At 65.5% G+C, this 56936-nt stretch carries 49 protein-coding genes and 1 riboswitch (1 of these 50 cut by a window edge); of the genes, 22 read left to right on the top strand and 27 right to left on the bottom strand.

The genetic code is table 11. The features are described from left to right. Positions 1-48 precede the first annotated feature (48 nt). On the top strand, positions 49-345 hold the full coding sequence (locus BLV04_RS24795; protein WP_175534480.1) for a hypothetical protein: 297 nt from the start codon (positions 49-51) through the stop codon (positions 343-345). A gap of 70 nt (positions 346-415) precedes the next feature. After that, positions 416-3868, top strand: coding sequence for a mechanosensitive ion channel domain-containing protein (locus BLV04_RS03585; RefSeq protein ID WP_175534479.1), 3453 nt, complete (start codon positions 416-418; stop codon positions 3866-3868). A 60-nt stretch (positions 3869-3928) separates the two neighbouring features. On the opposite strand, the gene BLV04_RS03580 is transcribed toward BLV04_RS03585, so the two are convergent. Beyond that, positions 3929-4480, bottom strand: a complete 552-nt coding sequence (locus BLV04_RS03580) for a hypothetical protein (RefSeq protein ID WP_371828626.1) — start codon at positions 4478-4480, stop codon at positions 3929-3931. A 115-nt stretch (positions 4481-4595) separates the two neighbouring features. On the opposite strand from BLV04_RS03580, the gene BLV04_RS03575 reads away from it, so the two are divergent. Then, complete coding sequence (locus tag BLV04_RS03575; protein WP_093028434.1) at positions 4596-4772, top strand: PLDc N-terminal domain-containing protein; 177 nt, start codon at positions 4596-4598, stop codon at positions 4770-4772. Positions 4773-4964: 192 nt separating this feature from the next. Here the strand turns inward: BLV04_RS03575 and cls are convergent, their stop codons facing one another. From cls to BLV04_RS03560, 3 genes are all read right to left on the bottom strand, one after another. After that, positions 4965-6389, bottom strand: a complete 1425-nt coding sequence (gene cls / locus BLV04_RS03570) for a cardiolipin synthase (protein ID WP_093028221.1) — start codon at positions 6387-6389, stop codon at positions 4965-4967. A gap of 147 nt (positions 6390-6536) precedes the next feature. Next, positions 6537-7793, bottom strand: coding sequence for a YfiM family lipoprotein (locus tag BLV04_RS03565; RefSeq protein WP_093028219.1), 1257 nt, complete (start codon positions 7791-7793; stop codon positions 6537-6539). Continuing rightward, the gene (locus BLV04_RS03560; protein ID WP_093028217.1) at positions 7790-8161 is read right to left on the bottom strand and encodes a hypothetical protein; all 372 of its coding nucleotides are present in this window, start codon (positions 8159-8161) and stop codon (positions 7790-7792) included. The genes BLV04_RS03565 and BLV04_RS03560 overlap by 4 nt, the downstream gene beginning before the upstream one ends. A 240-nt stretch (positions 8162-8401) precedes the next feature. Here BLV04_RS03560 and BLV04_RS03555 point away from each other — a divergent pair, with 240 nt between their 5' ends. Further along, positions 8402-9190, top strand: a complete 789-nt coding sequence (locus BLV04_RS03555) for a GNAT family N-acetyltransferase (protein WP_139191854.1) — start codon at positions 8402-8404, stop codon at positions 9188-9190. Further along, on the top strand, positions 9187-9753 hold the full coding sequence (locus tag BLV04_RS03550; RefSeq protein ID WP_175534478.1) for a gamma carbonic anhydrase family protein: 567 nt from the start codon (positions 9187-9189) through the stop codon (positions 9751-9753). The genes BLV04_RS03555 and BLV04_RS03550 overlap by 4 nt, the downstream gene beginning before the upstream one ends. A gap of 173 nt (positions 9754-9926) precedes the next feature. Here BLV04_RS03550 and BLV04_RS03545 read toward each other — a convergent pair whose 3' ends face one another. The 3 genes from BLV04_RS03545 to BLV04_RS03535 all read right to left on the bottom strand — a co-directional run bounded on the left by BLV04_RS03545 (position 9927) and on the right by BLV04_RS03535 (position 16419). Continuing rightward, positions 9927-10892 (bottom strand): transglutaminase family protein, encoded by a 966-nt coding sequence (locus BLV04_RS03545; RefSeq protein ID WP_245731692.1) that lies wholly within the window; start codon positions 10890-10892, stop codon positions 9927-9929. Further along, a complete protein-coding gene (locus BLV04_RS03540) occupies positions 10889-13477 on the bottom strand; it encodes a circularly permuted type 2 ATP-grasp protein (protein WP_093028213.1) in 2589 nt (862 codons plus the stop codon). Before BLV04_RS03540 ends, BLV04_RS03545 begins: the two co-directional genes overlap by 4 nt. A gap of 77 nt (positions 13478-13554) precedes the next feature. After that, the gene (locus BLV04_RS03535; protein ID WP_093028211.1) at positions 13555-16419 is read right to left on the bottom strand and encodes a sensor domain-containing protein; all 2865 of its coding nucleotides are present in this window, start codon (positions 16417-16419) and stop codon (positions 13555-13557) included. A 169-nt stretch (positions 16420-16588) separates the two neighbouring features. On the opposite strand from BLV04_RS03535, the gene BLV04_RS03530 reads away from it, so the two are divergent. Continuing rightward, complete coding sequence (locus BLV04_RS03530) at positions 16589-19366, top strand: AMP-binding protein (RefSeq protein ID WP_093028209.1); 2778 nt, start codon at positions 16589-16591, stop codon at positions 19364-19366. A gap of 12 nt (positions 19367-19378) precedes the next feature. On the opposite strand, the gene BLV04_RS03525 is transcribed toward BLV04_RS03530, so the two are convergent. Genes BLV04_RS03525 through amrB form a run of 4 tightly spaced genes read right to left on the bottom strand, consistent with a single transcriptional unit; the run spans position 19379 to position 23991 of the window. Next, entirely contained in the window at positions 19379-20185 is an 807-nt protein-coding gene (locus tag BLV04_RS03525) for a putative universal stress family protein (RefSeq protein ID WP_093028207.1), read from the bottom strand. After that, on the bottom strand, positions 20182-22617 hold the full coding sequence (locus BLV04_RS03520) for a Lon protease family protein (protein WP_093028205.1): 2436 nt from the start codon (positions 22615-22617) through the stop codon (positions 20182-20184). Before BLV04_RS03520 ends, BLV04_RS03525 begins: the two co-directional genes overlap by 4 nt. Then, complete coding sequence (amrA, locus tag BLV04_RS03515) at positions 22614-23219, bottom strand: AmmeMemoRadiSam system protein A (RefSeq protein WP_245731691.1); 606 nt, start codon at positions 23217-23219, stop codon at positions 22614-22616. Before amrA ends, BLV04_RS03520 begins: the two co-directional genes overlap by 4 nt. After that, the gene (gene amrB / locus BLV04_RS03510; protein ID WP_093028430.1) at positions 23206-23991 is read right to left on the bottom strand and encodes an AmmeMemoRadiSam system protein B; all 786 of its coding nucleotides are present in this window, start codon (positions 23989-23991) and stop codon (positions 23206-23208) included. The genes amrA and amrB overlap by 14 nt, the downstream gene beginning before the upstream one ends. Before the next feature lie 191 nt (positions 23992-24182). Here amrB and amrS point away from each other — a divergent pair, with 191 nt between their 5' ends. The 3 genes from amrS to BLV04_RS03495 all read left to right on the top strand — a co-directional run bounded on the left by amrS (position 24183) and on the right by BLV04_RS03495 (position 28200). Continuing rightward, complete coding sequence (gene amrS, locus BLV04_RS03505; protein WP_093028201.1) at positions 24183-25280, top strand: AmmeMemoRadiSam system radical SAM enzyme; 1098 nt, start codon at positions 24183-24185, stop codon at positions 25278-25280. 114 nt (positions 25281-25394) lie between these two features. Then, entirely contained in the window at positions 25395-26612 is a 1218-nt protein-coding gene (locus tag BLV04_RS03500; protein WP_093028199.1) for a hypothetical protein, read from the top strand. 226 nt (positions 26613-26838) lie between these two features. Further along, positions 26839-28200 carry an NAD(P)/FAD-dependent oxidoreductase gene (locus tag BLV04_RS03495; RefSeq protein WP_093028198.1) on the top strand — a complete coding sequence of 454 codons (1362 nt, stop codon included), beginning with the start codon at positions 26839-26841 and terminating at the stop codon, positions 28198-28200. Between the two features lie 339 nt (positions 28201-28539). Here the strand turns inward: BLV04_RS03495 and BLV04_RS03485 are convergent, their stop codons facing one another. Both BLV04_RS03485 and BLV04_RS03480 read right to left on the bottom strand, forming a co-directional pair. Then, positions 28540-29142 (bottom strand): MarC family protein, encoded by a 603-nt coding sequence (locus BLV04_RS03485; protein WP_093028194.1) that lies wholly within the window; start codon positions 29140-29142, stop codon positions 28540-28542. Between the two features lie 172 nt (positions 29143-29314). Continuing rightward, the gene (locus tag BLV04_RS03480; protein WP_175534477.1) at positions 29315-29659 is read right to left on the bottom strand and encodes a winged helix-turn-helix transcriptional regulator; all 345 of its coding nucleotides are present in this window, start codon (positions 29657-29659) and stop codon (positions 29315-29317) included. Positions 29660-29799: 140 nt separating this feature from the next. On the opposite strand from BLV04_RS03480, the gene BLV04_RS03475 reads away from it, so the two are divergent. Beyond that, a complete protein-coding gene (locus BLV04_RS03475) occupies positions 29800-30036 on the top strand; it encodes a thioredoxin family protein (RefSeq protein ID WP_093028192.1) in 237 nt (78 codons plus the stop codon). Here BLV04_RS03475 and BLV04_RS03470 read toward each other — a convergent pair. The 6 genes from BLV04_RS03470 to BLV04_RS03445 all read right to left on the bottom strand — a co-directional run bounded on the left by BLV04_RS03470 (position 29997) and on the right by BLV04_RS03445 (position 35743). Beyond that, complete coding sequence (locus BLV04_RS03470; protein WP_093028190.1) at positions 29997-30524, bottom strand: hydrogenase maturation protease; 528 nt, start codon at positions 30522-30524, stop codon at positions 29997-29999. The two genes, BLV04_RS03475 and BLV04_RS03470, sit on opposite strands and share 40 nt — an antisense overlap. 313 nt (positions 30525-30837) lie before the next feature. Then, positions 30838-32124, bottom strand: coding sequence for a Ni/Fe hydrogenase subunit alpha (locus tag BLV04_RS03465; RefSeq protein ID WP_093028188.1), 1287 nt, complete (start codon positions 32122-32124; stop codon positions 30838-30840). Next, a complete protein-coding gene (locus tag BLV04_RS03460; RefSeq protein ID WP_093028186.1) occupies positions 32121-32876 on the bottom strand; it encodes an NADH-quinone oxidoreductase subunit B family protein in 756 nt (251 codons plus the stop codon). The genes BLV04_RS03465 and BLV04_RS03460 overlap by 4 nt, the downstream gene beginning before the upstream one ends. Continuing rightward, positions 32873-33727 (bottom strand): FAD/NAD(P)-binding protein, encoded by an 855-nt coding sequence (locus BLV04_RS03455; protein ID WP_093028184.1) that lies wholly within the window; start codon positions 33725-33727, stop codon positions 32873-32875. Before BLV04_RS03455 ends, BLV04_RS03460 begins: the two co-directional genes overlap by 4 nt. Continuing rightward, positions 33724-34779 (bottom strand): 4Fe-4S dicluster domain-containing protein, encoded by a 1056-nt coding sequence (locus BLV04_RS03450; RefSeq protein ID WP_139191853.1) that lies wholly within the window; start codon positions 34777-34779, stop codon positions 33724-33726. Before BLV04_RS03450 ends, BLV04_RS03455 begins: the two co-directional genes overlap by 4 nt. Positions 34780-35203: 424 nt before the next feature. After that, positions 35204-35743 carry a hypothetical protein gene (locus tag BLV04_RS03445; protein WP_093028180.1) on the bottom strand — a complete coding sequence of 180 codons (540 nt, stop codon included), beginning with the start codon at positions 35741-35743 and terminating at the stop codon, positions 35204-35206. Positions 35744-36104: 361 nt separating this feature from the next. On the opposite strand from BLV04_RS03445, the gene BLV04_RS03440 reads away from it, so the two are divergent. The 8 genes from BLV04_RS03440 (at position 36105) to BLV04_RS03405 (ending at position 43900) form a co-directional block, all read left to right on the top strand. Next, entirely contained in the window at positions 36105-37076 is a 972-nt protein-coding gene (locus BLV04_RS03440; RefSeq protein WP_093028178.1) for a calcium/sodium antiporter, read from the top strand. 190 nt (positions 37077-37266) lie between these two features. Continuing rightward, positions 37267-37489, top strand: a riboswitch (cobalamin riboswitch). Between the two features lie 217 nt (positions 37490-37706). Continuing rightward, positions 37707-39557 (top strand): TonB-dependent vitamin B12 receptor, encoded by a 1851-nt coding sequence (gene btuB, locus BLV04_RS03435; protein WP_093028176.1) that lies wholly within the window; start codon positions 37707-37709, stop codon positions 39555-39557. A 177-nt stretch (positions 39558-39734) separates the two neighbouring features. Continuing rightward, positions 39735-40322 carry a hypothetical protein gene (locus tag BLV04_RS03430; protein ID WP_093028426.1) on the top strand — a complete coding sequence of 196 codons (588 nt, stop codon included), beginning with the start codon at positions 39735-39737 and terminating at the stop codon, positions 40320-40322. Continuing rightward, complete coding sequence (cobO, locus tag BLV04_RS03425; protein ID WP_093028174.1) at positions 40319-40924, top strand: cob(I)yrinic acid a,c-diamide adenosyltransferase; 606 nt, start codon at positions 40319-40321, stop codon at positions 40922-40924. Before BLV04_RS03430 ends, cobO begins: the two co-directional genes overlap by 4 nt. Before the next feature lie 2 nt (positions 40925-40926). Beyond that, positions 40927-41484 carry a bifunctional adenosylcobinamide kinase/adenosylcobinamide-phosphate guanylyltransferase gene (cobU, locus tag BLV04_RS03420; protein ID WP_093028172.1) on the top strand — a complete coding sequence of 186 codons (558 nt, stop codon included), beginning with the start codon at positions 40927-40929 and terminating at the stop codon, positions 41482-41484. After that, a complete protein-coding gene (gene cobT / locus BLV04_RS03415; RefSeq protein ID WP_093028170.1) occupies positions 41481-42536 on the top strand; it encodes a nicotinate-nucleotide--dimethylbenzimidazole phosphoribosyltransferase in 1056 nt (351 codons plus the stop codon). Before cobU ends, cobT begins: the two co-directional genes overlap by 4 nt. Further along, the gene (locus BLV04_RS03410) at positions 42536-43117 is read left to right on the top strand and encodes a histidine phosphatase family protein (protein ID WP_093028168.1); all 582 of its coding nucleotides are present in this window, start codon (positions 42536-42538) and stop codon (positions 43115-43117) included. The genes cobT and BLV04_RS03410 overlap by 1 nt, the downstream gene beginning before the upstream one ends. Then, positions 43118-43900, top strand: coding sequence for an adenosylcobinamide-GDP ribazoletransferase (locus BLV04_RS03405; protein ID WP_093028166.1), 783 nt, complete (start codon positions 43118-43120; stop codon positions 43898-43900). A gap of 101 nt (positions 43901-44001) precedes the next feature. On the opposite strand, the gene BLV04_RS03400 is transcribed toward BLV04_RS03405, so the two are convergent. The 4 genes from BLV04_RS03400 to BLV04_RS03385 are packed head-to-tail and all read right to left on the bottom strand — an operon-like array spanning position 44002 to position 48836. Further along, positions 44002-45474: a DUF294 nucleotidyltransferase-like domain-containing protein gene (locus BLV04_RS03400; RefSeq protein WP_093028164.1), complete on the bottom strand. Its 1473-nt coding sequence runs from the start codon at positions 45472-45474 to the stop codon at positions 44002-44004. A gap of 18 nt (positions 45475-45492) precedes the next feature. Next, positions 45493-45864 carry a response regulator transcription factor gene (locus BLV04_RS03395; protein ID WP_093028162.1) on the bottom strand — a complete coding sequence of 124 codons (372 nt, stop codon included), beginning with the start codon at positions 45862-45864 and terminating at the stop codon, positions 45493-45495. Next, positions 45857-48616, bottom strand: coding sequence for a sensor histidine kinase (locus BLV04_RS03390; RefSeq protein ID WP_093028160.1), 2760 nt, complete (start codon positions 48614-48616; stop codon positions 45857-45859). Before BLV04_RS03390 ends, BLV04_RS03395 begins: the two co-directional genes overlap by 8 nt. A 19-nt stretch (positions 48617-48635) precedes the next feature. Beyond that, positions 48636-48836 (bottom strand): hypothetical protein, encoded by a 201-nt coding sequence (locus BLV04_RS03385; RefSeq protein WP_093028158.1) that lies wholly within the window; start codon positions 48834-48836, stop codon positions 48636-48638. Positions 48837-48918: 82 nt separating this feature from the next. On the opposite strand from BLV04_RS03385, the gene BLV04_RS03380 reads away from it, so the two are divergent. Further along, entirely contained in the window at positions 48919-49071 is a 153-nt protein-coding gene (locus tag BLV04_RS03380; RefSeq protein WP_139191852.1) for a M15 family metallopeptidase, read from the top strand. A 9-nt stretch (positions 49072-49080) separates the two neighbouring features. Then, positions 49081-49866 carry a hypothetical protein gene (locus tag BLV04_RS03375; protein WP_093028156.1) on the top strand — a complete coding sequence of 262 codons (786 nt, stop codon included), beginning with the start codon at positions 49081-49083 and terminating at the stop codon, positions 49864-49866. Between the two features lie 52 nt (positions 49867-49918). Here the strand turns inward: BLV04_RS03375 and BLV04_RS03370 are convergent, their stop codons facing one another. Then, entirely contained in the window at positions 49919-50350 is a 432-nt protein-coding gene (locus tag BLV04_RS03370) for a PIN domain-containing protein (protein ID WP_093028154.1), read from the bottom strand. Between the two features lie 275 nt (positions 50351-50625). Between BLV04_RS03370 and BLV04_RS24790 the strand changes: the two genes are divergently transcribed. Continuing rightward, entirely contained in the window at positions 50626-51018 is a 393-nt protein-coding gene (locus BLV04_RS24790; RefSeq protein ID WP_175534475.1) for a hypothetical protein, read from the top strand. Between the two features lie 3 nt (positions 51019-51021). Here the strand turns inward: BLV04_RS24790 and BLV04_RS03365 are convergent, their stop codons facing one another. Then, positions 51022-53526 carry a glycogen/starch/alpha-glucan phosphorylase gene (locus tag BLV04_RS03365; RefSeq protein WP_093028152.1) on the bottom strand — a complete coding sequence of 835 codons (2505 nt, stop codon included), beginning with the start codon at positions 53524-53526 and terminating at the stop codon, positions 51022-51024. 34 nt (positions 53527-53560) lie between these two features. Continuing rightward, the gene (locus BLV04_RS03360) at positions 53561-55957 is read right to left on the bottom strand and encodes a phosphoketolase family protein (RefSeq protein WP_093028150.1); all 2397 of its coding nucleotides are present in this window, start codon (positions 55955-55957) and stop codon (positions 53561-53563) included. 161 nt (positions 55958-56118) lie between these two features. On the opposite strand from BLV04_RS03360, the gene BLV04_RS24785 reads away from it, so the two are divergent. Next, positions 56119-56283, top strand: a complete 165-nt coding sequence (locus tag BLV04_RS24785; protein WP_175534474.1) for a hypothetical protein — start codon at positions 56119-56121, stop codon at positions 56281-56283. Positions 56284-56322: 39 nt separating this feature from the next. Here the strand turns inward: BLV04_RS24785 and BLV04_RS03355 are convergent, their stop codons facing one another. After that, positions 56323-56936: the 3' portion of a response regulator gene (locus BLV04_RS03355; protein WP_093028148.1), read on the bottom strand. The gene runs 352 nt beyond the window's last position; 614 of the gene's 966 nt are visible here — the last part of the coding sequence; the start codon falls outside the window, past its right edge; its stop codon occupies positions 56323-56325.

Here is a 56936-nt window from a genome sequence, read left to right as displayed (position 1 = left end):
ACATGACGCATACCGCACCGGGCGCGGTTTAAGCACATCGGAGCAATCATGATCGACGCCGATACCCTTTCCAAGCATCGCCGGTTCGCGACTCAGGCGCCCGCGCTGGCCCTGGCCTTTACGCTCCTGCTCCTTGCCGGCTGCGGCGACCAGGTCGTCGTCGAAGGCGTGAACGCCGCCGACGGGGATCTCGTCGGAGACAGCGTGATCGACAACCCGGCGGATGCCGTGGGGATCGCGGCCGGCGAGCCCTATGCGATCGGCAATCCCTACGAGGAGGCCGAGGAGGGCGAGAAGAACATGGGACCCAATGCGCCGGGGTATATCCCCGAGACGATCGATTAGTCGTCGTGGCCCGATCAGCCCGCCCTTACCGGGCGATCAGCAGGGTCGGCACGGGTCGGGGGCTTCGATCATGAGACATCCGGTTGTCGGCTTCACGCTTGCCTTGGGGCTCTTCCTGACGCTGTTGTCGTCGACACTCGGTGCGGAGAACGCGGGCCTCGGCTCGTTGAATCCGTCGCTGATGTCGGCGGAGGGTCTGGAAGCGAAGATCGCCCGGGCCGATGCGAGCACCGATCTGGACGCCGAGATCAAGACCAAGATCGTTGCACGCTATCGCGAAGCCCTGAACAACCTCAAGGAGGCGGATGTCAACAGGGACCGTGCCGCGGCCTTCGAGGAGGTCGCGCAGGCGGCACCGGAGGAGACGCGGCGCATCCGCGAGCGAATCCCGGAGGACGGTGCGGCCGATCCGGCACAGGGGCTCGGTGTCGGTCCGCAGACACCGCGCAGCGAGATCGCGTTGCGTCTGCGTAAGGCGCAAGCCGACCTCGCCGCGGCGGAGGCTCGGCGCGCCGATTTCGATCGCCAGCGCGTCTTCCATGAGAACCGCCCGACCATGATCCGCCAGCGTCTGACGGCGGCGCAGGAGCAGCAGGACGGGATCGCCGCCGCGCTGCGGGTGGAGCTCGGCGGTGGCGAGCACGCATCTTCGACCTCGAGCTCAGGCTCTTCGCTCATGCAGGCTCGGTGGTGGGCTCTGGAGACCCGCTATGTCGCCTTGAGCACCGAGATTCGGGCATTCGAGCAAGAGCTCATCAGTCAGCCGATGCGGTTGGAGCTGCTCGCGGCCAGGCGCGACGAGGAGGCCGCGAGCGTTGGGCGTCTGCGCGCGCAGGTCGAGGCGCTGAAGGCGCTGCTCAACGACAAGCACGAGAGCGAGGCGGCGTTCGCCAAGGCCGAGGCCATGCGGATGCTGGAGTTGACCAAGGGGGCCGATCCGCTGCTGAGTCAGCTCGCGCGCGAGAATGCCGAGCTGACGGAGCAGCTCTCGACCATCGCCGGACGCCTCGACGGACATGACGAGGACGAGGCGCAGGCGCTGCGGTCGGCCGAGCGGATCCAGGCCAATTTCGAGCGCGTGCGGGCGGCTCGGGAGGTCAGCGGGCTGACCGAAGGCATTGGCCCGCTCTTGCTCGAGCACCGTGCGGACCTTCCCGATTTCGAGGTCCATACCCGCAATCTACGCGCGCTTGAGCAGCAGATCGCCGCGGTCAACGTCAGCCGGCTGCAGCACCTCGACGAGGCGACCCGCCTCGCTGATCCGAACCGCACCCTCGCCGAGCTTGCCGCCAAGCTCTCGGCCGACTCGGAACGGCAGGATCTCGACACCCTGCGTACCTTGATCGTGGGGCGCCAGGTGTTGCTCGCCAAGCAACTGGAGGCCGAGGGCGTGCAGCTCGAGGCTCTACAGAGGCTCAAGGCCGCCGAGAGTCGGATGCTGGAGGTCGCGCGTGCTTACGATTACTTTCTCGAAGAGCACTTGTTTTGGCTCGGTACGGGGGCCAAGACCCGTCCGGCCGACTTGGCGAATCTTCAACCCGAGCTCGGGCGTCTGTTGTCGCCCCCGGTCTGGTCGGAGTTTGGCCGCAGCCTCGCAGGGCGGCTCGCGACCTCGCCCCTGTCTTGGCTCGCGGCGTTGGCGTCGGGCCTGCTGCTCTGGAAGCGCCGCGCCTTGATCGCGGCGATCGAGCGCGCCTCGGTCCGAACGCAGCAGCCGGGTCTCGGAGACACGCGGCAGACACTGCGTGCGCTGATGCTCACCCTGTTCCTTGCGGCACCTCTGCCCCTGCTGTTCGGCGCGGCCGGCTGGGCCCTTCAGAACGCCGCGCAGGGTACGGAGGTGTCCGAGACGGCCGGGGTTCAACTGGTCCGCATCGCGGTCGTGCTCTTTGTCCTGCTGCTGTTGCGCGGGATCTGTCTGCCGCGCGGTCTGGCGATCGGGCATTTCCGGTGGCCGCAGGCCGGTGCGCAGCGGCTTAGGTCGGAGATCGGCTGGCTGATTTGGGTCCTGGTTCCGGCGATGCTGATCCTCGGCAAGGCGATCAGCATCAACCCGGATGCCGCTGTCGGACTCGTCGCGCGGCTCACCGCACTGGTTTCCGTCGCGGCGATCGCCCTGTTCTTTTTCCGATTGTTTCACCCCGGGAGCGGTCTTATGACGGCGTCGCGGCAACGTCCGGGATCCGGTCTGTTGGCCCGTGCCTATCCGATCTGGTATCCCACGCTGGTGGCCGTGCCTTTGGTGATCCTGGTTCTGGTCTTGGAAGGTTACGCCTATTCGGCGCTCGTCCTTTGGGATGCTTATCTGCTCACCTTGGGATTGAGCATTGCCTTGCTCTTGCTCCATGCGCTGGCGTCGAGCTGGCTGATGCACGCTCGCGGCCGCTTGGCTCGCCGGGTTGCGCTCGAGCGCCGAGCGGCCGCCGTCGCGGAGTACGAGGCCACGGACGGCGGGGAGCTTGGCGCCGCGCCGTCCGACGATGCGAACATCGATCTCGCGGCGGCAAGCGCCGCCGGCCGACAGCTCCTGGGGATGGCGATCGTCGTCTTCGCCCTGATCGGTCTGTACGCCATCTGGTCGCCGGTCTTTCCTGCGCTGGGTATCCTCGACGAGGTGACCCTCTGGCATACCACCGGGATCTTGGAGGGGGAGGAGACGGCGCTGCCCGTCACCCTGGCCGATCTCGGGCTCGCCCTGCTTTACCTGGTTGCGATCGGTGTGCTCGCCAAGCGGTTGCCGACGATGCTCGAGATCATCCTGAGCGAGCGCCTGCACATGACCTCGAGCAGCCGCTACACGGTCACGACCTTGACGACCTACGTCATCGTCGCCCTGGGTATCGTGCTGGCGCTCAACACCGTGGGCGCTCAGTGGTCCCAGCTCCAGTGGCTGGTGGCGGCCATGGGGCTGGGTATCGGGTTCGGCCTGCAGGAGATCGTCGCGAACTTCGTCAGCGGTCTGATCATCCTGTTCGAGCGTCCGGTGCGGGTGGGCGACGTCATCACCGTGGACGGGACCGACGGCGTGGTGACCAAGATCCGCATCCGTGCCACGACGATCCGCGGTTACGATCGCAAGGAGCTGCTGGTCCCGAACAAGGAGCTGATCACCGGCCGGCTGCTCAACTGGTCCCTGTCCGACCCGGTGACACGGATCATGATCCTCGTCGGGGTGGCCTACGACGCCGATGTGGACCTGGCCCATGCCCTGATGCGGGAGGCGGCGCAGGAGAATCCGCGCGTGCTCGCCAACCCCAAGCCTGCGATGAACCTCGAAGGGTTCGGCGACAATGCCCTGACCCTATCGCTGCGTGCCTATATCGAGGATATCGAGCATCGGGTCGCCATCACCTCGGAGCTCAACATGGCGATCAACCGCAAATTCAGAGCCGCGGGCATCGTCATCGCCTACCCGCAGCGCGATCTACACCTGGATACGCGCAGACCCTTGCGGGTCAGGCTCGAAGAGGCGGATCGACTGGAATCCCGCGACGCGGACGGTGAGGGACCGGCTGGATCTTGACGGGTTGGCGTCGGGGCGTGAAGTGGAGCGGGTGGAGGTGTCGAGGCGGGCGAGCCCGTCTCAATGCGTCTCCAATTTGCCGAGCTCGCCGAGGACCTCCAACACCAGTTGTCGGGTCTGCATATCCATCCCGCGACAGAGCTGGTCCGGGTTGCGCTCCCCGTTGATCAGCGGGCGCACAACACCGGCCAGCCGGGCCATACTGCCCCCGACCTTGCTCATCTGATCGGCCATGTTGCCGATCAGCACCAGCGCTTGGGGATCGGTGCGCGCGGCGTGGATCATGTGTGCAAGGCCCGGTGCGGCGAGGGTCGGATCCTGAGCCTGGCTTGGATCCGGTAGACTGGTCGGGTCCTGGAGGCCCCGCAGGACGGATTCCGCGATGACCCCGTCTTCTTCGTCGAGGCCGTTCAGGAGCGCAGGCGAGCGCTGCCCCTTGGCGATGCGTCGCAAGACGGCGACCAGCGCGCTCCAACCCTGTTGCTCGGCCCCTGCAAGCAGGGCCTCGAGCTCGGCCCGACCCTCCGGGCGTTGGGTCAAGGCGACTACCTGGCGGATGAAGGTCGCATGGACCAGGCGGATCTGCTCGCGGCGCTCCGGGAGGCTGGACACTGGAGAATCTCCTACTTATTTTTGAACCGTTTCCTATTATCGATGCGGGCTCTTCTCGAAGAGTCCGCACGTACCGTTCGCACCCCGACATCGCACCCTCATGGAGAGCTCATCGATGCAGATCGAAGTCACAGGCATTCTCGGTTTGATTCACCTGGTCCTGACGATCTACGCGATCGTCAAGATCGTCGGCAGCTCGGCCGGTACCGGCTCGAAGGTGTTGTGGATCGTTCTTGTCCTCTTGCTGCCGGTCGTGGGCCTGATCCTCTGGCTCCTGTTCGGTCCGAGCTGAGCTTAAACCGCGTCCAGAGCGAGATGCTCACTTTCGAGTGAACTCGACGTTTGATGCATTCATGGCCCTTAGCGGGGACGCGGTTTAAGATTTTATATTTTCTAATATTCTAAACCGCGCCGACTCCAACGGTCGTTAAGTCTGCCGGGGCCGATCCCATCCAAAGACATTGCATAGCGCGCCGGGCGCGGTTTAGAGGATCGGCCCCAGCATGGCGATGCTGTTGTTCAGGAGTCGCCGTCCCGGTCCCCAGGCCGCGACCGTCTCGGCGTCGACGGGGCGGGATCGGGCGATATAGCTGTCCTGGCGCTCGCGCATGGTTGCCGTGAGTACCGGATCGTAGAGGAGGATATTGTTCTCGAAGTTGAGCTCGAAGCTGCGCCGATCCATGTTGGCCGATCCGATCAGGGTCACCGCCCCGTCCAGCGTCAATGACTTGGTGTGCAGGAGCCCGCCTTCGAACTCGTAGATCCGCACCCCTGCGGCGAGCAAATCGGCGTAATAGCTCCGGCTGGTCGCGCCTACGACGAACGAATCGTTGCGGGCCGGAAAGACGATGCTCGTCCTCACGCCCCGATAGGCCGCCCCGCAGAGTGCGCTCTGCATGGCTTCATCGGGGACATAGTAAGGTGTAGAGATCACCAGCTCCTCGCGTGCGCTGTAGATCAAGGACGCGAACAGCTCGGGCATCGCCGAGGCGCGCACCGTCGGTCCGGTCCCGATGACCTGTGCCGCAAATCCCTCGCCCCCCGCCTGCACGGGACGGCGCAGCAGTGCATCGATGCCGTCGTCCACATGCGCCAGCCAGTCGCTCGCGAACAGGATCTGATTCTGGCGTGCGATGGGTCCCTCGAAGCGCATCATGGCGTCGACCCAGGGGGCATATTTGGCCTTGATGCGGAACTCGGGATCGGCGCAGTTCTGGCTGCCGCAATAGGTGATGCTGTCGTCGATCACCAGGATCTTGCGGTGGTTGCGCAGATCGATGCGTCCCCCGAGCGGGCGCAGCAAGGGATTGACGATCGGCAGCGCGCGCGCCAGGTGCACGCCCGCGTCGGCCATCCGCTTCCAATGGATCGAACGGATCAGCCGACGCGAGCCCAGATCGTCCGCCATGGCGCGACAGGTGACGCCGCGCTGGGCCGCACGCTCCAAGGCCGCGACCATCGACAACCCGTTGTTGTCGGGCAGCCAGATATAGAAGTTCAGGTGGACGTGATCGGTTGCGGCGTCGATGTCCGCGACCATGGCGTCGATCGCGGCGTTGGAGTCTGCCATCAGGGTCGCCCGGTTTCCGCCGACCGGGGCAAAGCCGCTGATGGATGCCCCGAGTCGAAAGAGGTGGCGATAGGTGTCCGGGATCTCGGGCGCCGCGAGCTGGCGATCGAAATCCTTGGCAAACTCGGGAACCTGCGAAAAGATGCGGCGCATGCGTTCGCCGCGATGTCGCCCGAGATTGACCTCTCCGAGCAGGAGGTAAGCGACCGCCCCGACCACCGGAACCGCCAGGATGACCACCACCCAGGCGATCCGGGATGCTGGCTGCCGATTCGGCCGCAGCAGCACACGCACGACCAGTCCGACTTGGATGAACAGATGCAGGAACAGGATGATCATGGGGTCGGCCTTGTCGGAGGACTCGGGCGTCGGGATTTTACCAAGGTGCAGGGTACGCGAAGAGCGCCCCGGGGCTCCAGCCTGAAAAGCCCGTCGCGATGCCCCGGTGGCTGCAAAGCCGCGCCGTCGGCGAGCGTGCGCATCCCCTCAGCTCGGCCGCTCGCGAAACAGAGGGCGGGCATCGATCCTGCCGTCGATCAGGGTGATCATGCGCTGATAGGCGGTACTCTGCGCATCGCCGAAGTCGGCTTTGAAGTTTCGCTCGGCCAGCCCCTCGGGTAGGCCATCGATCGGCGGCATGAAATCGTCCTCGCTCATACCGCGACGGGCGAACATCCGCAGCGCGCGGGCGTCCGTCGGATTGCCCGTGGCGAGTTGGGCAAAACGGATGCCCGCGCGATTGGCGGCGAGATCCGCGAAGCTGTAGCCGCTGCCGCGCTCGGCATCGGTGGCCTCCTTGAGTAGACCCGCCAGATTGGACAGCATCCCGCCGCCCTTCGCTGCCAGGGCGGCCGACGTCATGAAATGCTGCGCGAGATCGCGGCGTCCCTGCAGCAGTACCGCATGTTGACGAGGTCGGTTAGCCGGCGTGCTCGTGACGCCTCGGTCGAGGAGGCCCTTGCCGTTCACGTAGGCGGCGAGCACCAGGATGACGGCGCGATTGCGCGCGATCGGGTCGGCATCGGGCTGCGTGGCCGGGGTCATGGCAGGGTCTAGGGTCAGCAGGTGCGAGAGCAGATCGGCGAGCTCGATCGGCCGACGGGCCGGTCGGGTCTCGATGTAGGCGGCCAGGGCCGTCTGGTATCCGAGCATGCGATCGAGCTCGATCCGCGGGACCAGACCGCTGCCGATATCCTCCAGGATGCCCTCTCGCCAGGCATAGCTGACCTGGATGCGGTCGGCCTCCAAACGCACCTGCTCCACGACATCCGCGTGATCGAGTGCCGTGACGAAGCGCCCGACGAGCGACTGAAACAGCCCGCCCGGGAGCGGGAGACCGGCAAGACGCGCGTTTTCCACGCGCGGCAGAGGCGCGTCTTCCACCAAGGTCAGCTCGAGGTTGACGAAGCTGTGCTGCGGATCCCAGGGCAGTGCGAGGGAGGCCGAAAGGCGCGCGCGACCGCTCTGCAGCGCAACCTGCGCACGCCCTTCGCCGAGGAGGTCGACCAGATAGTTTGCGAGCAGATTGGCTTCTGTCTGCGAGAGCGTCAACGTGGCCTGCTCGCCCTCGCGCATACCCCGTGGCCGATTGGCGGCGAGCCAGCCTCGGGCCCAGGTCCGCTGAGCCTCGGTCAGGGTCGTATCTTGGGGTACGCGCGGAGCGCGATCGAAGACCAAGACGGCGCCGAGACCGATTGTCGCGATCAGGAGCAGGCCGATGCTCCAGCGGAAGAGTCCGATCATCCGAGGGTCGACTCGAGCGAACCGGGCCGGATCGCGGCGGAGGTGCCGTCGAAGCTCGCGCTCCAGAGCCCGATTCCCATGATCAGGAAGGCCACGGCCAGGATGGCACAGGCAAGGGCGGCGATCAGGGTCGCGATCTCGGCGCCTTGGCCGTGTCGGTGCTTGAAGCCCCAAAATGCGCCTGCGGCGGTGATCAGAAAACCGAATTCGCCGATGAAAAGTCGGGTGAGCAAGGGCATCCCCTGCGCCGCCTGCGTGTCTACCCCTTCGCCCGGGGTGCCTCCCGGACTTCCGCCCAGCGCAAGCACGAGCGCGAGGACCAGGCCGAGACCTGCCGCGGCCCAGGTGAAAGGGAATCGTTTGCTCATGCGCGTCCTCGCCTCTGCGTCTTCCAAGACGCCTATTGTGCATGATCCGGAGCGCAGGTGGGCTTTTCGCCTCCGGCGGGGCATGCCCTGTCGTCGTGTCGGTTTGGATTGAACCATTGCTGCGCACCGCCATCTTATGTTGCAGTGCACAAAAAACGGCTCGGATGTCCGGTGCCGGTCGCGAAGATCGGCCGGGAGGCCCTGCCGGGTCGGTGCGTCGAGAATCCGGAGAGCCTTGCCATGAATATCATCAGTATCGAGCGTGCCCGCAGCCGAGCCTCGCCCCGCGGCGAGGCCGTGCGTCTGAAGGACGGTACCTTTTGTCGAATTCGCCCGATCGAGGGAGACGATCCGGCGATCGTGACGGCCTGTTTCGAGGGGCTTTCCGATGCGTCGCGCCGATTGCGGTTTTTCGGGGCGAAGCGCGTATTGACCGAAGCGGATCTGGCGTATTTGACAGGTGCAGACGGGCGCGATCATCTCGCCTTCGCGGCGCTCCGGCGGACGGTGTCGGGGGAAACGGAGGTTCTCGGCGTGGCTCGGTGCATCCGTTCCACGTCCGGATCGGAGCCCGTATCCGAAACAGCGGAGCTGGCGATGGCCGTTGTGGATCGGGCCCAAGGCAACGGGGTGGGGAGCGCTCTGCTGGAGCATTTGATCGTCGAGGCGCGGGAGCAGGGGATTCGCCGTTTTCGCTGCGAGGTCCTCGCGGACAACGAAGGCATGCGCGCTCTGGCCAAACGGCTCGGGGGCCATGCGGTTTGGTTGGACGACGGCACGCTCGAGTATGACTGCGGTCTTCCCGAGGCCGTGCCGATCCACGGGGATTCGGAGCTGTCCCGGTCCCGGGAGCCGGGTGCCCTGTCCACCCCGGAACACCTTCCCCGGCGGAGCGCGCGTCCGTTGCCCGAGGCATGGGTCAGCTCATGGGAACGCGCGGCCAATGTCTCGATCGCCTTTTTCGAGACCATGGCCCTGGCCTGGTACGATCATGTCGTACCGAGTCGAATTCAGAGCCGATACCCATGACGCACATCCGCTCGTTCGAAGGCAAGCATCCGATGATCGATCCGACCGCTTGGATCGACGAGACCGCCGTCGTGATCGGCGAGGTGACACTCGGCGCGGGTGCGTCCGTCTGGCCCGGATGCGTGATCCGCGGGGACATCCATCGCATCGAGATCGGCGCACGGACCAACATTCAGGATGGGAGCGTTCTGCATGTCTCGCACGACAGCCGCTTCATGCCCGGAGGGGCGCCGCTGATCGTTCACGAGGATGTCACCGTCGGTCACCAGGTCGTCCTGCACGGATGCGAGATCCGGCATCACTGTCTGATCGGAATCGGTGCGCGGGTGCTCGATCGTGCCGTGCTCGAGCCCTTCACGTTGCTCGGTGCAGGGTCCTTGGTGACGCCGGGTCAGGTCCTGGAGGGCGGCTGGCTGTGGCTCGGCGCACCGGCGCGGAGGGTGCGGGTGCTGACCGATCGGGAGCGCGAGTATCTGGAGTATGTGGCGGAGAACTATGTGCGGCTGGTTGCCCGGTATCGGGCGGGATCGACTGGCGCATCGACAACCGGCCGGCCGACCTAAGCGCGCTTCGGATTCCGTGCTCTTTCGGCTAGCCGGGGTGTGTGCGACCCATCCGACCTCGGGACACGGCATCTCGGATGTCGCTTTCGCGCGATCCACCTGCAACTACAACCACCAAGCCGGCGTTCCGCCCGGCCAGCCGGGCGCAGCCGGTGAGGGTGCGCCGCTGTGTTTCAGGAGCCCTGCATCCGCGACCGGGACGAAGGGGCCGGCGGCTGGACGCCTGCGGCCGGCGGCTCGGCAACCGAGGCTTCGGTTCCCGCCGGCGGCACGCGATTCACATCCACCGCCACCCGTAGCTCGTGGGTTCCCCCGCCGTAGAAGATCCCGCGCAGCGGCGTGACATCCTGAAAGTCGCGACCGACGGCGGTGGTGATGTGCTGCTCGCCGGGGATCCGATCGTTGGTGGGGTCGAAATCGATCCAGCCCAGGTTGGGAATGAGCACCGAGAACCAGGCATGCGAGGCGTCGGCGCCTTGGAGCTTGACCTGGCCCGGCGGCGGGAGTGTTTCCAGATAGCCGCTGACATAGCGGGTGGCGAGTCCGAGTCCGCGCAGCCCGGCGATCGCGACGTGCGCGAAATCCTGACAGACGCCTTTGCGCTGCTCCATCACCTCGGCGAGCGGGGTGGAAATGGTCGTGGAGGTCGGGTCGTAGACGAAGTCGCGGTAGATGCGCCCCATCAGCTCGATCGTTGCCTCCAGGATCGGGCGCCCCGGCAGAAAGGATTCGGCGGCATAGGCGCGGGCATCCGGATCCGGCGGGACGAGCGGCGAGGGGAGGGTGAAGATCCGCAGGTTGGTCATGGGTTCGTCGTAGCGATCATGGAGACGATCGACGATCCGTTCCCAAGGCTGCGTCGCCTCGGGCTTCGGCAAGGTCGGGGCGGTCACCTCCACCTCGCTCTGGGCGCGCACTTCGAGTGCATCGTGGGCCTGCTGGATCGAAAAATAGCTCACCCGGTTGCCGAAGAAATCCTCGTGCTCGCGATGAACGGCCGGCCAGGGATCGACCCGGATCTGACTGGACAGACAGCGCTGGCGCGCCGTCTGTGGCGGCTTCAGATGCGCGATGCTGTGGCACAGCGACACCGGCTCGGCGTACTCGTAGCGGGTGACGTGATTGATCCGGAATCTCATGAGGCGCCCCGCGCCGCGGCTCGGCGCAGCAGGCTGTGGGGCTGCTCTTCGTGTCTGAAATACTGGGCCGTGATGGCGTCCGAGATGGCGGCGCTTTGCCGATCGAGCTCGGCCAGCATGGCGGCCAGCGCGGCGCGGCGTGCGCCTGCCTTGTCCGGCTGGACCAGGCTGTCGATCTCGGCCAAGCGAATACCCGTAAGCCCCTTCAGGACGTGCTTTTCCACAGCCGTGCGACCGACGGCCATGTCGCCTCGAGGCAACTCGGAGACCAAGCGCTCGAGCTGCATGAGCTGATAGGCGAGGGCGCGTGGGTTGCCCTCGTCCTGAAAGACCAGGTCCAGAAGTGCGCCGATCCGGGTGCCGGCGCGATACCGGCGGCGATAGGTGATGAGGCTGTCGGTCACGCCGAGAACCGCCTCGATGACCATGTTCTCGTCCGGCTCGCCGGCGATCGGCACCAGCATCGAGCGCAAGAGGCTCGCGGTGGAGGCGGCGCGCTCGAGACGACGTCCGATCTCGAGGAAATGCCAGCCTTCGTTGTGGGTCATGTTCTCCTGGGTGAGAGCGGAGAAGGCCACCAACGAGGTGATCAAAGGGTCCAGCTCGTCGAGGGCGAGCGAGAGCTGCCCCGGCGGTTCGTGAGTGAGGTTGCCGAGATGGGCCTCGATGTCGCTCACGATGCGCCAAGTGTCGGCGGAGAGACGGTCGCGGACCGAGTAGGCGGCCTGCCCCAGGGCCTGGAGCGTCTGCGGGAGACCACCTAGGCGTGCGGGGTCGGAGATGAGCGAAAGCATCTCGGGCACTGGGTTGCGCAAACGCTCTGCAGCGCCGGTACCGATGAAGCCGGGAAACGACTGGGTCTGGTTGGTCAGTGCCTCCAGGAGCGAGCGCAGACAGCAGGAGTCGCCCGTCGAGGCGGCATAATCGCTGCGCTCTGAGAGCTTGAAGATGGTGATCCGCAGCAGTCGAACCAGGCCCTCGGCACGCTCGGCATAGCGACCGATCCAGAACAGATTGTCGGCGACCCGGCTGGAGACCTCGCTCTCCTGCGTCACCGCGGGCGTGTGCATCTCGGTCGTGACCAGCAGGCTTTCCTGGCGCTCCGGCTCCGAGGCGACGACCCAGACGTCCTTGGCCAACCCGCCGAGCTGGTTGGAGTTGAGCGCGGTATCGCTGGTCGGGGTGACCCGCCCGAGTCCGCCGGGCATGACTGCGTAGCCGTCCTCCTCGGCGGTCAAGAAGGTCCGCAGGACGCTGGGCCTGGGTTCGAGGTGCCGGCCGATGAGTGCGGGCGCGGTCGACGGATTCACACGTTCCTGCGCGATGTAGCTGTCGGGGTGTTCCCGGATGGCTTGGAGCAGCACCGCGCGGGCAGGCGCATCCATGGTGTCGGGGACGAGACAACGCTGACCGTGACGCTTGTTCAGGGGTTTGACGACGAGCTCATCGAGACGGTCCAAGACCTGAGCCAGCGACGCCGGATCGCCGCACCACCAGGTCGGGATATCCGGGATCTGCAGCTCCTCGCCCAGCAGCTCTCGGCACAGGCTCGGCAGAAAGGCGGGCAGTGCCGGGTGCTCGAGGATGCCGCTTCCCAACGCGTTGGCGACCACCAGGTTGCCGGCCCGCACCGCTTGGACCAAACCCGGCACGCCGAGGAACGAGTCTTCGCGCAGCTCCAACGGGTCGCACCAACCGTCGTCGACGCGACGCAGGACGGCATCGATGCGCTCGAGCCGACCCAGTGTCCGCAGCCAGAGTGCCCCGTCGCGCACGGAGAGATCCCCGCCTTGTACGAGCGTGAAGCCGAGATAGTTGGCCAGATAGGCGTGCTCGAAATAGGCCTCGCTCTCCGGCCCCGGCGTGAGGACGACCACACGCGAATGCTCTGCCCGTCGGGGAGCGAGGCGTGTCAAGGTGCGCCGGATCGAGCGGAAAAATCCGGCGAGGCGATGCACATGCGAGTCGCGGAACATGCTGGGCAGCACGCGCGACAAGACCACCCGATTCTCCAGCGCATAGCCGAAGCCGAGCGGGCTCTGGGTGCGGTCGCCGATGATCCGCCAGTGTCCGTCCGACGTGCGTGTCAGATCGGCTGCGTACTGGACCAAGGGGCGATGCCCTGCGACCTCCACACCGTGACAGGGGAGCAGAAATTCGGCGCTGGCGTCGAACAGCTCGGCCGGCAAGAGACCGCTGCGGATCAGCTTGCGCGGCCCGTAAAGGTCGAGCAAGACCTGATTGAGCAGGTCGGCACGCTGCATCAGCCCACGCTCGAGCTCGGCCCATTCCTCGCTGCGAATGAGCAGCGGCAGCAGATCCAGCTCCCAGGGGCGCGACATGCCCCGCGGCTCGGCGTTGAGGTTGTAGGTGACGCCGTTGTCGCGGACCATGCGGGTGGCCTCGCGCCAACGCGCCTCGATTCCGCTCGGCCCGAGCGTGCGCAAGGCATCGAGAACGTACTGCCAGTGGGGGCGTACCTCGCCCTCGGCCGTGCGCATCTCGTCGTAGCGCTCGGGTAGGGGCGTATAGGCATCGACCAAACCCGACTGCTCGAGTAAGGGTGCCAGGTCGGGGACAGACATGGGCCTGGGCTCTTTCCGTGACATTGGGTCTGGATTAGACACGTCATGCCCGGGTGTCGCAAGGTGCGATTAGACCGTCATACGAGGGGGAGGCGAGGCTCGGTGGGTGCTTCGGGCGGGGGTTCCGAGACTTGGAGCAGGCAGCGCTCGTAGTGGGACGCCGTCAGCGGCGGCGCGAAAAGGTCGCCCTGCGCCTCTGGACAGCCGATGTTGAGCAGGATGAAGCGCTGGCGGTCGTCGCGCACCCCGTCTGCCGTGACGTCGATGTCCAATGCTTGGGCCATGGCGATCAGGGCCTGGACGACAGCCAGATCGTCCGGCGAGTCCGGCATGGCGTCCACGAAGCTGCGATGAATCGTGAGCCTGCGGATCGGAAGCCGACGCAGAACCGGCGGCGCAAGCCAGCTCGTGCCGACCTCGCTTACGGTCACGCCCACACCGAGTCGGTGCAGTCCGTCGAGGACCTCGCGGGCCTGCTCCGGGTGCTTGAACAGGAGCGACTCGGCGAAGCTCAGCTCAAGGCGGGCGGCGTCGATTCCGTTGGCGTGGAGCAGCCGCGCGAGCGACGGTACCAGATCGAAACGCGTCAGCTGGGTCTCGGAGATGCTCACGGCAAGGATCCCGATCGGCATGCCTCCGAGACTCCAGTCCCGCAACTGACTGCATGCCTCGGCGAGGATCCACTGACCCATATCGATCATCATGCCGGCGGATTCGATCAGGGGCAGGAGCCGTTCGTGCGCGACCAGTCCCAGCTCCGGCTGATGCCAGCGCACCCGGACCTCGGCACCGGGCCAACGCCCCGTCTCCAAATGGACGCGCGGCTGGAAAAGCAGCTCGAATTCGCCTTTTTCGAGCCCGCCTCGCAGCATCTCGGTCAGGCGCTGACGCGCTGTCGATGTGCCGCCCGGCGGTTCGGAATAGATCCGGAAACCGTCGCGTCCGCCTTGCTTGACATTGCCGAGCGCCGTTGCGGCATGCGCGATCATGACCTCGGTGTCGTTGCTCGCACAGGCTTCCAAGGCGATCCCCATGCTCATGGTGACGAAGACTTGATGTCCGCGCACCGTCATCGGGGCCCGCAGGGCCGAGCGCAGGCGTCGCGCGATCTCCTGTGCCTCCGTGGGGGTTTGGATCCCCTCGAAGAGAAGCCCGAACTGGTTCCCGCTCAGTCGCGCCAGGGTGTCGGCGGGACGAATGGTCTCGCGCAGGCGCAGCCCGACCGTACGCAGGAGCTCGTCGCCGATCGGGTGGCCGAGACTCGCGTTGATGTTCGCGAAACGATCGAGGTCGAGCAAGAAGAGCGCAACCGGGGTGCGATTGCGACGTGCCGGGTCCATCGCATAGGCCAGGCGCGAGTCGAACAACAGGCGGTTGGGTAGTTTGGTCAAGGGGTCGTAGTGGGCAAGATACTCGACGTGCTTGGGCCCGTTGGCGGAGACGGGGCGCTCGGCGAAGACACCGACGAAATTGGTGACCTTGCCGCGGCCATCGAGGATGCGGCGGATATGGAGTTTCTGCAGGTAGATCTCCCCGTCCTTGCGGCGGTTCCAGATCTCGCCCTCCCAAACGCCTTGCTTGATCAGCCGGCGCCACATACGAGTGAAAAAGCTCTTGGTGTGCCAATGGGAGTTGAGCAGGCTCGGCTTGCGCCCGAGGACCTCGGCCTCCGCATAGCCAGTAATCCGGCTGAATGCCGCGTTGACGGCAACGATCCGCCCGTCGGCGTCGGTCATCAGGACGCCGTCCGAGGTTGCGGCATAGACGACCGCGGATTGCAGCAGACGCCGCTCGGAGTCCCGCACGCTGGTCACGTCGCGGATGTTGACGACGATACCCGTCACCTCGTCCCGGTCGTCGCGATGGGGAAAGAGTCTGACCTCGGACTCGCGTACCTGACCGTCGGGGTCGCTCTCGCGGATGTCGTCGACGGCCGGGTGTCCCCCGTCGAGACAGCGCCCGAGGTTGCGATACACGAGCTCGCTGAGCGGACCCTGACCCTCGACCTCCTGCAAAGGACGCCCGACGGCATTCTCCGGCGTTCGTTGGATCGCCGTCAGGAAGGCCGCGTTTGCGGCAAGCAGGCAGCCGCCGCGGTCGAGGAAAGCGATGCGATCGGGGGAGGCGGAGACGATGTCGTAGTAGCGTGCCAGAGCTTCCTCGGCGGCACGGCGTTGCGTGATGTCCAGCACGACGCCGGAGAGCTTGGATGCGCCGTCCGAGCCCGCGGGCTCGAGGCGGCCGGCGCTTTCCGCCCAGCGCAGCGTCCCGTCGGGCCGGATGATGCGATGGCGAAAGCGGAAGGGGACGGCGGCCTCGATGGCCTGACGCACGACGGCTCTTGCCAGGTCGCGGTCGTCGGGATGGATCTGCAGCAGCACCGCATCCAGGGTGACGTCCGTGTCGGGCTCGAAGCCCCAGATGTCGTACCAGGTGCGCGAGGCCAGGGTGCGGCCGGTCGCAACGTCGATCTCCCAGTTGGCGACTCCCGCGAAGGCCTGCGCCTCGTCTCCGGGGCGCTCCGACTGAAACGGGGTGCCCGCGACGGTGCGCTGCTCGATGACGATGCCCACCACGTGCGCAGCAGGCGTCTCGCCCGGAGCGAGGCGCGAGAAGTGCATGAGGGTACTGACGGGGAGACCTGCTCGGGTCCGCAGACGCACGGTTCGGGTTGTCTCGGCCTCGCCCGTGGCCAGAAAGTCGCCGACTCGGGATGCGTCCCCCTCTTCGAGCAGATCTGCGAATGCGAGATTCGTCGGCAAGCCTTGGGGGTAGTCCAAGACGGCCGAGAAGACTCGGGTTGCTGCCACGACGCGTTGGTCGGCGTCGAGCACGACGGCGCCGCAGGGCAGTGCATCGAGCAGTCTACCCAGATCGACGGCGCATTGCGGCGCGGAGTCGACACGCGTGGGGTGCTCCTCGGGCTGTTGAAATCTATGCATGCGCGGCGACGTTTCGAATTGCGATGGCGGCTATCAGGCAATTATAAGCGCGAAGATAAGTAGGGTTATCGTAACTATTCACCTTCTCGGACCGCTCGTCGGTGGCTTATGCTCGCGCGGCTTTCGGGTAAGGCTTAAGATCAAGGCTTTCGAGGATTCGGAATCGTCCATGACGCTACCGACGCAGGACGACGAGCGCGCCGGCCGACTGCAGTCCATCTTGTTGACCTTTGCACGCGAGTCTCGCGTACCCGATCTGCCGAACGGGATCGATCTGGACTCACGGCTGGAGGCGGACCTCGGGCTCGATAGCCTGAGTCGATCCGAGCTGATCGCGCGGGTCGAGAAGGGTCTCGGGGTGAGACTCTCGGACCAGGCGCTCTTGGCGCCGACCGCCCGAGACCTTTTGGGATTGCTGCTCGATGCTTCGGAGGGTACGCCCGAGGGTGCGCCCGGCGCCGGTTTCACCGTTGCTCCCGAGCGAGCGGACGAGGGTCATCCGGTCTCCGCCAAGACCCTTTTGGATGTTCTGGATCGGCACCTGGTAGACCACGCGGACCGGGTCCACATCCTCTACGAGGGGTCGGAGTCGGGCACGCAGCCGATCCCTTATCGGTCGCTTGCGGACGGCGCGGCACGGGTCGCAGCCCGCCTGCAGGCGGCGGGATTCCACCCGGGGGCGACCGTGGCCCTCATGCTCCCGACGGGTCCGGACTATTTCTACGCCTTCTTCGGCGTCCTCATGGCCGGCGGCATCCCGGTACCCATCTATCCGCCGAGCCGACCGCAGCAGATCGAGGAGCACCTGCGTCGCCACGCCCGGATTCTCGACAATGCCGGTGCGGCCTATCTGATCACGGTCCCCGAGGCGCGCGCCATCGGCCGCGTTCTGCGGGTTCAGGTCCGCTCGCTGCGAGGCATCGTGACGCTCGAGGGTCTGGAGCAGGAGATTCCGAGCGAGACGCGGGCGCGCCCCGCGCCCGAGGACATCGCCTTTCTCCAGTACACCTCCGGCAGCACCGGCGATCCCAAGGGTGTCGTCCTCACGCATGCCGACCTCCTCGCGAACATCCGCGCCATGGGCGAGGTCGTGCAGGTTGCGCAGAACGACGTCTTCGTGAGCTGGCTCCCGCTCTATCACGACATGGGTCTGATCGGTGCCTGGCTCGGCAGTCTGTATTACGGTATTCCCTTGGTCTCGATGTCCCCGCTGTCCTTCCTGGCGCGTCCGGTGCGCTGGCTGGAGGCGATCCATCGACACGGCGGGACCATCTCGGCGGCCCCCAACTTTGCCTACGAGCTTTGTCTGACCCGGATCACCGACGCCCAAATCGCGGGTCTGGATCTGAGCCGCTGGCGTTGGGCACTCAACGGTGCCGAGCCTGTCAGTCCCGAGACCTTGCGTCGCTTCGCCGCGCGCTTTGCCCCCGCCGGTCTGCGTGCCGAGGCGCTTGCACCTGTCTATGGTCTGGCCGAGGCGGCGGTCGGGTTGGCATTTCCTCCCGCGGGGCGCGGGCCTCGGATCGATTGTATCGACCGCGAGCGCTTTGCCCGCGCAGGCTATGCCTTGGTGGTCGATTGCGAAGATCCGCAGGCGATGGAGGTGGTGGCCTGTGGTCGTGCGCTTCCCGGCTATCGGGTGCGCGTGGTCGACGAAGCGGGCCATGAGCGGCCGGAACGCCACGAGGGTCTGCTCGAGTTTCAGGGTCCGTCGGCGACCCAAGGCTACTATCGCAATCCCGTGGCCACGCGGGCGTTGATCCGCGACGGCTGGCACGCGACCGGGGATCGCGCCTATCTTGCGGGCTGCGACATCCATCTGACCGGCCGGGTGAAGGACCTCATCATCCGCGGCGGGCGCAACATCTATCCCTACGAGGTCGAGCAGGCGCTCGGCGAGATCCCCGGCGTGCGCAAGGGCTGTGTCGTCGCCTTCGCGGCGAAGGACCCGGAGCTGGGCAGCGAGCGGCTGGTGATCCTGGCCGAGAGCAAGGAGCGTGATCCGGCGCGGCGTGCCGAGCTGGCCCGGCAGCTGCGCGAGCGTGCAACCGATATTCTCGGGCTGCCGCCCGACGAGCTGCTGCTGGCCCCGCCGCGTGCCGTGCTCAAGACCTCCAGCGGCAAGCTGCGCCGCGGAGCCACGCGGGATCGCTATCTGGCCGGCCAACTGTCCGAGCAGGTGCGCCGCCCGGTTTGGCAGTTGATGCGGGCCGCGGGGTCAGGGCTTCGCGCCCGGATCCTGAGCCTGCCGGGGCGACTCTATGCGGGGTACGCGTGGGCGGTGTTCTACCTGATCGCGCCTTGGTTCTGGATCGGCATCATGGCGAGCCCGAGTCCACGTCTGCGGTGGACGTTGGCGCGGGTCGGCATCCGGCTCCTACGCCGGCTGACCTTCGTGCGACTCACCGTCACGGGACAGGAGCATCTTCCTCGCGCGGGACACCCCTTCGTTCTGGTCGCCAATCATCAAAGCTATCTCGACGCACTCGCCTTGGCGGAGGCGGTCGAGCGTCCGATCGGCTTTGTCGCCAAGAGCGAGCTGCTCGCGCGCCCGATCGTGGCGGTCTTCATGCGGCGGATGGGTGCGAATTTCGTCGATCGCTTCGATCCGTACGCGGGCAGTGCCGAATCCGGCCGTTTGACCGAGGTGCTGGTCCGCGGCGAGACCCTGGCGTTCTTCCCCGAAGGCACCTTCCGCGAGCAACCCGGGCTCTTGCCCTTTCGAATGGGTGCCTTCGCCGCGGCCGCTCACGCCGGCGTGCCTCTCGTGCCCGTGGTCCTGCGGGGGACGCGCGAGCTGATGCCGGGCGACCGATTCTCACCGCGCCCCGGGCATGCCGAGGTGCTGATCGGCCCGCCTATTCAGCCCGACGGAGAGGATTGGGAAGCCGCGATCGGACTGCGTGACCGTGCGCGTGCCTGGATTGCCGAGCGTCTGGCCGGCTGATCGATCGGTGTATCAGCGTCCGATTGCCACCGGACAGCCTAGGGTCTCCAAGCTGGTCCAGAGCGAGGCGCGCGCGAGGAGCGAGTTGGTCTCGTCGAGGATGAGCAGATCCATGCCGAGGTTGCGGACCGTCGCCGCAAGAGCCGCGGAATCGGTTGCCTCCAGCGACACCAAGCGGGTCTGCTCGCGGACGGGTCCGAGCTGCTCGAGGGCGCGGTTGCGCAGCGTCGCGGTATCCGCGGAGGTTGCGGGTTGCAGGATGACGACGAGACTCGCGGCATGTCGAATCCCCAGCTCCAAGGCGATCGAGAGGGCGCGTGTCGACCCTTCGCTCCCGGAGTAGAGGACGCCGAGGAGCAGACCGTCGTGCGTCGGTTTCGGAGCGGTCGGCCGCGGCCGTCTCCGCAGGGGGGCGAAGCGCCCGATGCGCCCCAGTGCGAAGAGCTCCGCATCGAGCGCGGCACCCAGGATCTCGGCCTCGAGATCGCCCCGCCAGACCCGGAACGACCAGGCCACACCCAGCTCGGCAGCGGTGCGCTCGAGCCTTTCGCGCACGCCGCGTGCCGCGGCGCGCAGCTCGCGCTGGAGCCGGTCCACGTCCAGGGTGCTTTCGCACAGGGTCGCGATCCGCAGCTCGCGCAAAAAGGGCAGCCCGGCGAGACGCAGCAGCTCGGTGTCTTCGACGAACACGCCCTCCAGCTCGGCATTCAAGGCGGCGGCGATGCCGGCTGCCAACGCCAAGCCCTGCAGGCTGTGCGGGGAGGCGTCCAGTGCGACTGCGATGCGTCGGATCCGTCCGGCCGGATCTGCAGCGCTCATGGCTCGGCCCTCTCCGACGGTGGGGTCTTGCCGTCCTGTGCATGCAGGGCGCGCAGGCGCTCGGAGAAGCCGATCAGGCGAGCCTCGACGCGGGCGTTGACGCTGCCGTCGGGGAAGCGCCCGTCGGAGGTGCGCTCGCCGGCCGCCGTCCCGGTCAGGATCTCGATCCCCTCGTCGATGCTCGCGATCGGGTAGACCGCGAACCGGCCTTGTGCGACCGCCTCGCGCACGTCGGCGCGCAGCATCAGATGCTTGACGTTGGACACCGGGATCAGCACGCCCTGACCCTCGAGCGGTCCGCGCGCCGCGCAGGTGTCGAAGAAGCCCTCGATCTTCTCGTTGACCCCGCCGATTGCCTGGACCTCGCCGAGCTGATTGACCGAGCCGGTGACGGCAAGCGACTGGCGGATCGGCAGATCGGCGAGCGCGGAGAGCAGGGCATAGAGCTCGGCCGAGGAGGCGCTGTCGCCCTCGATGCCGCCGTAGGACTGCTCGAAGACCAGGCTGGCCGAGAGCGAGAGCGGATGGTCCAAGGCATAGCGCCCGGCGATGAAGCCCTGGAGGATGAGTACGCCCTTGGAATGGATCGGGCCGCCGAGCTTGACCTCGCGCTCGATGTCGATCAGCTCGCCCTTGCCCAGTCGCACCCGCGCGGTGATCCGGCTGGGATGTCCGAACGCGAAGCCGCCCAGGCTCATGACCGCGAGCCCGTTGACCTGACCGACCCGTGCCCCGTCGGTCTCGATCAGGATGGTCCCCCGCGTGGTCTCTTCGCGCAGCCGTCGGCTGATGCGGTCGGCGCGTGCGATCTTCGCATCGATGGCCTGTTGGACATGCGCGGCGCCGACCGTCTCGCATCCGTCCGCGCCTGCCCAGTAATCGCTTTCGCGCACCAGATCGCCGATGGAGCGCATGTGACTGGTGAGCCGCTCGTTGTCGTCGGCCAGGCGCGCGCTGTGCTCGATCACCCGAGCGACCGCGGCGCGATCGAAGTGACGCAGCCCGGCACGCCGCACCTCGGAGGCGACGAAACGCGCATAGACGAGATGGCTCTCCGGGCCGCGCACGAGCTGGTCTTCGAAATCGACCGCGACCTTGAAGAGCTCGCTGAACTCCGGGTCCAGCTCGCAGAGCAGATAATAGACGTGACGCTCGCCGAGCATCACGACCTTGACATCCAAGGGGATCGGCTCGGGCTCGAGCGACAGGGTGCTGATGAGGCTGGTGATCTGGGCGAGCGATTCGATGCGGATCTCGGCGGCCTGCAGCAGACGCTTCAAGGTCTCCCAGGCGAGGGGCTGTATCAGCAGCTTGAGTGCATCGATGATGAGATAGCCGCCGTTGGCCTGATGCAGCGCGCCGGCGCGGATCATGGTGAAGTCCGTCTCCAACGCGCCGAGGTGGGCGCGGTGCTCGATGCGTCCGACCAACTGATGATGCGCCGGCAGATCCGCATAGACGACCGGGGCGCCGCCGTTCTTGTCGTGCCCCAAGAGTACGTTGATCCGGTAGCGTTGATGCCAGGGCGGGCCGTCGGGGTTCGGCGGGATCCAGATCCCGAGAAGCGGGGGTTGTTTGTCGCTCTCCGGCAGGAACTGGCGAAAGTTCTCCACCACGTCCTCCTGCACCTGCCGCAGATAGGCGACCACGGCAGCGAGATCGCCGTAGGTCTCGCAGAGGGCCTCGATCAGGCTTTGCGTGGCGGCAGCGGCCATCTCGCGATTGAGCGCTTCGATACGCTCGTCGGAGCGCTTCTTCCAGAGCGGCATCTGGTGCAGTGCCTTGCGCATTTCGGCCTGCAGGCTGTTGATGTCCTCCTCGATCCGGGCCCGGTCCTCGTCGGAGAGGGCGTGAAACTCGTTCGGACCTAGCGGTTTGCCGTCTCGCACCGGCGCGAGGGTAAAGCCGGTCGGGGTCTGCAGGAGGATGACGTCCTTCTCCTTGGCCAGCTCGCGGATCTGCCCCATCGCCTGCTCTTGGCGCTCTTCCAACTCTTCTTCGAGCGCCTGGGTGCGCGTGCGGTATTCGTCGCTTTCGAAGACACCCTGGATCGCGCGGTGCAGATCCTCGACCAACTGGTCCATGTCGCGTTTGAGCTCCGCCCCCTTGCCGGGTGGCAGACGCAGTGCGCGCGGGCGATGCGCGTCTTCGAAATTGAAGACATAGCACCAGTCGGGGGGAACGGCCTCGTGCGTGGCGCGCTCTTGGAGTGCGCTGCGGATCAGGGCGTATTTGCCCGTTCCGGACGGCCCCAACGCGAAGAGGTTGTAGCCCGTGTGACGGATGCCGACGCCGAAGCGAACGGCCTGAATCGCCCGATCCTGGGCGATCAGGCCGTCGCGGACATCCAGATCGGCGGTGGTCTCGAGCGCAAGCTGCGCGGGGTCGCACTGCCGATAGAGTGCCGAGGGTTCGAGTGGTGCAACGCTCATCCGCTGAAGCTCTCCGCGATCGGGGCGCCGAAGGATTCCGTGGTGTAGCGCGAGACCCGCAGGGTCTCGGACCAATACCGCGATGGCAGGCCCGCCTTATGACGCAGATGCTCGAAGAAGTCCGCGGGCTCGGGCAGTTGCTCCCAGACCGACGGCAGGAAGGTTCCGCGCCGGCCGCGATCTTCGAGGATCAGACCGTCGATGCCGGGGCGGATCTGTCCGAGCAGATCGGATTCCGACCGGAAGTGCATCGGCTCGGACGGACTCAGCACCGAGATGTGGATGTCCAGCCGCGGCAGCTCCGCGCGGGTCAGCGGCGGGAACCGCGGATCCTCGAAGGCTGCGGCGTAGGCGTTGCGGGCGACATCGACCACCAGCGGCCGGATCGCCTCCAGCACGCCGATGCAGCCGCGCAGCTCCCCCGCGATCTGAAGCGTCACGAAGGTGGCGCGCTCGGCTTGGAGCGCGGCCGGATACTCGTGCGGATCCGGCTCCAGCGGGCGGCCGTGGTTCAAACCGTGCTCGATCGACTGTGCCGCGACGGCCAACAGCATCCGGCGCTCCTCGGCCCGATAGAGGCGGTGCGTTTCAGTGGAAGACATAGGCACCGTACCCCACCACCTGGTCTCGCGAGCCGGCGGTGTCGCCCGAGTTGCGCAGATCCAGCGTGCGGGCCTGCATCCCGCGGCGTCGTGCCACCGCGAGCAGGCCGTTCACCGGGATCCGCCCGCATGCCTGCTCGTATCCGATGTCTTGGGGGCGGAGCGCCTCGATGGCCGCCGAGGTTGCCGTGTCCAACGCTCTGGCGGTTGCGTAGGTGTGATAGTGGCTGAGGTCCGAGCTGATGACGATGAGGGTCTCGGGACCGCCCCAGAGCAGATCGAGCACCTCCGCGACCTCCTCCGGACCGGCGTCGCCGACCACGAAGGGCGCCAAGCTGAACCGCTCTAAGACCTCCTGCAGGAAGGGGAGTTGCACCTCGAGACTGTGCTCTTGGACATGCGCCGCATCCATCAGTCTGACCTGCGGCAGGGTCAGTGCCAGGTCGATCGCGGCTCGGTCCAGCTGCACCGGGCCGAGCGGCGTCTCGAACCGATCCGCGCTGCTTGCGGCAAGGCCGCGCAGAGCCACGCGATGTGCCGGACCCAGCAGGACGACCCGGTGCACGGTCGCGCGGACCCGGATCAGGGTGGCATAGGCCGTGGCGGCGATGGGGCCGGAGTAGATATAGCCGGCATGGGGGACGATCAGGGCTTTGGGGGGCTCGCCCTCCGGGCTCGCCTCGGCGAGGAGCTCGTCCACCGTACGTTTGAGCACGCGGGGGTCGCCCGGATAGAAGAGACCGGCCACGGCCGGGCTGCGGGAGAGTGACATGGCTGTTTCCTCCTGACGGATGAGGGCCGTGAGGACCGACTCGGGACAGCGAGGCCTCATACGCAAAGTATAGACCGCAGGGGTGATGCGTCTTGCGGCGCGGGCAAACTCGCCCGAGACCATACCCTCATCCGGGGTTGCAATCGGCCCCGCGTCTTCCACACTGAAGATATACCGAGCAGGAGGTTGCGATGAACGGCGAGCGGATCGATCGCGTCGTCCCGACGCGCTACTGGCATGCCTTGGAGGACGGTCGCGTCCAATGCGACCTCTGTCCGCGTTTCTGCCGAATCAAGGAAGGACAGCGCGGCATGTGCTTCGTGCGGGCCTGTCAAGGCGGAAAGATCGTCCTGACGACCTACGGACGATCGTCCGGTTTCTGTATCGATCCCATCGAGAAGAAGCCATTGAACCACTTCCTGCCGGGCACCCCGGTGCTCTCCTTCGGGACCGCCGGCTGCAACCTGACCTGCAAGTTTTGCCAGAACTGGGACATGAGCAAGTCACGCGAGATGGACACGCTCGCCGATGCCGCGGAGCCCGAGACGATCGCGCTGGCGGCCGAGTCGCTCGGCTGTCGCAGCGTCGCCTACACCTACAACGACCCGGTGATCTTCCACGAATACGCTATCGACGTGGCCCGGGCGTGCCGCGAGCGCGGAATCAAGTCGGTCGCCGTGACCGCCGGCTACATCTGTCCGGAGCCGCGGGTCGAATTCTTCAAGTGGATGGATGCCGCCAACGTCGATCTGAAGGGCTTTACCGAGGATTTCTATCACCGGCTCTGCAGCGGCCATCTGCAACCCGTCCTGGAGACCTTGGAGTATCTCGTCCGAGAGACCAAGGTTTGGGTCGAGCTGACGACCCTGCTGATCCCCGGAGAGAACGACTCGGAGGCCGAGCTTCAATCCATGACCCAATGGGTGGTCGAGCATCTCGGGCCCGATGTCCCGATGCATTTCACGGCCTTTCATCCCGACTACAAGATGCTCGAGTATCCGCGGACCCCGCTTTCGACCCTGACCCGCGCGCGCGCCGTCGCTATCAAGAACGGCGTCCGTTATGCCTACACCGGCAACGTGCACGACGAGGACGGCGAGAGCACCTACTGTCACGCCTGCGAGCAGAAGCTCATCGGCCGGAACTGGTATCGGCTGTCGGACTGGAATTTGACCGCGGACGGTCGCTGCAACGGTTGCGGGACGGCCTGTGCCGGTGTCTTCGAGCCGATGCCGGGCCAGTGGGGCGATCGGCGTCAGCCGGTTCGTCTTCGCGACTTCGCTGCCTGAACGGCGGCCGGGCAGCAGGGAAGGCTCGACCGCAAGGATGGAGCCCGAGTCGAGTCGCGACGAGGACGCCGGATCGGCAGGCGAGCGGATCGCCCTGCCGATCATCAGGTCACGATGATCAAGATCACCGGATTCATCCATCGCGAGGCACTGCACGACCTGATCGGGCGCTGGATGCTCGACCGATTCGAGGCGTCGGACCCGACGGCCTTGCTGCAGTTGGTGCACTTCAACTCCGTCTATGTCGCCCGTTACCTCCCGCTGCTTGCCGAGGGTCTGCTGCAGGGCGTGCACGGCGGACGGATCACGCGTCGAACCTGCTTCACCAAGGGCGACCTCAAGGACCAGCTCGTCGCCTACCTGCCGGACGCATCCGAGCGGGCGACCCGGTTGGTGGCCGGCTACCGGGTCGACCCTGGACGTTTCTATCGCGAGACCCCGTTTCGGGGCACAGCCTATTTCACCGGCTCCGAAGGACAACGCCGTTATGTCGGCTCAAGCCGAATCAAGCGCATCCGGCGACTCGCCGAGAAGTCGGCGCGCAAGGTCGTCGATTGGCTTTACGAAGAGATCCTGCGTCGGGCTCGATCAGATCCGCGGCTTCCGGAATCCGACGCGACGATCGGCGGACTCGTCGGACCGCTCCGACCGGATCTTGCTCACGACCCCGCCCGCGCTATAGACAGCCTCGAAGCGCACGGGCGCGCGCTCCTGCATCGTCTGCGCGCGATGCCTGCACCGGGATGGCCCCATGATGTCGAGATCAACGACGTCGCCGGAATCAAGGTCGTCATCGCGCCGGACGCGGAGGCGCGTCTGTCCGAGATCCTCCGGGGACTGGGGTGTCGGCCGGTGGAGCGCGAGGTCCATCGGGGCGATTACAGCGCAGTGAATCTGCTCGTCGATTTTCACCCGGACAAGGACCGGATCCTGGCGCAGGGGCTCCCCGAGAAGGTCGTGCGGATCTTCGGGGCTCATGGCATCACGCCATGGGAAACTCGCCGCCGTTTCGAGACCTTCGTGCGCAGCGGCGAGCCGGCTGTGCGCGTGGAGATCATCTGCTCGGACCCTGCGGAGACCTTGGAGAGCGAGATCGGCCGCTGCATGCACGAGGACCGCATCATCCGCCAGCGCCTGGGACGGGCCTACCAAGGACAGCTGTCGCAGAACCTGGAGTTCCTCCTCGAATACCTCTTCGCGCTTCCCGCCGCACCCGAGGCTCGACTCGATCGATTGCCCGTGCGACTCTGGGAGCGGTACCTCCCGGACTACTTCGACGAGGTCAAGCGCACGCTTTTCCGCGTGCCGTCCGTGGAGCTGGATCCGGAGTAACCCCGTCGATAATCGAGGATTTAAACCGCGTCCAGAGCGAGACGCTCACTTTCGAGTGAGCTCGACGTTTGGTGCATCCATGGTCCCTAACGTGGACGCTGTTCAAAAAGTTTATATTTTTTCAATATCTTAAACCGCGCCGACTCCAGCGGTCGTCAAGTCTGCCGGGGCCGATCCCATCCAAAAACGTCGCATACCGCGCCGGGCGCGGTTTAAGGAGACGAGCATGCCGGCCAAAGCGTTCGACGTCGTCATCATCGGGGCGGGACCCGCCGGGCTGTTCGCGGCCATGCGGCTCGCGGACAGGATGAAGGTCCTGGTCATCGACCGCCGCCCGCGGCCGGGCGGGGCCGGCGGCTACACGGACGGCAAGCTCAACCTCTCGCCGCATATCGGACTGGATCTCGCGGAGCTCGGGCTATCGGAGGAGGAGGCGACCCGTCGGATCCAGGAGGTAGATCGGATCTTTCTCGACCACGGGGCGGACCCGACGCTGCATGGTCTGGACGAGGCGCGCATTCAATGGTGGCTCGACCGCGTCTCCTGGGTCCGCCGGCCGGCCTCGAAGGGCCGCTGGGATATCCAGCTGGTTCCGGTGGTACAGCGTCACATGGGGACCGACTTCGCGCATCGGGTCACCAAGGCGATGGCCGACACGGTCGAGCAACGCGGCGGCACCTTGATGCTGGGAACCGCGGTGACCGAGATCCGCCGCGAGACCGACGGCGGCTTCCTGATCGAGACCGCCGCAGGTGACTTCCGCGCGCCCTATCTGGTCTGCGCACCGGGTCGCGAAGGCGCCTACTGGTTCCGCGAGAAGGCGCGTGCACTGGGGGTGCGCACCGGCCACGGCGTGATCGACATCGGCTGTCGGGTCGAGATCGCCTCGGCGGTCTACGAGGAGATCACCGACGTCCTCTACGACCCCAAATTCATCTTCTGCACACCGACCCATCAGGATCGCACACGCACCTTCTGCACCAATCCGGGCGGCCATGTCCGAATCGAGGAGCACCGCGACTTCCGTCTTGTCAACGGCGACGCGCTGAAGGCATCCAAGACGCTCAATACCAACTTCGCGATCTTGAACACGGTGGGCATGACCGAGCCGCTGCAGGACACCACCGAGATGGGACAGCAGGTCGCCCGCTTCGCCAACTTCTGGGGCGGCGGCAACAGTCTCGTCGTCCAGCGCTGGGGCGATCTCATGGCCGGGCGACGCTCCAAGGCGCAGAGCTTCTTCTCCGCCGAGCTCGGCTTCGACAAGTTGATGCCGACCCTGCCGCCGGGCCCCGGCGTCACGCCCGGCGACATCTCCTTCGCCTACCCTGGCCGGATCGTGCGCAACCTCCAGGAAAGCCTCGAGCTGCTCGCCCGCGTCATCCCGGGTGTCGCCCATCCCTCGACCATCATCTATGTGCCCGAGATCAAGTTCTACGATGTCCGCTACCCGACCAGCCGCGAGCTGGAAACGGACGTCCCCGGACTCTTCGTCGCGGGCGACGGGGCAGGGAAGTCGCGCGGCATTGTGGGCGCGGCGGTCAACGGGCTGATGGCGGCGGAGGGGATCCTGCGGCGCGTCGGTTGAGTCCGGCTTCCAGCCTCCAGCCATCAGCCATCAGCCATCAGCCGCCAGCTTCCAGCCGTCAGCCACCAGGGATTGATGAGCCTAAAAAGAGTAGTTGAACCGCAAAGGCGCAAAGGACGCAAAGGCGTTCGATGCCTTGTTTCAATGCGGCTATTCACCCAAAGGGTGAACGTCATTCGCATTGCAAATCCTTGTTTTACTTTGCGTCCTTTGCGCTTTTGTGGTTCTGAATGCCGGATTTGGGATGATAGCTGATAGCTGATAGCTGATAGCTGATAGCAGGCGGCAGGCGGCAGGCGGCAGGCGGCAGGCGGCAGGCGGCAGGCGGCAGGCGGCAGGTCAGCGCCCGCCGAGCATCTCCTCGACATAGACGGCGACTCCGTCCATCAGCATCTGCACCGCCATCATGATCAGCAGCATCCCGGTGAGTCGCACGAGCGCCCGAAGCGCGCGCGGACCCAATTTCTCCATCAGAAGCCCTGACGCCAGCAGGATCGCGGCGCTGACGCACCAAGCCGCAGTCAGGGCGCCAAACCAGGTCCAAAACCGATCGGGCTCGCGGCTCACCAGCAGCAGCACCGCGGCGAGCGCGGACGGTCCGGCGATCATGGGCACCGCCAGCGGGACGATGAAGGGTTCCTCGTCGAGCTCGCGCCGCTCGATCGTCTCATGATCCGGGAAGACCATCCGCAGCGCGATGATGAAGAGCACCACGCCCCCCGCGACGCCGAGCGCCGGTTGCTCGAGCCCCAGGTAGCGCAGGACCAGATCGCCCGCCGCCAGGAAGGCCAACAGGACCAGGTAGGCGACCACCAGCTCGCGCCCGATGATCCGAATGCGTCGGGGACGCGAATAGCGCCCGAGCAGCGAATGGAACACCGGAATATTCCCCAAGGGGTCCATGATGATGGCGAGCAGGATGGCGGCGGAGAGCAGATCCATGTCGTCAGTCTAGACCCTGTCCGACCGGGACGGATCACCGGCCATCCAGGCGGGACCGCGACGGATCGAGCGAGGCACCCTCCGGCCGAGCTCGACGATGGGCCCGACCGCCGGGACGCGCCGACTGCTCACCGGCGGGACGCGATGCCGGACCGATCGGCAGAGAACTGCCCTAGGCGTTTGGCGGATCGCTTTGCTCGGCCGGTTCGGATACCGAGTCGAGCGTCCTGATCTGATCGATGATACTCACCAGCTTCCGCCCCTTTTCGGTCAGTCCGTATTCCGTGCGCGGCGGGGACTCGGCGAAGACCTGCTTGGACAGCAAGTCGTAGTGGGTGAGTTTTCGCAGCCGTTCCGACAGGACCTTGGTCGAGATGCCGTCGATATGACGTTCCAGGGCTCCAGGTCGCGTGATCCCGGCGCCGACGGCTTGCAGCACCGAGACCGACCATTTGCAGCCGACCACGTCCTCGAGTTTTTTGTAGGTCGAGCGCAGTGGCGACGATGGTTTTTTCATTGTTTTGAGAATCAATAAATTACACCAAAAAGTGCCCGGCTTACCGAAAAGTGCCCGCTATTCGAGCGGTCCTGTTGCTCCTACTATCGAAGGCAGGCTTCGGCATCGCGCCTTGGCCACCCATCAGAACGGAGACCAGGATGAAGAGCAAAGCGATCTTCTATCATGCCGGTTGCCCTGTCTGTATCGCGGCTGAGCAAAGTTTAGCCAAGGCCATCGACCCCGCAAGGTATGAGGTCGAGGTTGTCCATCTCGGTACCGACCGCGCGCGTCTGGACGAGGCGGAGGCATTCGGCGTCAAGTCCGTCCCGGCACTGGTCATGGACGGGACGGCGTTTCACATCAACTTCGGTGCAGGCATCGATGCCTTGCGATGACTGTCGCCTGCAGTTTGACGCGGCTCGATCGCCAAGAGACTCATGATGGCCTCGCAGAGGTCGGGGATCGCCGCGGCGACGGCCGGTGTCAAGCCGGGCGACCAACCGATCTCGCCCGGCTGGATCCCGAAGATGATGATCTCGGACGGGAGCACTCGGAGCGCCTCGCCCAGCAGCAGCGCTTCGGCCAGACCGGCATCGTGCAGGGTTCCGCGCAGGTCCGGATCTTGGGCTCGCAGGCAATCGGGGCTGAAGCGTCGCCAAGTTCCGGGCATCTCTCCCATCTCGGCCGCATCGACGATGATGGCGCGATCGTAGCCCCGCAGGCTCAGGACCAAACCCAGCCCGGGTGTGCCGCCATCCAACCCCGTCACGCCCGGGGGAAGGTCGGGCAGGGCGTTCAAGACGGCTGCGCCGACGCCGTCGTCTCCGCGCAAGGGATTGCCCAACGCCAAGACGAGCGTGGCAATTGGGGCTTTGGTCATCATTGCGGCCAAGCCTGCGCTTGGTGCGGAGCGCCGGAAGCGACGTGACACCGCAGGAGCGGTGTCATGAACAGGCCGTCGGGCTGGGTAGGATCAATACTGCCATGAAGCGCTCCGGGATAATTGTTTAGACCGTACCCGAAGCCGGAATCGCCTTTCGGCGGACGGCGTCGTTAAACGAATTCCCTGTACCCTCGCAATGACGCGGTTCAGCAAAAAAATCCATCACTTTTAAACCGCGTCGACTCCGGCGTTCGTTTGTCCCCGTGCGTCCGCGAGCTGGCTCCGGTCAATGCATGTCACTCGACGACGCGGTTTAAACGAACTTGACGTCGAGCATGTGCGTCGAGCATGAGATGCAGGGGTCGTACGCGCGCACCAGCATCTCCAGCGCCAAAGTGATCTCCTGCTGCGTCCGGTCGAGGATCCCGGGGACGAGCGCGCGCATGTCCAGCTCGATGTTCGCCAGGTTCTGCCCGGTCGGGATGATGCAGTTCGCCCCGACGATCGTCCCGTCCTCGATCTTGTAGTGATGGAAGAGTGTCCCGCGCGGCACGTCGGCGGCGCCGACACCTTCGCCCGACATGCGCGTGGGCGCGGCCGGCTCTTCATGCCGGATGCCGTGCTCGAGCAGCTGGTCGATCAGCAGGATCGCATCCTCTGTGCAATGGACGACCTCCACCGCCTGGGCCGCGGCATTCAGATAGGGATTGATCGTCTTGGGTCGGAGGCCGAGTGCCTCGGCCGCGGCCTGCGCGCGGGGGTGCAGCCGATCGTAATTGATGTTGAAGCGCGCGAGCGCCCCGACCAGGTACGACTCGCGTTGATGGCGGGCGTGCTTGGCGGACGAATGCGGGACGATGGTCTCGTTGGTCACCTCGCGATAATCGGCGAGCGGCCGGATCCCGCCGTCGCTGCTTGCGATGGACCCGTCGATGAAGCAGTACTCGTCGTCCCGATGCAGGGCGACGTATTCGGTGTCGCGCTCGAACGCCGGGAACTCCAGGCCCTGCAACAGCTGGATCGTCGCGTCGCAGTCCGCACGCGAGGCGACCAGGCGCTCGCGCAGGGCGCGCAGATCCGCGGGCTTGGGGAACTGCGTGAATCCGCCGACCGTCATGGAGATGGGATGGGTATGGCGTCCGCAGAGGGTTGCGCAGAGATCGCCGGCAAGCTGCTTCATGCGCAATGCGCGCAGGACGAGATCCGGCGCGCTCTTGGCAAGCGGGATCACGCTGCCGAGGCCGAGATAGTCGGGCGCCACCAGCATGTAGATATGCAGAACATGGCTGTCGAGGATCTCGCCGTGAAAGTTCAGCTTGCGCAGCAGGGTCGTCTGCAGGCTGGGCGTGACCCCGAGCGCCTGCTCGGTCGCACGCAGGGAGGCCGTCGCGTGCCCCACCGCGCAAATCCCGCAGATGCGCGAGGTGATGTGGGATGCCTCGTCGTAGGCGCGACCGCGCAATATCGCCTCGAAGAAGCGCGGTGTTTCGACGATCTGCAGATCGCACTGGGTCAGCTCGCCGTTCTCGACATCGACGACGATATTGCCGTGCCCTTCGACGCGCGTGACATGATGAACATCGACCTTCAGGGTACTCATGCCGGCGTCACTCCATCCATTTGCATGGTTTGATAGGTGAGGAACAGCGACAACCGGGCATCGATCTGCTCTTCGGTCATTCCGCGCTCGCGAAGCGCCTCTTTGATCGATCCCAAGTTGGGCGAGGGGACGAGCCCGCGACAGCCCTCGCAGCCTTGCCCGCAGGACGGGCAGATGGCGTCGCAGCCGGCACGCGTGATGGGCCCGAGACAGGTCTGTCCGCGCAGGAACATGCAGACGTTCTCGGTGAGCTTGCACTCGATGCAGAGCGGGTAATCGGGGATCGCCGGCATGCGGCCCTGCAACAGATGCGTGACCGCCATGGCGAATTCGTCGCGGTCGATCGGGCAGCCCGGGATCACGGCGTCGACCTTGATCACGGCGCTCAGCGGACGTGCCGGGTAGGTCTCGAACCAGTCCTTCTTGTCGCCGTAGACGTACTCGCGCACATCGTCCAACGGCATGCGATTGCGGATGGCGTTGATGCCGCCCAGGTGTGCACAGGCGCCGACCGCGATCACGATCTGCGCCTGCGTGCGGATCTCGCGGATCTTCTCCTCGTCGGACGGTCGCGTACAGGAGCCCTCGATGAAGGCGATCTGATAGTCGTCGCTGCGCTCGGTCATCGCCTCGCGGAACTGGACGATCTCGATCACCTCGAGAAGCTCGGGATGGCGTTGCAGGGTGTCGAGGACGGTGAGCTGGCAGCCTTCGCAGCTCGTGAACTCGAAAAAGGCGACCTTCGGCTTCATGACAACGCCTCCTCGAGGTTCTTGACCTCGGCGTACGACAAGACGGGGCCTTGCTGGCAGGTGTAGATGTGATGCATCTGACAATGTCCGCATTTGCCGACCCCGCATTTCATCTGCCGCTCGAAGCTCAGCCAGATATTGCCCTCGGCGATCCCGGCGGCGAGCAGCTCGTCGAGGACGAAGCGGTACATGACCGGCGGCCCCACGATCGCGACGACCGTATTGCGCGCCGGGAACTTCACCTTCGGCAGCAGGGTGGTGATGACGCCGACCGGGCCGTCCCATCCCTCGGTCGGACGATCCACCGTCACATGACACTCGACATCCTCGCGGTCCGCCCAGGCCGCCAGGTCGGCCGGGAACAGAAAGTCGTTCGGCGTGCGCGCCCCGTAGAGCAGTGCGACGCGCCCGTACTTGCCGCGCTCGTCCAGCACCTCGGTGATCAGGGAGCGCAGCGGTGCGAGCCCGAGCCCGCCGGCGATGAAGATGATGTCCTTCCCGTGGAAGCGGTCGATCGGGAATCCGTGCCCGAAAGGTCCGCGGACGGCGATCATGCTGCCGACGTCCAGCCGATGCAGCGCATCGGTCAGCTTCCCGACCCGACGTACGCACAGCTCGAAAGAGCCGTTGCTGCGCGCGGGCGAGGAGCAGATGCTGATCGGCGCCTCGCCGATCCCCAGGATCGAAACCTCGACGAACTGCCCCGGCTTGTGGTCGATGGTGAAGCCGCTCGGCAGCTCGAGATGGAACCACTTCTCCACCTCGGTGAACTGCTCGACCTCGACGATGCGTGCCGGGGTCGGCATGTAGATGGACGAATGGGTGAGTGTTTCGCGCAGGAGTGTGGTCATGACCGCGACGATGCCTCCTCGGTGGCGGGCCGGCGGCGCTCGGCCAGGGTGTTGAGCAGGCCGATCGGCGTGATGTGGGCCGGGCAGGAGAGTGCGCAGCGTCCGCACCCGACGCATCCGAGCAGACCGTACGACTCGAATTGATACTTGCCTTTGCGCAGGAAGCGATGGCGCAGTCGTCGCGCTTGGGAGCTGCGGAAGTTGTGTCCGCCGGCGACCACGGCGAACTTCTCGATCAGGCAGGAATCCCAGACACGGATGCGTTTGCCGTGCTCCAACTTAAGATCGATCTCGTCCAGCACATCGAAGCAGTAACAGGTCGGGCAAACCTTCGTGCACTGACCGCAGGCGAGGCAGGTGTCCCCGACCTCGTCCCAGAGCGCGCTGTCCTGGCTGGCCGCAAGCAGATCCGGGAGATCCGTCACGTCGCAGTCCAGGCGATAGTCGAAGTTCGGCCATTTCCCGGCCATCACCTGGTTCACTCGGTCGTAGTCGGCCTCGACGGGCTCCCAGAACAGACTGAGCCCCTCGATCAACTGCTCGCCCTGCTCCGAGCCGATGTCCACTGCATAACGATCGCCCAGATCGGTGAGGTGAACATCGAAGCCCTCGGGTACGGCAAGCGTGCCCATGCTCTTGCAGAAGGCGTGGTCCATGCAGGGTTTCAGGCATTCGATGCTGACCAGGGTCGTCTTGCGCCGACGTGCTTGATAATGCTGGTCGGTGTGGCCGGTGCCCTGGATCTTGTCCAGGAGGGTGATGGCGTGCAGGTCGCAGGTGTGCAGGGCCATGATCACCGTGGGCTGGATCTCTTCGATCAGCGGCGACATCTCCATCGTCTTGGCGTTGAAGGCAAAAAGGTCCTCGCGCGGCGGCAGGAGGTACTTTTTGGGCGGGAGGACGCTGGTGTGGTAGTCGAGAACCAGGTCGTCCGCATTCTCGATCTCTTCGAAGATGTACTGACCGTAGGTCTCGCGAGGCGCCACGACACGGTGGGTTGCACGCAGGCGTTCAACCCACGCCTTGAGCGAGTGCTTGGGGAGTATTTTCAACGGGATGTCCCTCGGCGAAGGAGGATTCGGTGCACGCGGCGGCACCGGTCGGAATGGAGCCGAATGGCTCCGGCATGTGCATAGCCCGGCGGATGATTGCTCGGAAGCGGGGAGCAGGTGTCGGGAGACAAGGGGCGCCGAGAATCGGCGGTGAGCAAGGTGGCCGCGTGTACCGAGGCGTCTTCGGGTGTGCGCTGCGCATCGCGCGCGGGGCCGATGCGGTCCTGCATCGACGTTGGCCGAGCGATTCGGGCTGCAGATCGGTCGGCGCCCTCGGGTAAAACGACCATGCAGTTACTGCGGGATTACGAAAATGCGCGCAGGGTAACCATCCGGAGTGTGCAGCGCAAGCCGCGTGCAACCTTGCGGTTGCGAGGGCGCTCAAGCTAAGGAGGGCGGGTATCGACGGGGTCGGGTGAATGGATCAGTCGTCACGCATCCGCTTCGAGAGGATATCCCACTTCTTGATCTCGAACTCGCCCTCGGTGAGGACGCCCTCGCGCTCGAGAGCCTTGAGTCCCCGCAGGAGGCGGATCAGGTCCTCGACGCCGGTCGGCCGACGTGTCATCCGATGCTTGAGTTGGGTGAATTCAGCCGGGGTCAGAACGCCCTCGCGTTGCAGAGCAGCGAGCCTGGCGAGCCCTTCGGCGATGCCGGCGGGTGCGGTCGGAACGCCCGCGTGGATGGCGTCGAGGTCGTTGCGGATGGCGAGCTCGTCATGGACGCTGACGCGCGGTGTCTTCGCTCTGGCGTTGAGGCGCCGCCCGGCAGCGGCGAGAATCCGGCCCTTGTGCAGGGCATCCCGGCGCAGGGCGGTGTTGGCCGGGTCATCGGCCAAGGCCGCAAGGGCTGCCCGATAGGTCTCCTTCGCGGCCGCGTAGGCGCGGTGCTCGGCGTGGGTCTTGAGGATGGCGAGCGCGAACACCCCGCCGACGATCAGCCAAAACCAGATGCTCTTGTCCATGTCCGTTCTCCTGCTTCCTCGGGCGAGTCGTGGTCTCTCGAGCGACGAATCGACGACCACTATCATATTAGTCGCTTTGTCCCTTGCGTGTCCGGCGTCGCGGCATCGGAGTCGATGGCAGGTCAGGTATCTCCGACGCAATCTGTCTGCACGTCGAGCTTATTCCGGGCAGTTGGGGTGTCGGTTACGGTGGTCGACGAGCGATTGAGATCAGGCCGCGAGGCAGCGGACGTCGGGTCCATCGACTTTTTCCGGTATCGCGCGCGCCGTCATGCTTAGGTGCTTCGCATGCCTGCGTCCGCGTTGTAGACTCCGCAGCCTTTGCACCCCCACATCGCATTTTCGAGGCGTCAAGCGTCCCATGGTCCTAGCATCGCTCTCGGTTCTCCTCGGTCTGGCGCTGCTGTTATGGAGTGCCGATCGCTTCGTCGAAGGTGCCGCGGTGACCGCGAAGCATCTCGGGATGCCGCCCTTGTTGATCGGCATGGTCATCATCGGTTTCGGGACCTCGGCCCCGGAAATGGTGGTCTCGGCGATTGCGGCCTTTCAGGGCAACCCGGGGCTTGCGCTCGGCAACGCCTATGGGTCGAACATCACCAACATTGCGCTGATCCTGGGTCTCACCGCGATCATCAGCCCCATCGCGGTTCACTCCAGCGTGCTTCGCAAAGAGCTGCCGATCCTCGCGGGGGTCACCGTTTTCGCCGTGGTTATGCTGTTGGACGGCGAGCTGACGCGGATGGACGCCTGGACATTTCTGGGTGTTTTTGCTGCGTTGGTGGGTTGGACCATCTGGCAAGGTCTGCGAGAACGCTCGGATGCCTTGGCCGGGGAGGTCGCGCAGGAGCTCGATAACGCGCGGATGCCGCTGCGCCGCGCCCTGCTCTGGCTGGGCGTCGGTCTGGTCTTCTTGATCATCAGCTCGCGTATGCTGGTCTGGGGCTCGGTCGAGATCGCCCATGCCTTGGGCGTGAGCGACCTCATCATCGGTCTGACGATCGTTGCGGTGGGCACCTCGCTCCCGGAGCTGGCCTCCTCGATCATCGCCGCACGCAAGGGCGAGCATGATCTCGCCTTGGGCAACATCATCGGGTCGAATCTCTTCAATACGCTCGCCGTGGTCGGGATCGCGGGTGCCATCCATCCGATGCTGGTGCCGCCGGAGGTCATCACCCGGGACATGATGGTGATGGGCCTGCTGACGCTGTCCTTGTTCGTGATCGGCTACGGGTTCCGCGGGCCGGGTCGAATCAATCGCATCGAGGGATTGCTGCTCCTCGCCTGCTACGTCGGCTATACCGCTTACTTGATCGGAACCGTCTTCGGCGCCTGACCGCCTCGAGTGCCCGGGAGCAACATCAGATCGCGGGAGAAGGGATTCTGCCGGCACCGGGTGCGGCCCGGGAGTTCGGCGCGGATGCCGAGCAATCGCCTCCGAGCCCAGCCTATCCATTGATCCAGGTCAGACTTTGGGTTCGGCCTGCGTGTCGACACATTGACGCGGCGACTGCGGAAACCCTACAGTGCCGCGTTGATTGTCCGGTGCCTCGAAGGCATTCACCTTCGGGGTTAAACGGGAAGTCGGTGCGCGGTTCCTTCGGGAGCCGCAAAGCCGACGCTGCCCCCGCAACGGTAGACGAGTCAAGACGCGGCGAGATGCCACTGTGAGTCATCACGGGAAGGCGCCGCGTCCGGGGTTCGCCCCCGCTCGTAAGCCCGGAGACCGGCCGGATGATCGGGGACCGTTTCGCTGTGAATCGCGTGTGCGCAAGGGTCGATCCGTCGGCCGTCGCCGGATGCGAGACCCTCGGGCGGAGCCTCGAACCGGGGTCGCGCGGGGCGACCGGCCGGGATGCCGGCCCCGTCGTGTGTTTGCGGCTCCGCTCTCGTCCGTTCTCCATCTCTCGACCCCTTCTTCTGCTGGCCCATGCGGGTGCGCTCGGGCCTCTGTCGGAGTTTGTCGATGAGATTCCCTCTTCTGGCGGCGGCTGTGTCGCTGCCGTTCGGTCTGCCGGTCCTCGCGGACACTCAGACCGTCACTCTGGATCCTTTGGTGGTTACGGCGACGCGAACGCCGGAAACCGAAGACCAAACCCTCGCCTCCGTGAGCGTGATCGATCGCGCGGAGATCGAGCGGCGCCAGTTTCGCTCGGTTCCGGATGCCCTGCGCGGTCTGCCCGGTGTCTCCGTTTCGGGCAGCGGTGGGGCCGGGCAGCCCGCGTCGCTCTTTCTGCGCGGCACCAATGCGGGCCATGTCCTGGTCCTGATCGACGGCGTGAAGGTCGGCTCGGCAACCCTCGGGACCGCACCCTTGCAGGATCTGCCGATCGCTCAGATCGAGCGCATCGAGGTTGTGCGCGGTCCGCGCTCGAGCCTCTACGGCTCCGAGGCGATCGGCGGCGTGATCCAGATCTTCACGCGCCGAGGCGGCGGTCCGTTGCGGCCGCGCTTCAGCGTGGGCGCAGGGAGCTTCGACACCGCGAGTGTCGCGGGCGGGGTCTCGGGCGGCGGCGAGCACGCTTGGTTCGACCTCGGCGCCAACCTGGAGTACACCGACGGGATCAATGCCTGCGACGGCCGTGCCTTCCCGTTCGCCGGCTGCGGTGTGGACGAGCCGGATCGCGACGGCTACCGTAACCTGGGCCTGAGCGCGCGCGCCGGCTATGAATTCAGCGACAAGGCCAAGGTCGATGTCAGTCTTCTCACCTCCGACAATCGTACCGATTTCGACGGCTCCGTCTTTTCGGGCAACCTCTCGCGCTCCGATCAGCAGGTGCTGGGTGTGGAAGGTACCTTGCGTCCGCTCGAGCCCTGGACTCTGATCCTCTCGGCCGGTCGCAGTCAGGACAGCTATCGGGCGTTTTACGCGGATACCTTTGTCCCCGAGCGTTTCGTCGACAGCTTCGAGACCGAGCGCGACAGCTTCGGTATCCAGAACGATCTCGCCTTGATCCCGGACCAGCTCTTCACCTTGGGTCTGGACTACCAGGTCGACCGGATCTCGGGCACCGTGGACTACACGGACGATTCGCGCAGCAATACGGGTGTCTACGGACAGTATCTCGGCTCCATCGGCGCGAACGAGATTGCCGCAAGCGTCAGATACGACGACTACGAGCAATTCGGCGGACAGACCACCGGCAACGCGGCCTGGGGGTACCTGTTCGATCAGGGGATTCGCGTATCCATGTCCTACGGCACCGCCTTCAAGGCACCGACCTTCAACGATCTTTACTATCCGGGGTTCGGCAACCCGAATCTATCCCCGGAGGAATCCGCCAGCCTGGAGCTGGGCCTGACCGGCGTGTTGCCGCTGGGCCGCTGGGAGCTGAGTCTCTACGAGACCGACATCGACGACCTGATCGCCTTCGATTCGGTCACCTATGCCCCGGCCAACATCGCCTCGGCCCGCATCCGCGGCTTCGAGGCGTCCGGGACGCTGCGGATCCAGGATTGGGACCTCGGCGCGAGTCTCACGCTGCTGGATCCCGAAAACCGTTCGAGCGGCCCGAATCAGGGTAACCTGTTGCCGCGACGCCCCGAGCAGATGGTCCAGCTTGATCTGGACCGCCGATTCGAGCGCTGGTCGGCCGGTCTGAGCCTGTATGTCGCCGGGCGGACCTTCGACGACCTGGCCAACAGCGAGCGCTTGGACGGCTATACCCTCCTGGGTCTGCGCGCCGAGTATGCCATTACCCCTGCGGTGTCGATTCAGGGGCGGCTCGAGAACGCACTCGACGAGGACTACCAGACCGCGTATCTGTTCAACCAGCCGGGGAGGGCGTTTTACCTGACCTTGAGATACGAGCCTTGAGATTGCCGCCGGCCGCTGGCCACCAGCGAATGGGTGGATGAAGGCAGGCGGCAGGCGGCAGGATGCTTCCCATAACCCAACCGCTTTCGACACCCCGTGCGACCACCTACAATGGCCACACGACACTTGCTTTTCACCACATTGTCGCCCCGGCGACGCGACCAGGAGACCGACCTCATGACCCCCATCACCGACTCTCGCAGCCGTATCCTGATCGGCCTTGCCTTGGCCGCCCTCATGGCGGCGACGCGCGGCCAACAGTTCGCCCCGCTGGCGCACCATCTTCCGGATGCCTCGCTGGCCGTCTTCTTCCTGGCCGGTTTGTATCTGCGCTCGATCTGGGGCTTTCCGGCCCTCTTCGGCCTGGCGACCGTCATCGACCTGACCGCCATCGGCTGGGGCGGCGTGAGCGGCTACTGCATGACCCCGGCCTATTGGATGCTGGTTCCGGCCTACGGCGTGGTCTGGGGGATGGGTCGCTGGTCCGCCGGTCGTCTCGAAATGACCAAGGACAGCCTGCCCTTGCTGTTCGGCGTGCTGCTCGCGGGCGGTGTCCTGTCCGAGGTCTTCGCCAGCGGCGGCTTCTATCTCTTCTCCGGTCGTTTTGCCGACCTGAGCGCGGTCGAGCTGCTCGGGCGCTTCGCGACCTACATGCCGGCGACCCTGCTGCACCTCATGGTCTATGTGGGTCTGGCCGCGGTCGTCCATCTGACCCTGGCGCGCGCCCTGCCGGGGACGCGTTCCGAGCGTGCCCGCCCGCAATGACCGACGACAGCGCACAGGAGCGCCATCGCCGGCGCATGCAGCGCCAGAAGGAGCTCGTGGATGCCCGTATCGCGCGGGCCGACCAGGACTGCGGTGTCCTGGTCGTCAACACCGGCAACGGCAAGGGCAAGAGCTCCTCGGCCTTCGGGATGGTCGCCCGTGCGATGGGCCACGGCATGAAGGTCGCCGTCGTCCAGTTCATCAAGGGTAGCTTTGCGACCGGCGAGGAGGCCTTCTTCAGGCGCTTTCCCGAGCTCGAGTATCACGTGATGGGCGAGGGCTTCACCTGGGAGACGCAGGACGCCGAGGCGGATCGGCGCGCGGCGATGGCGGCCTGGGAGAAAGCGGCCGCCTTCCTCGCCGATCCGGCCTTCGGCATGGTGGTGATGGACGAGCTCAACATCGCACTCAAGCTCCGCCTGGTTCCCCTCGATGTGGTTCTCGATGCCTTGCAGAACCGTCCCATCCATCAGCATGCGGTCGTCACCGGCCGTGCGGCGCCCGCGGAGTTGATCGAGATCGCCGACACCGTCACCGAGATGCGCCCGCTCAAGCATGCCTTCGATGCCGGCATCATGGCGCAGAAAGGGGTCGAGCTCTGAGCATGGATGATCCGCTCCGTCCCCGCTCCGACGGGGGCGGACGCACCCTGATCCTCGGCGGGGTGCGCTCGGGCAAGAGTCGACTGGCCGAGCGTCTGGCCATCGAAAGCGCACTTCCGGTCGTCTATGTGGCGACCGCACACGCGGGGGACGCCGAGATGACCCGGCGGATTGCCGGGCATCGCGAACGTCGCCCGCGCGACTGGGTTCTCATCGAAGAACCGCTCTTGTTGGCCGAGGTGCTGGCGCGCGAGTCCGCGCCCGATCGTTGCATCCTGGTCGACTGTCTTACACTCTGGTTGACGAATTGGCTTATGAAAATGGATGAATCGGGTCTGCACGATCAGACCCGGGCTCTGCTCGAGGTTGTCGCGGAGGCGCCTGGGCGTCTCATTATGGTCGGCAACGAGACGAGCATGGGCGTGATACCGCTGGGCGAGCTCACGCGTCGGTTCTGTGATCTGGCCGGTGTGCTGCATCAGGACTTGGCTGCAGGCTGCGATCAGGTCATCCTGACCGTCGCCGGTCTGCCGCTCGTGCTCAAGGGAGGACCGGCATGATCGAAGGTCTACGCTGGATCAACCAACCCTGTCTGCCGATCGATGCCATGGCCGCCGATGCGGCGCGGCGCCGGCAGGATCAGCTCACCAAACCACGCGGCTCTCTGGGCCGACTCGAAGAGATCGCGATTCGGCTTGCCGGATTGCAGGGCACCCCGACCCCGTCGCCCGATCCCGTGCAGATCTTGCTGTTCGCAGCCGATCACGGGGTCGCGGCCGAGGGCGTCTCGGTCTTCCCGCAGGCCGTGACCAACCAGATGGTGCGCAACATCGCCGGGGGCGGTGCTGCCGTTTCGGTGCTCGCCCGAGCATTGGATGCGCGCATGGAGATCACGGATCTCGGTACGGTCGAGGATCCGGGCCCGATTCAGAACGTGCGTTCCGAGCGCATCGGCCCGGGAACCGGCAACATCGCTCGCGAGCCGGCCATGACCGACGAGCAGCTCGCCGCAGCCATGAATGCGGGTCGCGCCGCAGCCGAGCGTGCCGTCGACAGCGGGGCGCGGTTACTGATCTGCGGCGAGATGGGCATCGCCAACACCACGCCTGCCACGGCCCTGGCCTGCGCTCTGCTGGATCTTCCGGCGGGTGCGCTCGTCGGCCCCGGCACCGGACTGGATCAGCCGGGGGTCGCGCGCAAGGCCGAGGTCATCACCAAGGCGCTGGCACGGCACGTCACCTCCGATCGAACGCCGCTGGAGCTGCTGGCTCGCCTGTCCGGTTTCGAGCTTGCCGCCATGACCGGTGCCTTCATCACGGCCGCCCAGCGCGGACTCCCGGTGTTGGTCGACGGCTTCATCGTGAGTGCATCTGCGCTCGCCGCCGTGCGCCTGCAGCCCGAGGTTCGCAATTGGCTGTTGTTCTCGCACGGCTCCGCGGAACCCGGACATCGCCGCATTATGACCGCGCTGGCTGCCGACCCGCTGCTCGATCTGGGTCTGCGCCTCGGTGAAGCCAGCGGCGCGGCCGTCGCCGTGCCCCTGTTGCGGCTGGCCTGTATGCTGCACCAGCAGATGGCGACCTTCGGCGAGGCCGGGGTGAGCGAAGCCTGATGCAGGATCGCTTCGTGGATCTGCTGCGCCACGGCGAGGCGCAGGGCGGGGCGCGGTTTCGGGGTGGACACGACGACCCGCTGAGTGCTGAAGGCTGGGATCAGATGACACGTGCGACTGCCGTGAATTCGGATTGGACGCGGGTCGTCTGCTCGCCATCGCTGCGTTGCAGCGCCTTTGCGCGCCGCCTCGCCGAGAGCAACAAACTCCCCCTTTCAATCCTGCCCGGCCTACGGGAGCGCGGTTTCGGTGCCTGGGAGGGGCTGGCTGCACATCAGATCCCGGCCGAGGAGCTGACCCGGTTTTGGGATGATCCGGTCGGCTACGCGCCGCCCGACGGCGAGCCGTTCCAGGTCTTTCGCGAGCGGGTCATGGCGGCCTGGGGTCAGGTGTGCGACGAGGGCAAGCACTTCACTCTGGCCGTGACCCACGGCGGCGTAATCCGGGTCCTCCTCGCCGAGGTGCTGCGGATGCCGCCCGAGGCATCGCTTCTGATCGAGGTCCCGCCGGCCTGTCTGTCACGCCTGCGCGTGCCGGAGCCACCCGGGCGACCCAGTCTCATGCGCCACGGGTCTCCCTGAGTGGACCTGCGGCCGCTTTGGCTTGCCGGACGCCTCCTGTCGCGTCTGCCGTTTCCCGAGCCGCGCGAGATCGAGCCCGGACTCCTGGGCTTGTCGGTGCCTTGGTATCCCGCGATCGGTTTGCTGTTGGGCGTGTTGATTGCCTTGGCCGGGACCGCGCTCGCTTCTGTGGATCCGGGCGTCGCAGCGGCCTTGGTCCTGATCCTCTGGGTCTGGTCCACCGGGGCGCTGCATTTGGACGGTCTGGCCGACAGCGCGGACGCCTGGGTCGGCGGGATCGCGAGCCGCGAGCGGACCCTGGAGATCATGAAGGATCCGCGCAGCGGACCGGCGGCGGTCACCGCGATCGGGCTCGTCCTGATTGCAAAATGGGCCGGACTTCAGGCCCTGATCGCAAGCGATTCCGCCTGGCTCTTGATCCTGATTCCACTGCTGGCAAGGGCGCAGTTGCCGCTCCTGATGCTGACCACACCCTATGCCCGTGATCGTGGGATGGCCTCCGAGCAGGTGGCTCGATTGCCGCGTCGCGCGGCTTGGGCGGCAACGCTGATCGCCGTGGTCGTCTGCATCTTGATCGCTGGCTGGATCGGGCTCGCGCTCTGCGCCATCAGCCTTGCGGTCTTTGGGCTGTCCCGCCGAACCATGATGCGCCGCATCGCCGGATTCACCGGAGATACCGCCGGTGCGCTCGTCGAGATAACCGAGACGGTCCTCCTGCTTGTTGCCGTCGTCCTCGCAGCAACCCTCTTCCCGGTTGTGCCGAGCGCTAGCCTCATCCCGTAGGTTGTGCCGAGCGGGAGCGAGGCACAACTCACCGGCGGTGCAGATCCTGCACCCGATCGTTCACAGTCGGCGCAAGTTGTGCTTCCTATTGTCAGCACAACCTACGGGGCGAACTCCTGTTTCAGCCTCGCCTGGAGCTTTTTCGCCTGCTTGAACGCCTCTTTCAACATCAATCGGTGCAGCTCGTTGAGGTCGTCGGGGTCGACGCGATTGACGGCGTCCGGGTCTTTGGTGGTGAGCTGTTGGTGGATGCGAAACCGCTGGATGAGGTGGAAGGACTCGATCTCGGCGGCGACCTCTTCCGGGTCGCGTCGCTTTGCCGCACCGGCGAGGCGCAGACGCTCGGCGGTGCTGGTTGCCCAGATGCCATGCTTGAGCGCCCAGAGCCGGCCGGCGTCCATGAAGAAGCGCGCGCCCTGGGTCTTGAGGTCGATGGTGTGCGGGAAGTCCCGGTTGCGATCGAACGCGAATTGCCCGGCCCAGCCGAGCGGCGGGGCGACACCGAGTGCCTGCTCGGCGAGACAGTGGAAGAAGCGCGTCTGCTCCGGTGCGGTTCGGCTCAGCCAGTCGCGCAGACGGTCGACCGGCTCGTCGCTGCCGTAAACCGGGCGAAAGTCGAAGAAGATGACGGCGTTGAGCAGGGCCTCGGGCTGGGGATTCTGCATCCAGTCTCTAAAACCCTTGCGCCATTCATCGGCGCTGAGGCACCACTGCGGGTTACCGGCCATGATGTTGCCGCGGCAGCGCTCGAAGCCGCAGAAATGCAGTGCCTGGTTGACGGCTTGGGCGAAGGGCAGGAATGCCTCGCGGACCGACTCGGTGCTCTCGGGGTCCGGCGGTACGAACAGCAGGCCGTTGTCCTGATCGGTCGAGAAGGTCTGCTCCAAGCGACCTTCGGATCCGAAGGCCATCCAGCACCAAGGCACGGCGGGGAGATCGAACTCGTCCTCGATCAGCTCGATGACCCGCATGGCGATCAGGTCGTTGAGACCGGACATCCAGTAGCAGAGTGTCTCCACGCCCATGCCGGAGTGGAAGAGCTCCGCGCCGCGCCGCCGCACCCGATCGGCGGCCAGCGCCATGGCCTCGACGTCGCGAGCGGCCTTGATGCCCGCGATCAGGACCTCCGCACCGCCGGCGCGAAGCCCCAGCAGGTCGGCCTGGTTGACCAGCCCGAAGAGACGCCCGTCATGCTCGGTCAGGAGCAGGTGTTCGACACCGCGCTTGGCCATCATGACCCGTGCGCGGTGCGCGGGTGCATCCGCGGTGAGCGTGAGTGGAGCGCCGATCATGTGGATGGCGACAGGGTCGTCGAGCTCGCCGCCCTCGAATCCGATCACATGCAGCATGTCGCGCAGGCGGATCAGGCCCAGCGGCAGGCCGCTCGCGGGATCGCAGACGACGGCGGCGTCCAGATGATCCTGACTGAAATGATAGAGGGTCTCGCGCAGGCTGGTCGACGGTCCGACGACCAACGGCTCGCGCCTTGCCAAACTGCGCAGAAGACCCTGGTCGGTTCCCCCCGCGGCCAGGAGATCCGAGGTTTCGCTTACCGGATGGTCGGTCTCGGGCATGCTGTTGCTCCGTCGGCGTCAGGTGCGATCGAGCAGTTCCTTGACCTTGTCGACCAGGTCGCGGGTCGAGAAGGGTTTGGACATATAGGCGTCCGCGCCGAGCGCGAGGCCCTTGTTCTGCTCGGCCTCGCGCCCTTTCGCGGTCAGCATCAGGATGCGGGTGCCGGCCAGTCCCGGATCGGCGCGCACCGCTTCGAGCACGGCGAAGCCGTCGAGCTTGGGCATCATGACATCGAGCACCACCAGGTCCGGGCGATGCGTCCGCACGGCGGCCAGACCGGCCTCGCCGTCGCGCGCCACGCGCACCTCGTGTCCCTCGCGCATCATCAGAAATTCGAGCGAGATGACGATGTTGGGCTCGTCGTCGACGATCAGGATCCGCTTATTCATGGTTGGGCTCATGATCAGGCCTTCGGTCCGTTGGGTTCCCCGGATGGGCGGGCAGCTCGAAGCAAAGGGTAGCACCTTTTCCGGGCGTGCTTTCCGCCCAGATGCGCCCGCCCAGATTGTCGATGATTCGACGGCTGATGGGCAAACCCAGTCCGGTCCCGCCGGGTTTGGCACCGCCGCGGGCGGTCTGATGGAACTTCTCGAAGACGAGCTCCAGGTCGCTCTCGGGAATGCCGTAGCCGTTGTCCTCGACACAGACCCGCCAAACCGCGTCGGCGGGTGAGAGTCGGATCCAGACCTCGCCCGATCCGGTCGGGGCGAATTTGGCGGCGTTGGACAGTAGGTTCACCAAGACCTGCACGATGCGGTCGCGGTCGCCCCAGACCATGGCTGACTCGTCGGGCAGATCGAGATGGACGCGGCAGCCGCGCTCCTCGACATATTGCTCGGTGGCCGACACGGCTTGGTGGATGACCGTCTGAAGCTCCACCACCTCGGTGCGCCAATCGGCATGCCCGGACTCGATCTTGGCCAGATCGAGCACCTGATTGACCAGGCGCGAGAGCCGCTCGGTCTCGCTGACCAGGATGCCGAGAAAGCGTCGGCGTTGCTCGAAATCGATGTCGGGGTCGTCGAAGAGGATCTCGGAGAAGGCGCGGATGGAGGAGAGCGGGGTGCGCAGCTCGTGGGTGACCGAGGAGATGAAATCGTCCTTCATGCGGTCTAGATCCTGGAGCCTGATGTTGGCGGCCCGCAGCTCCTCGGTCGCGGCTTCCAGGGCCTGCGACTTCTGTTCGAGCTGGCGGCTGTAGGCGCGGATCTGGGATGCCTCGTCGAGGATGTTCAGGACCTCGTCCAGCCCGAGCGGCTCCTCGTCCGTCACCGAGGCGACCATCACCCGGGCCGAGGCGCCGCCGATCGCCCCGGAGAGGAGTGTCTCGGCGAAATAGACGGTCTCCGCATCGGCCGGAAGCGCCTCGGGCGAGTCCACTCCGCGCGATCGGGCGTACTGCACGAAGGCCGCGCGGGTGCGTACCGATCCGAGGAAGCGCTCGGCCAGTCTCATCAACTCCGCGATCTCGGCGCTGCCGCGCCACAGCGGTGCGCTCGCAAGCGCGGTGCGCCGCGAGGCATCCACGAAGATCCCGGCCTGGGAGGCCTCCGCGGCGTTGGGTGCGCGCAGCGAGGAGACGAATAAAAAGGCGCCGATATTCGCGGTCAGGCTCCAGAAGAGACCATGCGTAATCTCGTTCCATCCGCTCAATCCGAACAGCGCCATCGGGGCCAGGAGGTCGAACCCGCCGAGGCCCGATTCCATGAAGGCGCGTGGGAGCCAACCGGACTTCGCGAATGAGGGCAGCAGGAGTGTGTAGATCCAGACTAGGAAGCCGGCCGACAAGCCGGCAAGCGCGCCCTCGCGTGTCCCGCCGCGCCAGTAGAGTCCGCCAATCACGGCGGGGGCGAACTGGGCGACGGCGACGAAGCTGATCAGGCCGATGCCGACCAAGGCATAGGCCTCGCCGGCGAGCCAGTAGTAGAGGAAACCGAGCAGCAGAATGACGACGATGGCACCGCGCCGAATGGTGAGCAGCAGCCGCCCGAGGTCCGCCGCCGGCGGACGGCGGCGCCAGCGTCGTAGAAGTGCGGGCAGGATCAGATCGTTGCTGACCATGGTCGAGAGTGCGATGGTCTCGACGATGACCATCCCGGTCGCCGCCGAGAGCCCGCCGATATAGACCAGGAGCGCAAGCCAGGGCTGCTCGAAGACGATCGGCAGAGTCAGCATGAAGGTGTCGGCGTTGACCGTCCCGTCCGGAAAGGTCAGGAGCCCCGCGATGGCGATCGGCACCACGAAGAGGTTGATGAGCAGCAGATAGAGCGGAAAGAGCCAGATGGCGCGGCGCAGATGACGCTCGTCGCTGTTCTCCACGACCGCGACCTGGAACTGGCGCGGCAGCAGCATGACCGCCAGACCGGCCAGGAGTGAAATGGCGAACCAGTCGGCGAAGGGCGAGATACTCGGCTCAAGCAACGGAAGCAGCAGCGGGCTATCCTCGATTGGCGGCAACGCCGGTCCGCCGAGTCCGAGAAGTCCGAAGGTGATGAAGAGACCCATCGCGAGAAAGGCCAGGAGCTTGACGATGGATTCGAAGGCGATGGCCGCGACGAGCCCTTCGTGGCGCTCGCTCGCATCCAGATGACGGGTGCCGAACAGGATGGTGAAGGCGGCGAGCAGCAGGGCGACCACGAAGGCGGTGTCGCCCCAAAAGGGCCCGTTGCCGTGCACCGGCATTCGGACCTCCGGATAATGCGACAGGATGGTGAAGCTCCAGGCGATCGCCTTGAGCTGCAGCGCGATATAGGGCACCACGCCGATCACGGCGATGATGGTCACCAGGCCGCCGAGAAGTTGACTCTTGCCGTAACGCGAGGCGATGAAGTCGGCGATGGAGGTGATGCGCTCGGCCTTGCTCACCCGCACCATCTTGAGCAGCAACGAGCCCCAAAGGAGTGTCATCAGGGTGGGACCCAGATAGATGGGCAGGAATCCCAGGCCATTCTCGGTGGCGCGCCCGACGCTGCCGTAGAAGGTCCAGGCGGTGCAATAGACGGCGAGCGAGAGGGCATAGATCGTCGGGCGCGCGATGACCGAACGGCCCTGCTCGGCGCGTCGATCGGCCCAGTAGGCGACCGCGAAGAGGAGCCCCAGGTAGGCGAACGAGATACCGATGATAAGTGGGCCGTTGATCACTTGGTCGGTCTCTCTCGGCTCAATCGCGTGTACGCGAAACGATCCAGGCCGCGATGGCGATCAGGGCCGCCCAGGTCACGAAGAGATAAATCAAGAGTACAGGCGCCCCGAGCCAGCGGCCGAGCGTCTCGAACTGCATGACCAGCGGCGAGAACAGCAGGAGCATCCCGCCCAGGAAGAGCAGCAGCAGGCGTTGTCGCAGCAAGGTTGCACGGGGCATAGGCCGTTACCGGAGGTTGGGGCATGCTCCGGCAGTATAGACCGAGCCACGTGGGTCTTATCCAATCCTGGAGGATGGTTGAATGCGCAGGGCGTTCTTTCAATTGGTGGTCAAGGGGTTGCTGAAATCCTCGATGAGCGAGCAGGGTTTTCGCGATCTCTCCGAGGAGTGGTGGCATTACACCCTGGTCGACGAGCCCTATCCCGACACCTATTTCGATGTCCCTGTGCGATGAGGAGCGAGCATGTTGCGAGCCATGACACCGACCATGACCCCGATCGTCGATTCACGGATCCGCGAGCGTGCGCGTTCGTCCGTGCCGCTGCGTTGCGCTTTCGTGATCCTGCTTTGGGGGCTGGCGGCGTCGTCCGCGCTCGCCGAAGCCGGGTTCCCGGATGAAGAGGACTGGCCCGAGATGGACCTCGAGGCCCGTGTCGCGGCGGTCAGCGACGGCGAGCTGCGCTTCGTCGGGCCCGAGCGTGCCGCCGAGACTCATCGGCACGTCAATCGGATCCGCATCGGAGCAGAGAGTCTGCGCGATGGCTGGATCGAGCTGACCCAATGCCACGAGAATCTCGACGCGGTCCGCGCGGCACAGATCCTCTTCAGCGCCGAGCGGATCCGCGGCTTGGAGGTGGTCAGTGCGCAGGGGATCGGGCGTGCCTGGGTAGAGGGTCCGTCGGTCCAGCTCACGGACATCGCGCCCGGTGCGAGGCTGTGTATCCGCGCCGAGAGCCGAGCTATGTTAGCCCTCGGCGACGGGCGTTACCGGCTGCGCAACGGGCCTTATATGCGCCGCTTTCTCGATGGCTACTACCCCATGCAGGTGGTTTTGGACGTGTCTTACCCGGCCGATCGACTTGCGCTCGTGCAACACCAACCGGCCACGCAGCCCGGATTCGAGGTGCGTGCCGAATCCGGGCATGTCGCAGTCGATGCCGCCTTCGAAGGGCGGCTCTTCACCTGCTTGGACTTCTGCGAGACCGGCTCCTCGGACTGCGAGCTGGCGGTAAGCGACTGCTCGGATTGAAGGCCGTCGGTCCCCTCGGCTGCGGGGATCCGGCCTCGCTTACTGGACCGGCTTATGATCGTCGCTCGATGGATTGGATGAACTCCTCGGGTGCCTGAACGGTGACCGACGGATGGTCGAAATCGGCGCCGTTGAGCGTGACGAGGTAGTCGAGACCGATCCTGCGTGCGCTCTCGAAGGTGAGGGCATCATCGAGATACCGCCAGCCGAGCCCCATCGCACCGTCGATCACCGCGGCATCGACCGGAGCGACCGCCAAGATTGCACAGACGCGCTGAATCGCCGATCGCGCCTGCGCTGCGCCTAGGTTGCGTGCAAGCTCGGTATGGAGCGGGTCGATGGCTGCGGCGCAGACATAGCCCTGAATACGTCCCTTGGCAGCGAGGGAGAGGATGGCGTTCGATGGATTGTCCGTTTCCCGCTCGTTGTTGAGTGCGTCCATCAAGACTGTGATATCGACAAGTGTCTTGGGTGTTGCGGTCATCGCCTTCCTCCTTGCTTCGTTGGTGGTTGGAATCCTTGGGCTTTCGGATCATGTGCCCTTATGGGCGGTGTGCGGCAGTGATTCGCGCGCGGTCATATCCGGCGCAGCCGCAGCGATGTCGGCGGGGTGCCGTCGTTTCGGGAATCGGTGTGCTGCGGCGCGTTCCGGGGTGGCTGCGAGTCGGGATGGGGCGGGGGCGATCACGGACGTGTTGTCGGGCGGCGCCGGCAGCGCCGCTCGGCAGTCGGGCATCGCGCGATCTCCGCGGAGTCTGAATGTCGGCCGTCGCGCCGCGCAAACGGGCCCGATCCGAGCAAGACGGCGCCGATCGGGATGACCGGCTGCGACGCGGCGAGGCGTCGGTCGTGCAGAAATGCGTTCCATGCGGCACGTCGGCGACCTTGTTGAGAGTCTCCATGATCTCGGCTCGTGGTCTTGATTTCGGGCTGTGCGTGTCCGCTTCAGTATGCGGAGGTGTCCGAATCATTACTATCGGCGAATCCGGCTGTTCCGACTTTTTCTTGTCCGGGATCAATGAGAGATCAAAAATAGAGCGCCTCGATGCCCGATTGCCCGATACAGAACGCCATGATATTAAAAGCATTCTCTGTTTCGGTCGAATGGGGCGATCTGGCATCCGGCGCCACGCCCTCAAGCGTGAAGGATAACGATCAGACCCCGATAGGCTTCGGCTCGATGCTCCAGATCCGCTCTGCGTACTCGCGGATGGATCGGTCCGAGGAGAACTTACCCATCCGCGCGACGTTCAGGATCGACATGCGGTCCCACTCCGCGGGCCGGTCGTAGACCTCGCTGATCCTGTCCTGGCAGTCCAGATAGGCGCGATAGTCGGCCAGCACCATGAAGGGATCGTTGTTGATCAGGTGATCCGTCAAGGGGCGAAAGAGACTCGTATCGCCGTGGGAGAAGAGTCCGGAGGTGATCAAGTCAATGTCCGATTTCAGCTCATGGTCGCCGTGGTAATAGTCCCAAGGCCGATACCCCTCGGTCTGTTTGCGGCGGACCTCCTCGGCGGTCATGCCGAACAGGAAGAAATTCTCCGCGCCGACCTCCTCGCGGATCTCGATATTGGCGCCGTCGAGCGTGCCGACCGTGAGCGCGCCGTTCATCGAGAACTTCATATTGCCGGTGCCCGACGCCTCCTTGCCGGCGAGCGAGATCTGCTCGGAGAGATCCGCGGCGGGATACAGCCGTTGCCCGTTCTTGACATTGAAGTCGGGCATGAAGGCAACCCGGATGTAACCGTTGACCTGGGGGTCGTTGTTGATGACCTCGGCGACCGAGTTGATCAGCTTAATCATCAGCTTGGCCATGTAATAGCCGGGGGCCGCCTTGCCGCCGAAGATGAAGGCGCGCGGGGTCATGCCGAGATTCGGGTTCTGTTTCAGACGCTGATAGACGCGGATGATATGCAGAACGTTCAGGTGCTGACGCTTGTACTCGTGCAGACGCTTGGCCTGGATATCGAACATCATCGTCTGCGGATCGAGGACCACGCCGGCATGTTGTTTCAGCCAGACCGCCAGGTCGCTCTTGGCGGCGGTCTTCACCTCGCGCCAGCGCGCTTGGAGTCCGGGGTCGTCGGCGTGGGTTTCGAGGTCGCGCAGACACTCCAGATCCCGGATCCAGCGGTCATTCCCGCACATCTCGGTGATCAGGCCTGCCAGACGCGGGTTGCTGACCACGATGAAGCGACGCGGCGTCACACCGTTGGTGACATTGTGAAAGCGCTCCGGCGCCATCTCATAGAAGTCTTTGAGCAGCGTCGTCTTGATGAGCTCCGAATGCAGGGCAGCGACCCCGTTGACCGCGCGAGCGCCGACCACGGCCAGGTGGGCCATCCGGATCCGCCGTCCACCCGCCTCGTCGATCAGCGACATGCGCGCGACACGCTCCTCGTCGCCGAGATAGCGCATGCGCACCTCGTCGAGAAAACGCCGGTTGATCTCGTAGATGATCTCCAGGTGTCGCGGCAACAACCGCTCGAAGAGACCGACCGACCAGGTCTCCAGCGCCTCGGGCAGCAGGGTGTGGTTGGTGTAGCAGAAGGTCGCGCGGGTGATGGCCCAGGCGGTATCCCAGGGCATCTCGTGATCGTCCATGAGCAAACGCATCAGCTCGGCCACGGCGATCGCCGGATGGGTGTCGTTGAGCTGGGCGACGAACTTCTCGTGGAAGGTCTCGAGGGGGCCGACGGTGTTCAGATGCAGGCGGATCATGTCCTGGATCGAGCAGGACACGAAGAAATATTGTTGCTTGAGACGCAGCTCCTTGCCTGCCTCGGGGTCGTCGTTCGGGTAGAGGACCTTCGAGATGGTCTCGGCCTCGATCTTGGCGTGGACCGCACCGTAATAGTCCCCGACATTGAAGACCTGGAAGTCGAACGATTCGGGCGCCTCCGCCTTCCACAGGCGCAGCAGATTGACGTTGTCGACCCCGTAGCCCAGGACGGGGGTGTCGAAGGCGACGCCGCTGATGACCATGTCCGGAACCCAGCGCACCCGCGGGCGTTCCGCATGATCGCGATAGTGCTCCGTGTGGCCGCCGTACATGACCGGGAAGCTGATCTTGGGCCGCGGGATCTCCCAGGGGTTGCCGTTGCGCAGCCAGGTGTCGCTGCGCTCGACCTGCCAACCGTCCTGAATGATCTGGTCGAAGATCCCGAACTCGTAGCGGATCCCGTAGCCGATCGCCGGGATCTGGACGGTCGCCAGCGAATCCATATAGCAGGCGGCCAGCCGACCCAGTCCGCCGTTGCCCAGACCCGGCTCCTCCTCCTCCTCGAGGATGGCGTTGAAGTCGAGGTCCAACTCCTCGCCAGCGCGCTTGGCGACCTCCGCGATCCCGAGATTCACCAGATTGTTGGCCAGATGCGGGCCGAGCAAATACTCCGCCGAGAGATAACAGAGGGTGCGCGAATGGGAGGTCTTGTAGACCTGGGCGGATTTCACCCAGCGGTCCAGCATACGATCGCGCACCGTGAAGGCGGCGGCCATGTAGAGATCGTGCGGCGTGGCGACCTCGCGGAAACGCCCTTGGATGTAGAAGAGGTTGTCGATGTAGGCCTGCTTCAGAGACGCCTTCGACATGCCCGTGCGGGTGTGCTCGGGGGCTACGGCCTGGGCCTCGGTATCGGGGGCGACTGCAGTGTTCATGGTGGCGTCTCGTCGGCAGGGCAGCGGTTGGATGTCAGAAGGGCCAGATCCAGTCATCGACATCGGGCTTGTCGATCCCGTGCTCGTGCGCGTAGTTCCTGCAGTCGATCTGCATGTCGCGCAGCTTTTCCTTCACATGCGCGCCCGCGACCTGCAGGCGCGAGACCCGGTTGATCACGTCGATCGCGAGGCTGAAGCGGTCGATCTCGTTCTCGATGGCCAGCTCCAGCGGCGTGTTGATATTGCCCTTTTCCTTGTAGCCGCGCACGTGCAGGTTCTTGTGATTGGTGCGGCGATAGGCGAGGCGATGGATCAGCCAGGGATAGCCGTGGAAGTTGAAGATCACCGGCCGGTCTTTCGTGAAGAGGCTGTCGAAGTCGTGATCGCTCAGTCCGTGAGGATGCTCTCCCGCGGGCTGCATCCTGAAAAGATCCACGACATTGATGAAGCGCAGGCGGATGTCCGGGAAGTGCTCGCGCAGCAGTGCGGTTGCGGCCAGTGCCTCCTTCGTCGGGATGTCTCCGCAGCCGACCATGACGGCGTCGGGCTCGACACCCTGGTCATTGCTCGCCCAATCCCAGATGCCGATACCCTTGGTGCAGTGCTTGATAGCGGCGTCCATGTCCAGATACTGGAGATGGTTCTGCTTGTCGGCCACGATCACGTTGATGTCGTCGCGGCTCTGTAGGCAGTGGTCGACCGTCGAGAGCAGGGTGTTGACGTCCGGCGGCAGATAGATGCGCGTGACCTCCGGATTCTTGTTGACCACGACATCCAGAAAGCCCGGGTCCTGATGGGTGAAGCCGTTGTGGTCCTGGCGCCAGACGGTTGAGGTGATCAAGAGGTTCAGAGAGGAGATGCGCGCCCGCCACGGGATCTCCTCGCAGATCGCCAGCCACTTGGCGTGCTGGTTGTACATGCTGTCGATGACATGGACGAAGGCCTCGTAGGTCGCGAAGAAGCCGTGCCGACCGGTCAGGACATAGCCCTCGTACCAGCCCTCCAAGGTGTGCTCCGAGAGCATCTCGAGGACACGACCGTCGGGCGAGAGCTCGCCGCCTTGCGCGTCTTCCTCTTTGTATTCGCAGAGCCAGAGCTTCTTGGAGACCTCGTAGATGGCGTCGAGCTTGTTGGAGGTGTTCTCGTCCGGGCCGAATACCCGGAAGTTGTCCATGTTCTTGGCCATGACGTCGCGCAGCAGCTCGCCCGTCGGCTTGGTGTTCATGGCGCGGAGCTTCCCCGGCTCGGCGACAGCCAGGGCGTATTCGCGGAAATCCGGCATGCGCAGGGCCCGGCGCAGCAGACCGCCGTTCGCGTGCGGATTGGCGCTCATGCGCAGGGTGCCGACCGGGGCGAGCGCGCGCAACTCCGGGATCAGCCTGCCCGCGTCGTCGAACAGCTCCTCGGGTCTGTAGCTGCGCAGCCAGTCTTCGAGCTGTTTGAGATGCGCGGGGTTCTCGTGCATGCCCGACAGCGGCACCTGATGGGCGCGCCAGAAGCCTTCCACCTTCTTGCCGTCGACCTCCGCGGGGCCGGTCCAACCCTTGGGGGTGCGCAGCACGATCATCGGCCAATGGCAGCGCGTCGCCTTGCCGCTCGTACGGGCCTCCTGCTGAAAGGCGCGGATCCGCGCGAGACAGGCATCCAGGGTGGCCGCCATCGTCCGATGCATCACCACCGGGTCGTCGCCCTCGACGAAGTAGGGCGTCCAGCCGTAGCCGCGCATCAGCTCGGCGAGCTCCTCGCGCGGGATGCGTGCGAGCAGGGTCGGGTTGTTGATCTTGTAGCCGTTCAGATGGAGGATCGGCAGCACCGCGCCGTCGCGGATTGGGCTCAAAAATTTGCTTGAATGCCAGGAAGTCGCAAGCGGGCCGGTCTCCGCCTCGCCGTCGCCGACTGCCACGACGACCAAGAGGTCCGGATTGTCGAAGGCGGCGCCGAAGGCGTGCGAGATCGAGTAACCCAGCTCGCCGCCCTCGTGGATGGATCCCGGCGTCTCGGGCGTGCAGTGCGAGCCGATACCGCCCGGGAAGGAGAACTGTTTGAAGAAGGCGCGCATGCCTTCTTCATCCTCGCTCTTGTTGGGGTAGATCTCGGAGTAGGTGCCCTCCAGATAGACGGGTGCGAGTACGCCCGGGGCACCGTGGCCGGGGCCGGCGAGGAAGATCGCCTCCTGTGCATGCTCTCGGATGATGCGGTTGAGATGGACATACATGAAGGAGAGGCCGGGGCTCGCACCCCAATGACCGAGCAGGCGTTTCTTCAGATGGCTCTCGGCAAGAGGCTCGCGCAGCAGTGGGTTGTCCCGCAGATAGATCATGCCTGCAGCGAGGTAGTTGCAGGCGCGCCAGTAGGCATCGATCTTGGTCAGAAGCTCGGGAGACAGCGGATTGGCGTCGATCTCGGTCGTGGAGAGGCTGCTCGTCGTCATAGGGTGCTCCGTTGTGTCCTTCGGCGGTCGTCTGAGCATAGTAAAAGACTCGGATGAACGCGAGGTGACGGGGAGCGGTGGATCTCCGGTGAACAACGGTTGCAGCGACGCGATCCCTGCGACCTCCAACGGCTTGCGGCACGCGCGACGGAGGACCTCGAATGGACGGCAATTCACTGAAGGCAATCGAGTTTTACGGCTTCATGGCGCTTGCAGCCTGGCTGGTCTACTCCCAATTCATCGCCGCCCGACGGGACCGGAATCGCTCGGAGGACAGCACGTCGAACGAGGAGCCGCACGACAGCGACGAGCCGCCGCACAGCTGATTCGTCGGCCGCCGAGGGTTCGATTCAACGGGGGCAAGGTCAGCGATCGTGGCGCTTGATGGCCGCGCGCAGCGATTGCAGCGCTGTCGTGGCCATGTCGCGTAGGCGGTTGGCGGCGTCGACGACCTCCATGTCGGAGAGGCTGCGGTGCGATCCGGCTTGCGACCCTCCAGGAGCCTGCTCGCCCGAGTCGGCCCCGTCGTCCGTTGCGCTCGGCCGCACCGTCATGGCAGGGAGCGATTGTCTCAGCTCCTCGACGATCTCGGGGCGCTGGCGCGCGAGCGATGCGGCGACGCGATCCCCGATCAGCTCCGGGAGGATTTCGCGCAATAGGCGCTCCTCGAGCTCGCGGAGATCCTGCCGGCTGGCCCCGGGCGGTGCGGCGGCGCTCGCGGCATGCTCCTCGGCGAGTCGCGCCTCGACCAGGTGGCGCGCCTCGGCGATCGAGATTTCGGTGAGATCGCGCCGCAGGGACTCGACGAGGATCGTCAAGCGTTTGTTGATGCCCGCCTCCAGTCGCTCGTCGATCAACGCGACCAGCTCGACCTCGCTCAGCGGGCGGGGCGGGATTGCGGGGGCGGCGACGGGCTTGATGGCTTGCGGGGCCTGTGTGGGCGTGGGCGCGACCGGAGTGTGGTTGTCGATCGCCGCAC

Source organism: Thiocapsa roseopersicina (assembly GCF_900106925.1).
Taxonomy (GTDB): domain Bacteria; phylum Pseudomonadota; class Gammaproteobacteria; order Chromatiales; family Chromatiaceae; genus Thiocapsa; species Thiocapsa roseopersicina.
The sequence above is the reverse complement of the archived record's forward strand: the minus strand, read 5'-3'. Positions and strand labels throughout refer to the sequence as shown.

Coding starts and splice junctions, on each gene's coding strand:
- BLV04_RS24790 (WP_175534475.1), top strand. CDS start 50,626: ATGTCGGCCGTCGCGCCGCGCAAACGGGCCCGATCCGAGCAAGACGGC.
- BLV04_RS03370 (WP_093028154.1), bottom strand. CDS start 50,350: ATGACCGCAACACCCAAGACACTTGTCGATATCACAGTCTTGATGGAC.
- BLV04_RS03585 (WP_175534479.1), top strand. CDS start 416: ATGAGACATCCGGTTGTCGGCTTCACGCTTGCCTTGGGGCTCTTCCTG.
- BLV04_RS03445 (WP_093028180.1), bottom strand. CDS start 35,743: ATGGACAAGAGCATCTGGTTTTGGCTGATCGTCGGCGGGGTGTTCGCG.
- BLV04_RS03380 (WP_139191852.1), top strand. CDS start 48,919: ATGCGCAGGGCGTTCTTTCAATTGGTGGTCAAGGGGTTGCTGAAATCC.
- BLV04_RS03530 (WP_093028209.1), top strand. CDS start 16,589: ATGACGCTACCGACGCAGGACGACGAGCGCGCCGGCCGACTGCAGTCC.
- cobT (WP_093028170.1), top strand. CDS start 41,481: ATGATCGAAGGTCTACGCTGGATCAACCAACCCTGTCTGCCGATCGAT.
- BLV04_RS03440 (WP_093028178.1), top strand. CDS start 36,105: ATGGTCCTAGCATCGCTCTCGGTTCTCCTCGGTCTGGCGCTGCTGTTA.
- BLV04_RS03555 (WP_139191854.1), top strand. CDS start 8,402: ATGAATATCATCAGTATCGAGCGTGCCCGCAGCCGAGCCTCGCCCCGC.
- amrB (WP_093028430.1), bottom strand. CDS start 23,991: ATGTCACTCTCCCGCAGCCCGGCCGTGGCCGGTCTCTTCTATCCGGGC.
- BLV04_RS03560 (WP_093028217.1), bottom strand. CDS start 8,161: ATGAGCAAACGATTCCCTTTCACCTGGGCCGCGGCAGGTCTCGGCCTG.
- btuB (WP_093028176.1), top strand. CDS start 37,707: ATGAGATTCCCTCTTCTGGCGGCGGCTGTGTCGCTGCCGTTCGGTCTG.
- BLV04_RS03455 (WP_093028184.1), bottom strand. CDS start 33,727: ATGACCACACTCCTGCGCGAAACACTCACCCATTCGTCCATCTACATG.
- BLV04_RS03575 (WP_093028434.1), top strand. CDS start 4,596: ATGCAGATCGAAGTCACAGGCATTCTCGGTTTGATTCACCTGGTCCTG.
- BLV04_RS03395 (WP_093028162.1), bottom strand. CDS start 45,864: ATGAATAAGCGGATCCTGATCGTCGACGACGAGCCCAACATCGTCATC.
- cobU (WP_093028172.1), top strand. CDS start 40,927: ATGGATGATCCGCTCCGTCCCCGCTCCGACGGGGGCGGACGCACCCTG.
- BLV04_RS03475 (WP_093028192.1), top strand. CDS start 29,800: ATGAAGAGCAAAGCGATCTTCTATCATGCCGGTTGCCCTGTCTGTATC.
- BLV04_RS03525 (WP_093028207.1), bottom strand. CDS start 20,185: ATGAGCGCTGCAGATCCGGCCGGACGGATCCGACGCATCGCAGTCGCA.
- amrS (WP_093028201.1), top strand. CDS start 24,183: ATGAACGGCGAGCGGATCGATCGCGTCGTCCCGACGCGCTACTGGCAT.
- BLV04_RS03520 (WP_093028205.1), bottom strand. CDS start 22,617: ATGAGCGTTGCACCACTCGAACCCTCGGCACTCTATCGGCAGTGCGAC.
- cobO (WP_093028174.1), top strand. CDS start 40,319: ATGACCGACGACAGCGCACAGGAGCGCCATCGCCGGCGCATGCAGCGC.
- BLV04_RS03385 (WP_093028158.1), bottom strand. CDS start 48,836: ATGCCCCGTGCAACCTTGCTGCGACAACGCCTGCTGCTGCTCTTCCTG.
- BLV04_RS03360 (WP_093028150.1), bottom strand. CDS start 55,957: ATGACGACGAGCAGCCTCTCCACGACCGAGATCGACGCCAATCCGCTG.
- BLV04_RS03535 (WP_093028211.1), bottom strand. CDS start 16,419: ATGCATAGATTTCAACAGCCCGAGGAGCACCCCACGCGTGTCGACTCC.
- cls (WP_093028221.1), bottom strand. CDS start 6,389: ATGATCATCCTGTTCCTGCATCTGTTCATCCAAGTCGGACTGGTCGTG.
- BLV04_RS03410 (WP_093028168.1), top strand. CDS start 42,536: ATGCAGGATCGCTTCGTGGATCTGCTGCGCCACGGCGAGGCGCAGGGC.
- BLV04_RS24785 (WP_175534474.1), top strand. CDS start 56,119: ATGGACGGCAATTCACTGAAGGCAATCGAGTTTTACGGCTTCATGGCG.
- BLV04_RS03550 (WP_175534478.1), top strand. CDS start 9,187: ATGACGCACATCCGCTCGTTCGAAGGCAAGCATCCGATGATCGATCCG.
- BLV04_RS03400 (WP_093028164.1), bottom strand. CDS start 45,474: ATGCCCGAGACCGACCATCCGGTAAGCGAAACCTCGGATCTCCTGGCC.
- amrA (WP_245731691.1), bottom strand. CDS start 23,219: ATGTCTTCCACTGAAACGCACCGCCTCTATCGGGCCGAGGAGCGCCGG.
- BLV04_RS03465 (WP_093028188.1), bottom strand. CDS start 32,124: ATGAGTACCCTGAAGGTCGATGTTCATCATGTCACGCGCGTCGAAGGG.
- BLV04_RS03485 (WP_093028194.1), bottom strand. CDS start 29,142: ATGGATCTGCTCTCCGCCGCCATCCTGCTCGCCATCATCATGGACCCC.
- BLV04_RS03430 (WP_093028426.1), top strand. CDS start 39,735: ATGACCCCCATCACCGACTCTCGCAGCCGTATCCTGATCGGCCTTGCC.
- BLV04_RS03540 (WP_093028213.1), bottom strand. CDS start 13,477: ATGTCTGTCCCCGACCTGGCACCCTTACTCGAGCAGTCGGGTTTGGTC.
- BLV04_RS03375 (WP_093028156.1), top strand. CDS start 49,081: ATGTTGCGAGCCATGACACCGACCATGACCCCGATCGTCGATTCACGG.
- BLV04_RS03460 (WP_093028186.1), bottom strand. CDS start 32,876: ATGAAGCCGAAGGTCGCCTTTTTCGAGTTCACGAGCTGCGAAGGCTGC.
- BLV04_RS03365 (WP_093028152.1), bottom strand. CDS start 53,526: ATGAACACTGCAGTCGCCCCCGATACCGAGGCCCAGGCCGTAGCCCCC.
- BLV04_RS03565 (WP_093028219.1), bottom strand. CDS start 7,793: ATGATCGGACTCTTCCGCTGGAGCATCGGCCTGCTCCTGATCGCGACA.
- BLV04_RS03500 (WP_093028199.1), top strand. CDS start 25,395: ATGATCAAGATCACCGGATTCATCCATCGCGAGGCACTGCACGACCTG.
- BLV04_RS03545 (WP_245731692.1), bottom strand. CDS start 10,892: ATGAGATTCCGGATCAATCACGTCACCCGCTACGAGTACGCCGAGCCG.
- BLV04_RS03470 (WP_093028190.1), bottom strand. CDS start 30,524: ATGATGACCAAAGCCCCAATTGCCACGCTCGTCTTGGCGTTGGGCAAT.
- BLV04_RS03480 (WP_175534477.1), bottom strand. CDS start 29,659: ATGAAAAAACCATCGTCGCCACTGCGCTCGACCTACAAAAAACTCGAG.
- BLV04_RS24795 (WP_175534480.1), top strand. CDS start 49: ATGATCGACGCCGATACCCTTTCCAAGCATCGCCGGTTCGCGACTCAG.
- BLV04_RS03495 (WP_093028198.1), top strand. CDS start 26,839: ATGCCGGCCAAAGCGTTCGACGTCGTCATCATCGGGGCGGGACCCGCC.